A 55,952-nucleotide genomic window follows, 5' to 3' on the forward strand; every position below is an offset into this window, starting at 1 on the left:
AACTCGCCATTGGCGGGAGCAGCGTAATCTTTCCAGTCCACACGCATACACTTATCCTTTTACTTTTCATCAGCTCGTCCTGGAACTGGAAGTGAAAATAAACCTGAGGCGCAAGCCACATCGGGCTTGAATCTGCGTCAATTGCTGAAACACGTTAACGGTAACTATTCCTACAATTAAACACCATTAATATGGTGGCGTTTAACTATCTGTTTTTATCTGCATGCATTTTCAGAAGCGTCCTACATTTTTAGTTTTCTATTTTTGTCATGCTCCGCGCCGGCTTCGGCCACACGGGCTGGCGTCATTGGAACTCCAATTGGCCAATGACCGTAATTCTTAATAAAGGCCATGGATGTCTTACTCAAACAAACTGTCTACTCATTACCTCGAACTCGCAAAGGCCTCTGTTTCCAAAGAGAACTTCGCGGGCGAGGATGTTCGCTTTTCGAACGAATATGAAGCAGTGGAAAATGAGTTGGGCAAAGCCCAGTCCATGCATGAAAGCGGTCTGGTCGACTGGCTGAAAATCCGCGAAAACAGCGAAAACCTGCTGCGCACTCAATCCAAGGATCTGCGGGTGGCTGCCTGGCTGACCTGGGCCCTGTACCAGCGCGAATCTTTCCCGGGGCTGTTGGCCGGTCTCGGTTTGCTGCACCACCTCAGTGAACACCACTGGGACGACATTCATCCACACAAGCCCCGTACTCGTTCCGCTGCCATCAGTTGGTTGGTGCCGCGTCTTGAGCAAGTGCTGAATGAAAACGTCGCGATCAAAGAGCAGCTGCCGTTGTTTCGTCGTTTGGTGGAGCATTTGGAAGGTCTGGATGCGGCTTGCACCGAACACTTGGGCGATGACGCGCCCTTGCTGCTGCCGATTTCCCGTCGTTTGAAAAGCATGGTCCAGCGTGCCGCCGATAACCAGCCGGAGCCGGGTGTGGTGAGCGCCGCAGTGGCTCAGGTCAAGCAGGCCGCCACGCAGTTGTTCAATCCGGGCGCGCCCATCGACAACGAAAAAGAGGCCCACAAGGCCCTGCGCGGCCAGCAGGAAAGCGCCCGTCCGTTGTGCGCCTGGTGGCTCAAGCAAAACGCCACTGACCTGCGCGCGCTGCACCTCAATCGCACGTTGCTCTGGCTGCCCATCGATGTGGTGCCCGAGCGTAACGCCGAGCAGATCACCGCGCTACGCGGGCTGCCGGCAGACAAGCTCAAGGCCTATCAGGAACGCTACGACCAGACCAAATACGCCGACCTGCTGGTGGACCTCGAAGCCAGTCTGGCCAAGGCGCCGTTCTGGTTCGACGGTCAGCGATTAGTCTGGGAGTGCCTCCAGGGCCTGAATGCCGAAATGGCCATGCGCGAAGTGGAAATCCACTTTGCACGGTTGATTCAGCGCCTGCCCGGCCTTCTCGAATTGCGCTTCCATGATGGTGCCCCGTTCGCCGATCCGGCTACCCGCGCCTGGATCGGCGCGAATGTCATGCCGCACCTGCAAAGCGCCAGTGCGCCGCGCAAGATCGAGGTCGCCGATACCCAATCGGCCTGGGAACAGGCCCTCGAAGAAGTCGTGCCAATTCTGCGCAAGGATGGCCTCAAGGCTGCCGTGCAAGTTCTCAAGCAAGGCCTGCAAAGCGCCCACGGCGGCCGCATTCGATTCTTCTGGCAGTTCGCCCTCGCGCGGCTGTGCTTCATGGCCAAGAAATACGAATTGGCCAAGACCCAGCTCGAAACCCTCGACCAGACATTACAGGACGCTGGCCTCTATGCCTGGGAGCCTGATCTTGCACTGCAAGTGCTGCATTTGCTGCACAGCTGCTGCGAGTTGCTACCGCAAAACCATGCCGTCCGTGAACGTAAGGAAGAGATTTATCGCAGGCTGTGCCACCTCGATCTCGAAGTGGTACTCGAATAGGCCCCCGGGCCACAACCGCAAGGAGAAACGCCATGGCCAAAGAAGGCTCGGTAGCCCCCAAGGAACGTATTAACGTCACCTTCAAACCTGCCACCGGTGGTGCTCAGGAAGAAATTGAACTGCCGTTGAAACTACTGACAATCGGCGACTACACCCACCGCAAGGACGAACGCAAAGTCGAAGATCGCAAGCCGATCAGCATCGACAGGATGACCTTCGACGAAGTGCTGGCCAAGCAAGAGCTGCAGCTGACGTTGAGTGTGCCGAACCGTCTTGAGGAACAAAGCGACACTGAAGAACTGGCCGTGAAACTGCGCGTCAACTCAATGAAGGACTTCAATCCGGCCAGCCTGGTCGAGCAAGTGCCCGAACTGAAAAAACTGATGGAACTGCGCGACGCGCTGGTGGCCCTCAAAGGCCCCCTGGGTAATGCGCCTGCCTTCCGCAAAGCCATCGAAGGCGTGCTCGCCGACGACAAATCCCGCGGTCGCGTATTGGGTGAGCTGGGCCTGAGCGCCGCAGCCCAGGACGCCTGAGTCTCTATCAGCCAAGGAAGCCAACATAATGAGCACCAGCGCAGTACAGCAAAAGAACAACGAGAACGGCGACTACAGCATTCTCGACAGCATCATCGCCGAAACCCGCCTGACCCCGGATGACGAAGCCTACGACATCGCCAAACGCGGTGTGTCGGCGTTCATCGAAGAGCTGCTCAAGCCGCAGAACAGCGGTGAGCCGGTCAAGAAAGCCATGGTTGACCGCATGATCGCCGAGATCGATGCCAAGCTCAGCCGCCAGATGGACGAAATCCTGCACCACCCTGACTTCCAGTCTCTGGAATCGTCGTGGCGTGGGCTGCAGTTGCTGGTCGACCGCACCAACTTCCGAGAAAACATCAAGATCGAAATCCTCAACGTCTCCAAAGAAGACCTGCTGGACGACTTCGAAGATTCGCCGGAAGTGATGCAGGCTGGCCTGTACAAGCACGTCTACACCGCTGAATACGGTCAGTTCGGTGGCCAGCCGGTGGGCGCAATCATCGCCAACTATTTCATGTCCCCAAGTTCGCCGGACGTGAAACTGATGCAGTACGTGTCCAGCGTTGCCTGCATGTCCCACGCGCCGTTCATTGCCGCGGCCGGTCCGAAATTCTTCGGTCTGGAAAGCTTCACCGGTCTGCCGGATCTGAAGGATCTGAAGGATCACTTTGACGGTCCGCATTTCGCCAAATGGCAGAGCTTCCGCGAGTCGGAAGATTCCCGTTACGTAGGCCTGACCGTGCCGCGTTTTCTGTTGCGAAACCCGTATGACCCGGAAGAAAACCCGGTCAAATCGTTCGTGTACAAGGAAACCGTTGCCGACAGCCACGAGCACTACCTGTGGGGCAACACGGCCTACGCGTTCGGCACCAAGCTGACCGACAGCTTCGCCAAATTCCGCTGGTGCCCGAACATCATCGGCCCGCAAAGCGGTGGCGCGGTGGAAAACTTGCCGTTGCACCACTTCGAAAGCATGGGCGAAATCGAAACCAAGATTCCAACCGAAGTACTCGTGAGCGACCGTCGTGAATACGAGCTGGCCGAGGAAGGCTTCATCTCCCTGACCATGCGCAAAGGCAGCGACAACGCGGCGTTCTTCTCGGCAAGCTCGGTGCAGAAGCCGAAGTTTTTCGGCATCAGCGCTGAAGGCAAGAAGGCAGAGCTGAACTACAAGCTGGGCACCCAACTGCCGTACATGATGATCGTCAACCGTCTGGCTCACTACTTGAAAGTGCTGCAGCGCGAGCAACTCGGTTCGTGGAAAGAACGTACCGACCTCGAACTGGAACTCAACAAGTGGATCCGCCAGTACGTGGCCGATCAGGAAAATCCAAGCGCCGAAGTCCGTGGTCGTCGCCCACTGCGTGCGGCGCAGATCATCGTCAGCGATGTCGAAGGCGAGCCTGGCTGGTACCGCGTCAGCCTGAACGTGCGCCCGCACTTCAAGTACATGGGGGCCGATTTCACCCTGTCGCTGGTGGGCAAGCTGGACAAAGAGTAAGCGGAGCGAACGCATGACTGGATACGGCAGCCTTTTCGAACGCCTCGGTGGCGACGCGGACAAACGCGTCGGCTGGAGTCGCGAGGCCTGCGCCATGGCGTCCGTGGCTGCCCATCTGGCCAAGATGCTCAGCACCCGGGCGGGCAGCGTGCAGACGCTGTCCGATTACGGGCTACCTGATCTCAATGACATGCGCCTGAGCCTGCACGACTCCCTGAGTCAGGCCCGCCGGGCCATTGAAAGCTTCATCGAAGCCTACGAACCGCGCCTGAGCAACGTGCGTGTCATCTCCCTGCCGCGTGATCACGATCAGCTTCGCCTGTCCTTCAGCATTGAAGGCCTGCTGGAAGTTGACGGTTTCAAGCGTCAGGTCAGTTTTTCCGCGCGCCTGGATGGCAGCGGTCAAGTCAACGTCAGCTAACGACAAACAGGTACTGCGCGTGTCCTTTAACCACTACTACCAAAGCGAACTCACCGCACTTCGCCAGTTAGGTCGCCGATTCGCCGAGCGTAGCCCGGCGTTGGCACCTTTCCTGGGGCAGGCCGGGCGGGATCCTGATGTAGAGCGGTTGCTTGAAGGCTTCGCATTCCTGACCGGGCGCTTGCGCCAGAAGCTCGACGACGAGCTACCAGAACTCAGCCATTCGCTGATGCAACTGCTGTGGCCCAACTACATGCGGCCGCTGCCGGCGTTCAGCATTTTGCAGTTCGACTCGTTGCAGCGTTCGGGTCCCGCGTTGAGGGTTGAGCGCGATACGGCGGTCGAGAGCGTGCCGATCGATGGCGTGAATTGTCGATTCCGCACCTGCTACCCGACCGAAGTCTTGCCGCTGAACCTGATCGCGCTGCATTACTCGGTGAAGGGCGACGGTTCACTGTTGAGCCTGCGCCTGGAGATGAGCGCCGACGGCCACCTCGGTGAATTGGAGCTCAGTCGCCTGCGTCTGCACTTTGCTGGCGAGCGTTACATTAGCCAGATGCTGTACCTCAGCCTGCTGCGCAATCTGGAAGGCATCGAACTGATCCCGCTGGACGGCGCCGGCAAGCCCATCAATGGTGTGAACGACATGCCAATGGCCTTCAAGATGCCCGGCAACCGCGTACAGCCGGTGGGCTTTGCCGAAGATGAGGCGTTGATCCCATACCCGCTGAACACCTTCCGCGGCTATCGCTACTTGCAGGAATACTTCGCCTTCCAGGACAAGTTTCTGTTCGTCGATATCAACGGCCTGGACCTGCTCAAGGCGCTGCCGGAAGACACGCTCAAGCAGATGCGCGGCCTCGAATTGCGTTTTGATATTCGCAAGAGCGGCATCGAGCGTCTGCGTCCGACGCTGGACAACGTGAAACTTTACTGCACTCCGATCGTGAACCTGTTCAAGCACGATGCGTTGCCGATCCGCCTTGACGGCAAGCAAGACGAATATCTGTTGCTGCCAGCCGGATTCGACCTGGAAAACTGCGGTGTGTTTTCGGTGGAAACCGTGACCGGCTGGAAGCCCGGCGGCCTCGGTTATCAGGCGTACGTGCCGTTCGAATCCTTCGAGCACGACCCGAGTTTCGACGTGCCCTCCAGCCGTCCGCACTACAGCATTCGCCAGCGTTCGTCTTCGCTGCACGACGGCCTCGACACCCACTTGAGCTTCGGCATCCGCCACACCGAGGCCCACGAAACCCTGTCGGTCGAGCTGATGTGCACTAATCAGAACTTGCCGCGCAAGCTCAAGCTCGGCGACATCAGTCAGGGTTGCGAACAGACCCCGGAGTTTTTGAGTTTCCGCAACATCACCCCGGCCACGTCCAGTTTCGCGCCGCCGTTGAATCACGACTTCCTCTGGAAGCTGATCAGCAACATGTCGCTTAACTATCTGTCACTGGCCGACGTCAATGCGCTGAAGGTCATTCTCGAAACCTACGACCTGCCGCGCTACTACGACCAACACGCTGAAAAGGTCAGTAGACGCCTATTGGACGGACTGAAGTCGATCAAGCATCAACACGTCGACCGTTTGCACCGAGGGTTGCCAGTACGCGGGTTGCGCACCGAGCTGACCATCGACCCGCAAGGGTATATCGGCGAGGGCGACCTGTTCGTGTTCGCTTCGGTTCTTAACGAGTTTTTCGCGCTTTACGCCAGCCTCAATTCGTACCACGAGCTGCGGGTAACAAGTACGCAAGGAGAGGTTTACCAATGGACACCACGCATGGGCCTGCAGCCGCTGCTTTAAGCGCGCTGAGCCGGGTAATACGCGAGTACTCGCTGTTTCAGGCCGTGCTGCTGGTGGTAGACCGGCTGCGCGAGGCACATCCACACCTTAGCGAAGACGATCTGTACGACCAGCTGGAATTTCAGGCCAACCCGAGCCTGGGTTTCCCTGGCAGCGACGTTGATCGCGTGGAGTTTTTCGAAGAACACGGGCAGATGCGCGCGCGGCTGCGTTTCAACCTGATCGGCCTGGTCGGCTCCGGTTCGCCGCTGCCGGCGTTCTACGGTGAACAGGCTCTGGGCGACAGCGAAGATGGCAACCCGACCCGCAATTTTCTCGACCTTTTTCACCATCGCCTGCAACGGCTGATGCTGCCGATCTGGCAAAAATACCGCTACCGCGCGAGCTTCCAGAGTGGCGCGCTAGACCCGTTTTCTTCACAACTGTTCGCGCTGATCGGCCTCGGTGGCGAAGAGATCCGCAGGGCCCGGGAACTGAATTGGAAACGCCTGCTGCCGTACCTCGGCCTGCTCAGTTTGCGGGCACACTCGGCGGCGCTGATCGAAGCGGTGCTGCGTTACTACTTCAAACACGCTGAACTGAACATCGAGCAGTGCATCGAGCGTCGCGTGACAATTCTCGAGGAGCAACGCAATCGTTTGGGTCGCGGCAACAGCCTGCTCGGCGAAGACTTGGTGCTGGGCGAACACGTGCGCGACCGCAGCGGAAAATTTCGCATTCACATCCGTGAACTTGACTGGCAACGATTTCACGAATTCCTGCCGATCGGTTTCGGCTACCAGCCGCTGTGTGCGCTGGTGCGGTTCACCTTGCGTGACCCGCTCGATTACGACATTCGCCTGGTGTTGCGCCAGGAAGAGATCCGCGAACTGCGCATTGGTGAGCAAAACGCCTGTCGCCTGGGATGGACCAGTTGGCTCGGCCGCGAAAAAGCGGACGGCGTGGTGACCCTGGGCAGCAAAATTCATTAAGGACAGATGAACAATGATCAATGTAGACCTGCAACAACTTATCCAGGCACTGGACGCCGAAACCCGCCGAGACCTGGAAAGTTGTGCCGAACGCTGCGTCGCCCGTGGCGGCAGCAAAATCCTCGTCGAAGACTTGCTGCTGGGCCTGCTGGAGCGCCCGCAAGGCTTGCTCGTACGCGCGCTGCAAGATGTCGGCATAGATGCCGGAGAACTGAGCGCCGTGCTGCAGTCTGGGGGCGAACACAGCGCTTCGCGCAACCCGGTATTCGCCCCGGAACTGGTGCAGTGGCTGCAAGACGCGTTGCTGGTGGCCAACCTTGAACTGGGCCAGAGCCAGGTCGAGCAAGCCGCGTTGATCCTCGCGCTGCTGCGCAACCCAATGCGCTACGCCGGCAGTCGCTATCAGTTGTTGCTCGCCAAGTTGGACGTCGAGCGCCTCAAAGCATTCGCGCTTTCGCAGAAAGAACAAGCGGTCACCGGTAAACCCGCGGTGCCGGGCGAATCGCTGCTGCAGCGCTTCACCCACAACCTGACCCAACAGGCCCGCGACGGCAAGCTCGACCCGGTGCTGTGCCGCGATGGCGCGATCCGGCAGATGGTCGACATCCTCGCCCGTCGCCGCAAAAACAATCCGATAGTGGTCGGTGAAGCGGGCGTCGGTAAAACCGCTATCGTCGAAGGCCTGGCTTCGCGCATCGCGGCGGGTGAAGTGCCTCACGTGTTGAAAGGCGTCGAATTGCTGTCGCTGGACATGGGCCTGTTGCAAGCAGGTGCTAGCGTCAAAGGTGAATTCGAACGTCGCCTCAAAGGCGTGATTGACGAAGTCAAAGCTTCGCCGAAACCGATCATCCTGTTTATCGACGAAGCTCACACGCTGATTGGCGCGGGGGGTAATGCCGGCGGTTCCGACGCAGCCAACCTCCTGAAACCAGCCTTGGCTCGTGGCGAGTTGCGCACCATCGCTGCTACCACGTGGGCCGAGTACAAAAGGTACTTCGAGAAAGACCCGGCCCTGGCCCGTCGTTTCCAGCCGGTGCACCTGCACGAACCGACCGTCAACGAAGCGGTGACCATCCTCCGTGGCTTGGCTCAGGTTTACGAAAAGAGCCACGGCATCTACCTGCGCGATGACGCAGTGGTTGCAGCGGCCGAGCTGTCGGCTCGTTATCTCGCGGGTCGTCAGTTGCCGGACAAAGCTGTCGACGTGCTCGACACGGCGTGTGCCCGTGTACGCATCAGTCTTGCTGCCGCGCCGGAAAGTCTTGAGCGACTGCGTGGCGAATTGGCCGAAGGTGGCCGTCAGCGGCAAGCCCTGCGCCGTGACGCCGAAGCGGGCTTGCCGATCGACCACGAAGCGTTGGGTGCGTTGGAAGATCGTCTGGATGCTGCCGAAGACGAAAGGGGCGCCCTGGAAACCCTTTGGACCAAACAAAAAGAGCTGGCCGAACGCTTGCTGCAATTGCGCCAGCAATTGGCCAAGGCTCGTGAAGCCGCCGCTGTCGAACCTAGCATCACGGTTGAGGGCGATGCTGAAGGCAGCGTAATCGAAACCCTCGAAGCGCCAGTGGACAACGTCGCGTTCCTTGAAGCTGCGCTGAACGAAACCCATCGCGCCCTGACCGATGCTCAAGTCAAAGAGCGTCTGGTGAGCTTCGAAGTCTGTCCGCGGCTGGTGGCTGAAGTGATCAGCGCCTGGACCGGCGTGCCATTGGCGCAATTGGCCCGCGAGCACAACGCCAAAATCGCGAGCTTCGCCACCGACCTGCGCACGCGCATTCGTGGTCAGGAACAAGCCGTTCATGCGCTGGATCGCTCGATGCGCGCCACCGCTGCCGGCTTGAACAATCCCGATGCACCGGTCGGCGTGTTCCTGCTGGTTGGCCCGAGCGGGGTCGGCAAAACCGAAACGGCACTGGCCATGGCTGACTTGCTGTATGGCGGTGATCGTTTCATCACCACCTTCAACATGTCCGAATTTCAGGAGAAACACACGGTCTCTCGCCTGATCGGCGCACCGCCAGGCTACGTCGGTTACGGCGAGGGAGGCATGCTCACCGAAGCCGTGCGCCAGAAGCCATACTCGGTGGTGCTGCTGGATGAAGTCGAGAAGGCCGACCCGGACGTGCTGAACCTGTTCTACCAAATCTTCGATAAAGGTGTGGCCAACGACGGGGAAGGGCGCGAGATCGATTTTCGCAACACGCTGATCCTGATGACCTCGAACCTGGGCAGCGACCGCATCAGCGAATGCTGCGAAAACGGCGCGCGGCCGACTGCCGAAGTGCTTGAAGAAAACCTCCGCCCAGTGCTCAGCAAACATTTCAAAGCGGCGCTGTTGGCACGCATGCGCGTGGTGCCTTACTACCCGGTCGGTGGCCCAGTGTTGCGCGAGCTGATCGAAATCAAGCTCGGCCGTTTGGGTGAGCGATTGAGTCGCCGGCAGTTGGATTTCACCTATTCCCAGGAACTTGTCAATTACCTGGCCGAACGCTGCATCCAAAGCGACAGCGGCGCTCGTTTGATCGATCACTTGCTTGACCTGCACGTGCTGCCGCGGCTGGCTGACCGTTTGCTCGATGCGATGGCCACCGGCGAACGCCTCAAGCGTGTCCACGCGACGCTCGATGGCCACGCCAGCGTGACTTGCGAGTTCGCCTGAGGTGGGTGTGATGTTCACACAGGTGCCGCAACCGCTGGTCTATGCCGAAGCCTTGCTGGCGCAGTTCGGCAGCCTGTCACGGGCGGCGGATGGCGCTGCGCTGCTGGGAGATTTTGTGCGTGGCTTGACCGAGCTCAGCGGCTGCGAGCTGACACAGTTGTACCTGCTGGACGCGACGCATACGTGCCTGGAGATGACCGCTGAGTGCTTGAACGGGATTGTGCAACCCCGGGACGCGGCGAGCCTGCTGGCGGATTACAACGGAGAACAATTGCTGCAATTCGCCCTGTGCCAGAACCGCGTGGTGTGCCTCAGCGAGTTGAGCGCCAGCCTGCACGAAACCAGCTTCCTGCCGCCGCAGGCCATGCCTTGGCAGTCGCTGCTGTGCGTGCCGCTGGTCAATCGGCAGAAGGCTGTCGCAGGCTTGCTGCTGTGCGCCAGTCGTCGGCACATCGAACTGCAAGGCTTTGCCGATTCCCTCGGTCAACTCGGTTCGTTCGTGCTCGGCCAACTGTATTTACTGCAACGGTTGCGTCAACCGACCGGCGATACACGACCGGCGAAGGTCAGTGCCCCAAGCGCCAGCGGGTATGGTCTGATCGGCAAGAGTTCGGCCATGCGCCAGACCTGGTCGCTGATCAGCAAAGTCTTGCACAGCCCCTACACCGTGCTGTTGTGCGGTGAGACCGGCACCGGCAAGGAAGTGGTCGCACGGGCGATTCACGACGGTGGCCCACGATGTTCCCGGGCGTTCATCGTGCAGAACTGCGCGGCGTTCCCGGAAAACCTGTTGGAAAGCGAGCTGTTCGGCTACCGCAAAGGCGCCTTCACCGGCGCCGACCGCGACCGCGTCGGGCTGTTCGATGCCGCCAATGGCGGCACCTTGTTGCTGGATGAAATTGGCGACATGCCGTTGTCCCTGCAAGCGAAGTTGCTGCGCGTATTGCAGGAAGGCGAGATCCGTCCGCTGGGTTCCAACGACACCCACAGGATCGACGTGCGCATCATTGCCGCGACGCACCGTGATTTGTCGGTGTTGGTCAGTGAAGGCAAGTTCCGCGAGGACTTGTACTACCGTCTCGCGCAATTTCCGATCGAGTTGCCGGCGTTGCGTCAGCGTGAAGGCGACATCCTCGACCTGGCTCGGCACTTCGCCGACAAGGCCTGCTCGTTCCTGCAGCGAGAGGCCGTGTGGTGGTCCGATGCGGCACTGGATCAACTGTCTGGGTATGCCTTCCCCGGCAATGTGCGCGAACTCAAAAGCCTGGTCGAACGTGCCGTGTTGCTGTGCGAAGGCGGCGAGTTGCTGGCCGAGCATTTTTCGTTGCGCAAGGTCCCCATGCCGGAAGACCACAGCATGAACCTGCGCGCACGCCTGGCACAGGTCGAGCGCAGTCTGTTACTCGATTCCCTGCGCAAGAACGACGGCAACCAGACCCTCTGCGCTCGTGAACTCGGATTGCCGCGCCGCACACTGCTGTATCGCCTCGGTCGTCTGAATATCAATCTCGGTGCCATCGATGGCTGATCTCAATGTCTATCGGCGACCCTCCGTGGCGAGGGAGCAAGCACCCTCGCCACAGGTATTTGGTTTGCAGCCTATGGCCAGCGTCCAAAACCCTCTCTCGTTCGCTTTTGAACGTGCCGCCCGAACGGGTCGGTGCTTCGTGCTTTGTGTACCTCTGGAGACCCTCTGATGCCTGTTCGTCACTGGCAAGCTGTCCTGCTGAGCCTCGTCTTTCTATGCGCTCTCGGTGGCTGTAGCGGCAATTACAAGTTCAACGACAACACCTATCGCCCATTGGGCGATCCGCAGGCGGTCAATCGCGGCAAGTGACCGCCAGGAGCATCATCATGGAACTGGTTTTCGAAATGCTGAACACCAAGCAGTTCGTACCTACGGATTTGTGCCGCAAGACCTTCAAGCAGGCTGGCGGCGTGATCGGCCGGGGGGAGGATTGCGACTGGATCATTCCGGATCGCAAACGTCATCTGTCCAATCACCACGCGATGATCAGCTGCCACGCAGGCACGTTTTTCCTGACCGATACCAGCAGCAACGGTATTCAGGACAGCGAAAGCGGCGTGCGCCTGCGCAAGGGGGAAGCCATGCGCATTGAGCACGGCAGCGTCTACGTGCTCGGTGATTTTGAGATCCGTGCGCGGCTGGTCCGCGATCCCGCGACGTGTGACACCGAAGTCGGGCGTCCGCAGGCCGCGGGCAGCGTCATTCCTGACGATGCTTTCCTCGACCTCGACCCGCTGAGCATGCTCGATCGGCAAGAGCGTGTGTTCTCGGAAATCGACGAGCTGCGTGCCCTCGACACACCGCGTCAGGAGCCGCAACAGTGTGCCGACTACGCCCGCATCGACATGGAAAGCCTGAGGGTACCAGAGCTGATCGATGCTCCGGTTGAACCCGCGCCAGCCCCGGGATCGAAAGCGCCTGAGCGTCAAAGCGAAGGTTTTTGGGAGCACTTTGGGACGGCGCTGGGCGTGGACCTCAAAGGCCTCGATCACGATGCCCGCGAAGCGCTGGCGCTGAATGCAGCGCGCTTGCTCAAGCAAAGTGTTGGTGGTTTGCAGCAGAGCCTGCGTACCCGCAGCGAGTTGAAAAACGAACTGCGTCTGGCTCAGACCACCGTGCAAGGCACTCACAAAAATCCGCTGAAATTTGCCGTCGATGCCAGTGAAGCATTGGGCATTTTGTTGCAGCCGAACAAGCCGGGCCACTTGACGGCCGAGCTGTCGATCTCCCGTGCCTTCCGCGATTTGCAGGCGCATCAGGTGGCCTTGCTGACTGCCAGCCGCGCCGCCGTTCGCGGCGCACTGGAACATTTCTCGCCACAGCAATTGACCCTGCGTTTCGAACGCGACAACAAGCCGTTGTTGGCCACGTCGGGCAGCCGCTGGAGAGCATACGGTCGGTATCACCAGGCCCTGCGTCAGGACGATGACTGGAGCGAGCGCCTGTTGGCCCGCGACTTCGCCCAAGCCTACGAAGAGCAGATTCGCCTGATTTCCACCCTTCACACCGACCACCAAGGATGATGCGCATGTCTCGTTGTTCGATCGTTTTTTTCAAGGCGCTGACGGCGTTCGCTGCGCTGCTGATACTGGCCGGTTGCTCGTCGCTGTCGCCGTATTCCCACGTCACCAAACTCAACCTGAGACTCACGGCCAGCGATCAATTGAACCCCGACCTCAATGGGCGTCCGTCGCCCATTGTCGTGCGACTGTTCGAGCTCAAACATCCGGTGACGTTCGAAAATGCAGACTTCTTCAGCCTCTACGAGCACGCCAAGGAATCCTTGGCCCCGGACCTGGTAGTCAGTGAAGAAATCGAGCTGCGCCCGGGTGAAACCGTGGAGATGAAGCTCAGCGTGCAAGAGGGCAGCCGCTACGTTGGCGTCCTTGCCGCTTACCGCGATCTGCCGGAAACCAAATGGCGCTACACGGTGAAAGTCACGCCAGCGGGCGTCACTGCCGCTGATCTGACCCTCGATCAGGTCGGCATTCGCAACAGCAACGATACGCTGGCCAAGGCGGATGACTGATCATGAATTTTCATAAAGTCATTTGGCAGGAAGGCATGTTGCTGCGTCCGCAGCACTTGCAGCACAACGATCGCTATTACGACCACCAGATGAAGACCCGCACGCAGTTACTGGGCGGCTACACTTGGGGCTTCCTGAACCTGGACATCGACTTGCAGTTCCTCAACATGGGCAAACTGGTCATCAGCCAGGCCTCGGGAATTATGCCGGACGGCAGTCTGTTCGAACTCGGGGGCAATACCGAGCCACTGGCGCTCGACGTGCCGCCGAACACCGGTAACACGCCGGTCTACCTGACGCTGCCACTGGTCACTGGTAACCACATCGAATCCCGTCGTCCGGAGCAGTCCGATGTGTTGGCCCGCTACATCGCGTATGAAACGGAGGTCGCCAACTCCCACGCCGGCGACGATTCCACCAGTCAGGTCAGCTGCGCTCGTCCGGACTTCAAGTTGTTGCTCGGTGAACAGCTGAGTGATCAGGCCTACGTGAAGCTGAAAATCTGCGACGTGCTCGACACCACGCCCGACGGCGTCATCAGCCTCGATCCGGATTTCGTGCCGACCTACATTCAGGCGCATTCCTCCAGCTACCTGCTGTCTTGCCTGAAAGAAGTGATCAGCATGCTCGGCCATCGCGGCGACACCATCGCTGACCGCATCCGTTCCAACGGTAAGGTCGGTGGCGCGGAAGTCGGCGACTTTATGATGCTGCAACTGATCAATCGCACCGAGCTGTTGTTGCGTCACTACCTCGGTCTGGAACAGGTTCATCCGGAAGAGTTGTACCGCACGCTGCTGACCATGCTCGGCGATCTGGCGACGTTCTCCAGTGACAGCAAACGCCCGCGTCTGGACAGCCGTTACCAGCACAGCGACCAGGGCGCGAGCTTCCGAAAACTGATGGAAGCAATTCGCCAGGTGTTGTCGATGGTGCTCGAACAGCACGCCATCGAGCTGGTGTTGCAAGCGCGTCAGTACGGGATCATTGTCTCGCCGTTGCACGACCACAAACTGCTGGGCTCGGCTTCGTTCGTGCTCGCAGCCAGCGCCAACTGCGACTCCGAAGAGCTGCGACACCGCTTGCCGGCGCACCTCAAGATCGGCCCGGTGGAGCACATCCGCCAACTGGTGAACCTGCATCTACCCGGCATCAAGGTCAGGCCGTTGCCGGTGGCCCCACGGCAGATCGCGTTCCACTCCAACAAAACCTATTTCATCCTCGAACTCAGTTCCGAAGACCTGGCACAACTCGAGTGCTCCGGCGGCTTCGCGTTCCACGTGTCCGGCGAATTTGCCGAGCTTGAACTGAAATTCTGGGCCATCAGGAACTGACTGACATGACCAAGGACATGGAACACTGTCAGGACGATAAAACCGTCCTGCTCGACCGCCAGGGCCGCGGCCCGGCGCAAAGTCCGCTGACCGACTTCGCCGCACCGCCGCGTTTTGAACAGCTGGAAGAACGGATGATCTACGCCGCGCGCTTGCGTCCGGCGGAGTCCTTCAACATCAGCCTCAACTCGCTGGTGGCTGCAGGGTCCGACCTGTTGTCAGAGGTGGTGCGGCTCAAGCACAGCGACACGCGTGAAGACATCTTCGCGCTCAACAAGCACCTGACCGCCGGGCTGAAACTGTTTGACGCACGCGCGCTGCAAGATGGCGCCGAAAGCAGTCAGGTGATGGCCGCGCATTACGTCCTTTGCACCGTGGTCGATGAGGCCGTCGTCACTACACCGTGGGGTAACGAAAGCGAGTGGTCGCAGATGAGCCTGCTCAGCAGCTTCCACAATGAAACGTCCGGGGGCGAGAAGTTCTTTCAGCTGCTGGATCGCTTGTCGAAAAACCCGGCCAGGCACCTGCCAATGCTGGAGTTGATGTACCTGTGCCTGTCCCTCGGTTTCGAAGGCAAGTACCGCGTGCAAGCGCGCGGCGTACTCGAACTCGACGGCATCCGCGACGCTTTGTATCGCCAGATTCGCCAGCTGCGAGGCGACGTATTGCGTGAGCTTTCACCGCATTGGAAAGGCTTGAACGATCAGCGCAGCAGCCTGGTGCGCATCGTGCCGGCGTGGATGGTGGTGTTGTTCACCACGGCCTGCCTGGTGGTGATGTATTCGGGGTTCGCCTGGGTATTGGGCGAGCAACGCGACACCGTACTGCAACCTTATCAGCCGCTGGATCCGGCGGCGGTTCCGCCGCAGTCGCAGCCGTAAACAGGGACGTGTGATGAAAAAGCTTTTCAAAAAAGTCGGCGCGTTCCTGCGTCATACCTGGGTCTGGACCTTGCTGCTGGTGCTGTTCGTCGCACTGCTGGTGTGGTTTGTCGGGCCGCTGCTGGCGGTCAATGACTATAAGTTCTGGGAAGGTTCGACGTCCCGCCTGCTGACCATTAGTGTGCTGTTCCTGATCTGGGGCCTGACCATGGTCTTCGTCAGCTGGCGCGCCGGTGTGCTAAAAAAAACCGTCGAAGATACCGAAAACGGCCAGGACCGTATCCGCCGTGAGGCGCGCATGGACGAAGAACAGAAAGAGCTTCGCGTGCGTTTCAAGGATGCATGGAAAACCCTGAAGACCTCGAGCCTGTACCGCGGCCGCAGCGAGCGCTGGCGCAGCGATTTGCCCTGGTATTTGCTGATCGGCCCGCAGGGCAGTGGCAAGACCAGCCTGCTGGACTTCTCGGGTCTTGAGTTTCCGATCAACAAGATCGAACGCAAGTTGACCCGCGACACCCTGGGCACCCGCCATTGCGACTGGTACTTCGCCGACCACGGGGTGCTGATTGACACCGCCGGGCGTTACCTGACCCAGCCGGATGTTGAAGTCGATGGTGGCGCCTGGAGCACGTTGCTCGATTTGCTGCGCAAGCGTCGCCGCAATCGTCCGTTGAATGGTGTGCTGGTGACTATCCCGGTAGAAATGCTGCTGGGCGCCACCCGGCCAGAACTCGAAACACTGGCTCGCCAAGTGCGTGCCCGACTGCAAGACGTGCATCAGAGACTACACGTTGATGCGCCGGTTTATCTGGTGCTGAGTAAGGCGGACAAGCTGCTCGGATTCAATGAGTTCTTCGATCAGTTGTCCCGTGAAGAAAGCGATCAGGTGCTGGGCACCAGTTTCCGCAAACAGCAGAATGGTACCGACGTGACGGTGCTGCGCGCCGAGTTCGAAGCGCTGCTGCATCGCCTGAACAGCCAGGTGATCATGCGCATGCACCAGGAACGCGACACTCAGCGTCGTGGCCGCATCCTTGATTTCCCGCATCAACTTGGGCAAGTCGGCGAGCCTCTGTGCCTGTTCGTCGACATGGCGTTCACCGGCAACCGTTATCAGCGTGTAAGCCAGTTGCGCGGTTTCTACCTGACCAGTGCTCCGCACCTGACCCAGGAAATGGACCAGGTCACCGCCGGCATCGGCGCCAATCTGGGCATCAATTCCGGCGTGCTGCCGACTCTGCACAGTGGTCGTTCACGGTTCATTCACCATGTGCTCAGTCGGGTGATTTTCCCCGAAGCCGATCTGGCCGGTCTGGACAAACGCGAACGCAGCCGCATCCATTGGGGCCAGCGTACGTTGTACGTCGGTGCATTGGCCGCGTTGGGCTTATTCGGCCTGCTGTGGTCGGGCGGTTTCTCTACCAACTACGAACGTCTGGAAAACCTGCGCAACCTGACCACCACCTGGACCCAACAGCGATCGGCCCTGACCGCGCGTGATGACTCCATGGCGGTGCTCGTGACCCTCGATACCCGCTACGCGGCGACTCAGGTCTTCCCGAAAAAAGCTGACGTGAGTTACCGCGAGCGCGGCGGTCTGTATCAGGGCGAAGAGGTCAATCCGGTGGTCAAGGATGCCTACGAGCGTGAGCTTGACGCGCAGCTGCTGCCACGCGTCGCGACGCTGCTGGAAGGGCAGGTTCGCGCCAACATGAAGGACCGCGAACGCCTGCTCAACAGCCTTCGCGCGTACCTGATGCTGAACATGAAGGATCGCCGCGATGTGGCGTGGCTCACAGATTGGGTCGCCACGGACTGGTCCCTGCGTTACGCCGGCAACACCGCGGTACAGAATGGTTTGAACACCCACTTTGAGCGTTTGCTGAAGCAGCCGTTTATCTACCCGCTGAACGATCAACTGGTAGCGCAAGCGCGTCAGGTGTTGCGCAGCGAATCGCTGGCCAACGTGGTTTACCGGATGCTGCGAGAGCAGGCCCGCCACCTGCCGGAATACCGTTTGAGCCAACATTTGGGTCCTCAGGGGACATTGTTTGTCGGCACCGATTCGGTGATCCCGGGCTTCTACACGCAACAGGGTTATCAGCAGTATTTCTCGGTCCAGGGTACAGCGCTGATCACCGACATTTTGCGAGACAACTGGGTACTGGGCGAAGGTTCAGGCATTAGCGGCATGGACTTGCGTCGCCTGATGGTCGAACTGGAGCAACTGTACTTCCGCGACTACGCTAACTTCTGGAGCGAAGCGGTCGGCCAAGTGGCCCTGCCACCGATCAACAATGCCGGTGAAGGTGCCGAGCAACTGGCAGGCCTCACTTCCGCCAACTCGCCCTTGTTGCAACTGCTGGTGGAAGTGCGCGAGAACACGCGTTTCAGGGTGATAGCGGAGAGTGCCGATGACGCCGCTGACGCTGCCGCTAAACTGGGCGAGAAGGGTGGCAAGCTAGGTAAACTGGCCGCTGCCGCGGCGGACAAAGTATCGGATGGGGTGGCTAATAGGTCAAAACAGCTGCCCGACACCGCGAAGAAATCTCTGCAACGCCGCTTCGAACCACTCCACCGTTTGCTGGATGACAACAACGGCCCCGCCGCGGACCTGACGCCAGCGCTGAATGCGCTCAACGACCTGCAACTGCAGCTGGCGAGCCTGGCACGTGCCAGCGCACCGGAACAAGCGGCGTTCGAAATGGCCAAAGCCCGCATGAGTGGCCAGCGTGATGCGCTGAGCAACCTGCGTAACGCATCTAACCGACTGCCGCGTCCGGTCAGCGTATGGATCAATGTGCTGGCCGAAGACGCCTGGCGTCTGGTGCTCAACGATACCCACCAATACCTCAACCAGCGCTATCAGAGCGAGCTGTACAGCTTTTATGGCAAAGCGATCAACAAGCGCTACCCGTTCAGCGCCCACAGCACCAGTGACGTGGCGATCAGCGACTTCCGCGAGTTTTTCAAGGCTCAGGGCATTGCCGATCGCTTCTTTGATACGTACATGCGTCCGTTCGTCAGCGGCGATCCAGGAAACTACCGTATGCGCAGCATTGACGGTCACCGCCTGCCGATCTCCAAGGTTTACCTCGACCAGATGGCCGCGGCACAAGTGATCCGCCAGAGCTTCTTCTCGATCAACCCGGCCGAGCCGCAAGTGCAGTTCAAACTGGAACCGTACAGCCTTGACCCCGCAGTTAGCCGTTCCGAGTTCAAGTTCGGCGACAAGACCCTCGAATACCGCCACGGCCCGATCGTGCCGGTGTCGTTCAAATGGCCGGTCGACGCCGAAGACGGTCGTACTAGCCTGGTCCTCGACAAAATGGCCGGCCGCCCGATCGGCATCGAGAAGAACACCGGTCCTTGGTCGCTGTTCCGTCTGTTCGACCTGATGCAGATCGAGTACCTGAGCGGTCGTGATGTGATGGTGCTGAAGGCCGACGTAGGCGGCCTGCGCGCCAACTACTTGCTGAGCAGCCAGCGCACACCGAATCCATTCGACATGGGGGTGCTGCGTACCTTCCGTATGCCGGTGCAGCTCTGATGCGGGTTGCCAGTCCCTGGCGCAGCGCTGCGCGTACCGACGTCGGCAAGGTTCGGGCGCGTAACGAAGATGCTTTTCTCGACTGTCCACAGCAGGGGCTGTGGGTGGTCGCGGACGGCATGGGCGGGCATCAAGGGGGCGACATTGCCAGCCAATTGATCGTCGCCAGCCTGGCGGAATTACCGGTGCCAGATGACTTTGACGAACGACTCAAAAGCGTGCGCCAGTGTCTGCACTGGCTTAACCGTCGTTTGGGTCAGGAGTTGACCATCACGGCCGGGCATCACGACAGCATCATGGGCAGCACCGTCGTGGCGCTGCTGGTGGAAGGCAATCGCGCGGCCTGCATCTGGGCCGGCGACAGCCGTTGCTACCTGTGGCGCGGCCAGTGTTTGTATCAGCTGTCCAAAGATCATTCGCTGCAACAGCAAATGATCGACGAGCAAAACATGAGTGTTGAGGACGCGCATGCACATCCAGGCGCTCATGCCCTGACCCGAGCGGTTGGGGCTGCTGACCAGCTGACGCTGGATGTGCTTGAGCTCGAGGTCTATCCCGACGATGCGTTTCTGTTGTGCAGCGATGGCTTGTACAACGGGCTAGGCACCGATGCCTTGGGTAAGGCCCTGAGCCTGACTGCGCCGCACATAGCCCTGGAGCGTCTGTTCGACGGCGCGCTGCATGGCTCGGCGCGGGATAACCTGACTGCCGTGGTGATCCGCCAATGACTCGGCTCATGCCGCCGCTCGACAACCTGGTGGTGAGCGACGAGCAAGCCGACAACCTGACTTACTTTGCGTTCGCCAAGTCGCACAAAGCGGGGCCAGCACTGGCGCCGACAAGGGCCAGCGTCGGTGAAATGCCTGACGTGCTGGCAGGTCGTTACTGTATCGAGCGCCTGCTCGGTGCCGGCGGCATGGGTGCGGTGTACCGGGCACGGGACCTGCTGAGCGAGCAGTTCGGCGATCCCGACCCTTACATTGCGCTGAAAGTCCTCAGCGAAGAATTGTCCGAATCGTCGGACGCCAGTGCCTTGCTCTACAGCGAGTTCGCCCTGACCCGACGACTGCGCCACGACAACGTGCTGCGTTTGTACAGCTTCGAAGTGGACACCGATGGCCAGCGCGCCTTCATCACCATGGAACTCATGCGTGGGCTGACCTTGGACAAACTGCTCTGCGAGCGGCCCTTGGGCCTGCCATGGAAAGAACTGCGCGACATCGCGCTGCCGCTACTCGACGCGCTGGCCTATGCCCACGCTCGCGGCGTGCTGCACGGCGACATGAAGCCGAGCAATGTAATGCTCGGCGACGACGGCCTGCGCTTGTTCGATTTCGGTCTGGGTCAGGCGCAGGAGGGCATTCTGCCTGGCTTGCCGCATCTGAGCCGCGACCGCTTCAACGCTTGGACCCCCGGCTACGCTGCGCCCGAACTGCTCGAAGGTCAGCCGCTGTCGGCCAGTGCCGACGTCTACGGCGTGGCGTGCGTGCTCTACGAATTGTCGGGCGGCAAACACCCGTTTCGCCGTTTGCCTTCGATCGAGGCGCGCGACGGCCGCCTCGACCGCAAGTTATGCGCCCCTCCAAACCTACCGAGAAATTGCTGGCCAGCGTTACGAACGGCACTGGCCTTCGATACGGCCAAGCGCACCATCACTGCCGCTCAGCTGCGTGACGTGATGGGCGCCACTTCGTCTTGGCTGCAACGCCTGCGACTTCGGACGTAACGGACAACGAAAACCTTGTAGCAGCTGGCGAAGCCTGCGTCCGGCTGCGCAGCAGTCGTAAACCCTGAGTGCCCGGTGGGTCTGACGCACCGCATAGTCTGAATTTACGACTGCTGCGCAGCCGGACGCAGGCTTCGCCAGCTGCTACAGGTCTTAGCCAAAGAAAACCCCGATTGTTGGGGAGACCAATCGGGTTTTGTTTTTCTGCTGTGAGAGTCAGCTGACTCGGATTTGTTGCTTGGTGATTACCGCCGCCATTTCCGGTTCATCCAGGTAATCCAACGCTCGGTCCACCAACAGATGCACCCCGTCGGCCATGCGGCTAAGCGCCAACGCGATGGAGCGGCGTGAGCCGTCCACATCGTCGGCGAGGTCGGCGGCGATAGCGCTGATAGACAGCAGGTCTTCTGAAGCGTTGGCGAGGAGCGCTTCAATGTTGATGTCAGGGCAGACGCTGAAAAGTTGGCCTTTGCGTTTCGGTGGTGGTGTCTGCTTTGGTGGGACGAAATGGACGTCGAGGGCGCGTTCGGCGGCTTCGTGGAGTTTTTTGGAATCGAAGGATTCGTAGGGAGATGTGCCAGGGTTTTCTGGCGGGTTCGGTGTTGGCTTGATCATGGATGTAGCTCCTGGAATTAAGAGACTGACACCATTTCGCTTTGCACTTCGAAAGAGGTGGCAGCTGTGCGTTGGTGTGCAAGACCGATCCAGGAACCGGCAGACCCGAAGGTCTCCGACGCACAGCCGCCATAACGACCCGCGAGCATAGGAAAACGCCCGACGAATAGCCATAAGCAATTGCGCACCTGGAATCGGACTTGCACGTCCGTGTCACCGATTTTGCGACGACGAACAGAGACTATCGGTGAAGTCGAGGGCTGCCTAGTTCATGAACAGCGACGCGTGTCGAAGGAAATGTCCGATAGAGCCGAGGGTAGAAAGATCAAAAATCGTCTGTTTTTAAACAGAAGTGTTTCGTCAATGACTTGGTAGTCATCAGCGTCAAAAATAGTGACATCTTCTTCTAACGCAACCCGATAGTGGCGTTCTTGCATGAAGCCGCTACACTGCGCCCGCCGTTCATTTTTCTCTTGAGGCTGTGCGCATGAAATTTCGTTTTCTTCTGTGGATGCTCGGTTTGTTGATGGGAAAGGCCAGTCGGACCAACCCGGCGTTTCAGCAGCAGCTGGGCGACAGGGAGTTGGTGTTTCAACTACAGACCCTGAACGGGAAAGTGGCGCGACATTTCTTTGTGAAGGATCAGCGCATCACCAGCAAGTCGGGCGTCTATGCCGAGCCGGCGTTTGCGATTGCCTTTAAAGACGCGGCCTATGGCTTTGCCACAATGCAGGCGAAGAACAAGCAGTTGGCGTTTATGACGGGGATTCAGGACAAGTCGATTCAGATCAAGGGCAACCCGGCGCTGGTGATCTGGTTTCAGGGGTTGACCAAGTATTTGAAGCCGAGGAAGGCGAAGCCTAAGGCTTGAGGTCTTTCAGGTCGCCCGCGGGATTCTTCGCGAGCACTTTAGCCTCTTCAGTCATCCGATTCAGGAGCTCCCCGGGTGTCGAGAGGCTGGACCCTGTAGGTCTTGTAGATCTGCTGGACTTCTGGATCAGTCATGCGTTGCGTTTCTTTGAACGCCTTTCCTGAAGATAGCGTCCTTGGATTGTCAGAGTCTCAGACTTGCTCAGAATGCCTTTTTTCTTGAGATTGACGAGCAATTGCTCGACACCATCCAGTTCGACGATATCGCCAGCCAAACGGGTAATGCTCACGGCCATACGGCTCATGCCGTCAGGTTCAGCAGTGACCTTGTGGTCCTTGGCAAGCTTGCGGACCTGACTTGCAACACTGACAGCCGCTGTTTGGGTCATCGGAAAGCCCTCTATTTGCAGTCAAATCCTAGCAGTGCGCTTGCTTTCTGTCCTCGCGGGCTCATTGAGGGAAAGAGTGTCGCTAGTGATCTGGTATCAGGGGCTGGCCAAGTATTTGAAGCCGAGGAAGGCGAAGGCTTGAGGTTTATCAGGTAGACCGGGTTGGATTCTTCGCGAGCAGGCTCGCACACAGGGTTTAGGTGATCCGTGTGGGAGCGAGCCTGCTCGCGAATGCGTTTAGGCCGAGGTAAATTGCGAGGCGAGTTCGCGCAGCAGCACTTCGGCTTCGAGGACTTTGCTGACAACGTCGTGGGCTTTTTCGCGGGTCAAACCCACACGCTCCAGCAAGGCATCCGGGATGTCTTCATCCGGGCCAGAGCCGATGCCACGGTTACGCAGCAGGCGCACGGACAGGCAAACAAGGTTCGGGTACTCGGCGTAGGCGCCGTCGTAGCTTGGGTCGTGCTGGAAGCGCAGTGCGGTGGCCAGTTCGTCCGGCATGTCCCAGTAGCGCATCAGCCAGGCGCCGATCTGTTCGCGGCTGATGCCCAGCAGGTGTTGTTCGACGTAGCTGTGGCACAGGTGTGGGTTGACCTCCAGGTGGCGGCAGATCAGCGAGAAGTGCGGCGGGAACACGTGGGCCAGCAGCAAGTAGCCGAAGTTGTGCAGCAGGCCGGCGAGGTAGGTCAGGCCGGCTTCCGGGCGTTGGGCGCGCGGCATGGCGCGGGTCAGGCCTTCGATGACGGCGGCGGTGTAGATCGATTGGTGCCAGTACGGTGTGCTGTGTTGCGGGTGGTCTTTGGGCAGGCTCAGGGTTTTGCCCAGGGCCAGGCCCAGTGCGAGGTTGATCACCAGGTCGAAACCGAGCACCCGGACGATGGCGTCTTCCACTGAACGGATCTTGCCCGGCGAGGCGTAGTACGGCGACGCGGCCCAGCTCACGACTTGTGCCGCCAGGGCCGGGTCGGTTTCGACGACGCCGGTAATGTCGTCAATGGTGGCGTTGGGGTCGACGCGCAGTTTGATGATTTTTTGTGCGGTCTCGGCCAGCGGCGGAATTTCGATGGTCTCTTCCAGGCGTTGCTGGATGCGTCGCGCGGTGAACGCTTGAACGGCCTGGGTGATTTCCTCGCGGTCATCGTCGGGGCGGTCGAGGTTCGGGCGGATGCGGGTCAGGGCTTCGCCGAAGTTGGCGGCGCTGGCCTTGGTCAGCATGGTTTTAAAGGCTTCGCTGGTGATTTCCAGCAGCACACCTGGCTCGCCCGAGTTGATCAGCAACTTCGGCTCGCGCAGCAGGCTTTCTTCGTACAGGCACGGCGAACTGGTCAGCGTCGGCAGGCCGGGTAGCAAGCTCAGGTTGTGTTTGCCGAGCATCTTCACCAAGCGCTCGTTGGGTACGGCGGTGAGGCGGCGGCCGATGAGTTCGGCGAGGCGGTTGAGGTCCAGCAACTGGCTTTGGGGGAACAACACCATCAGAGCGCCAACGGCGTCCTCGACCAGAACGGCTTGAACCTTGCGCGAGGCATTCAGGCCGTGGTGTTCGAGGACTTCTTCATAGGCGATACCCAATTTGCCCAGCAACAGCCGAATGACCGACGGAGCGTGCGGGGGGACGGGCGCGAGGGCAACTTCGGTCATGGTCTGTATCCGTTCCAAAACAATTGCAGGAGTATAACCAGCTTGTTTAAAGCCAGGGCCCAGAAACTGAGACGGTGCTCACACTTGGCCGTATTGCTGCCCATGGCGCAACCAACGGTCGAGTAACGGGCTGACGTGATCCGGCCAGCGTTCCAGCAGCGCCTGAGCGGCATCGCGCACGGCGGGCAACAGGTCGGCGTCGCGCATCAGGTCGGCGACCTTGAATTGCAGCAGGCCGGTCTGGCGCGTGCCGAGCATTTCGCCGGGGCCGCGCAGCTCGAGGTCTTTTTCGGCGATGACAAAGCCGTCGTTGGTTTCGCGCATGATGCCCAGCCGCTGACGCCCGATCTGTGACAGCGGCGGATGGTAAAGCAGCACGCAATGGCTGGCGGCGCTGCCTCGGCCGACTCGGCCGCGCAACTGGTGCAGCTGCGCGAGGCCGAGGCGCTCGGGGTTTTCGATAATCATCAGGCTGGCGTTCGGCACGTCGACGCCGACTTCGATCACCGTGGTGGCGACCAGCAGCTGCAAGTTGCCAGCCTTGAATTCGGCCATCACAGCGGCTTTCTCGACGGGCTTCATGCGGCCGTGGATCAAGCCGACCTTCAGCTCGCCGAGGGCTGCGGTGAGGTCTTCGTAGGTGGTTTCGGCCGCTTGGCAGGTCAGCTCTTCCGACTCTTCGATCAGCGTGCACACCCAATAGGCCTGGCGTCCTTCTGCACAGGCACCGCGCACGCGCTCGATGACTTCGACGCGCCGGGTATCGGTGATCAATACGGTGTTTACCGGTGTACGACCGGGTGGCAGTTCGTCGAGGATCGAGGTGTCGAGGTCGGCGTAGGCGCTCATGGCCAGCGTCCTTGGGATTGGCGTGGCCGTCATGATCAGTTGATGCGGACACATTCGCCCGCCGACACCTTTCTGCCGCAGTGCCAGCCGCTGTTGCACGCCGAAGCGGTGTTGTTCGTCGATGATCGCCAGCGCGAGGTTCTTGAACTGCACTTCGTCCTGGAACAGTGCGTGAGTGCCGACCACCATCGGTGTGCCACTGGCGATCTGTTCCAGTGCCGCAACACGGTTCTTGCCCTTGAGCTTGCCGGCCAGCCACGCGACTTCAATGCCCAGCGGTTCGAGCCAGCGCTTGAAGGTGATGTAGTGCTGTTCGGCGAGAATCTCGGTGGGCGCCATTAGCGCGACCTGATAACCCGCTTCCAGGGCCTGGAGCGCGGCGAGGGCGGCGACCACGGTTTTACCCGCGCCGACATCGCCCTGAATCAGCCGCAACATCGGCTCATGCTGACTCAGGTCGTATGAGATTTCGTTGCCGACCCGTTGCTGGGCACCAGTCGGCGTAAAACCCAAATTGGCCAGGTACCTGGCCGGCAGTTCGGTGGCCTTGGGCATTGCCGGCGCGCGCAGGGAGCGCATGCTTTCGCGCAGGCGCTGCTGGGACAGCTGATGGGTCAGCAGTTCTTCGAAGGCCAAACGGTGCTGCGCCCAATGATGACCGAGGGCAAGCTCATCGACATCGGCATCGGCGGGTGGGTGATGCAGGTAGCGGATTGCATCGGCCAGCGGCGCCAGTTGATAGTCCCGCGCCAGTTCGGTCGGCAACCAGTCGGGCAGACTTTTGGGGCCGAGCAGCGTCAGGGTTTGCATGCACAGTTGGCGCAAGCGCTGCTGGGTCAGGCCTTCGGTGAGCGGATACACCGGGGTCAGGGTTTCATCCACCGGCGGCGGCTCGTCACCGGTAATGGCGCGGTATTCCGGGTGGTAGATTTCCAGCCCCGACGCACCGGGCCGAGCTTCGCCGTAGCAGCGAATCCGCGTGCCGCGTTTAAGGCCTTCTTTTTGTGCGTTGCTGAAATGGTAGAAGCGCAGGCTCAGCCCGCCGGTGCCGTCTTGAAGGCGAACCACGAGGCTGCGGCGACGGCCCATGACCACGTCGGCGCCACTGACGGTGCCTTCGATCACGGCGTCTTGCCCAGGTCGTAAATGGCCGATCGGGACCACCCGAGTACGGTCTTGATAACGCAACGGCAGGTGAAACAGCACGTCCTGGAGATTCTCCAGGCCGACTTTGGCCAATTTCTCGGCCATGGCCTCGCCGACACCCTTGAGCGCCGTCACCGACACTTGCGACAACTCGGTCATGTCAGCAACTTAAGCCGCAACCACGGGCACCGGTGGCTTGGCCACCGAGCACAGGCGAATGGAGTCAGCGAGAATCTCAATCGCTTTCGGCCGCGGGAAGCTCGCACGCCAGGCGATCGCCACGGTGCGGAACGGCACTGGCGGCGACAGAGGACGCACTTCGAGGACGCCCGGGGCGTAGTGATGGCTGTCTACCGCCGACAGCGGCAGGATCGAAATGCCCAGGCCAGACGCGACCATGTGGCGAATGGTTTCCAGGGAGCTGGATTCCACCGTGGTGTGCTTGGCGCCGTCGTTGCCTTTGGCCAGCGTCGGGCAGGCTTCCAGGACTTGATCGCGGAAGCAATGGCCTTCACCGAGCAGCAGCAGGCTCTTGTCGTTGAGCAGGGCGGCGTCGATGGAGTGTTTTTGCGTCCACGGGTGCTGGGCCGGCATCAGGACGTAGAACGGCTCGTCATAGAGCTGCAGCGTCAGCACATCGGCTTCGTTGAACGGCAGGGCGATGATGATCGCGTCCAGTTCGCCGTTGCGCAGTTTGTCGCGCAGGACGTGGGTGAAGTTTTCTTCGATGTACAACGGCATCTGCGGGGCGACCCGGTGCAGTTGTGGAATCAGGTGTGGGAACAGGTATGGACCGACGGTGTAGATCGCGCCGACTTTCAGCGGGGCGGTCAGTTGGTTCTTGCCGGCCTGGGCCAGTTCGCGGATGCCTTGGGCCTGTTCCAGGACTTTCTGCGCCTGGGCCACAATGCCTTCGCCGACGGGGGTCAGGCGCACGGCGCTTTTGCTGCGCTCGAAAATCAGCACACCGAGTTCGTCTTCAAGCTTTTTCACGCCCACCGACAGGGTCGGCTGGCTGACGTGGCAACGCTCGGCCGCGTGGCCGAAGTGCTGCTCTTGGGCGAGAGTAACGATGTAGCGTAATTCTGTAAGAGTCATAGCAAGCGTCCATGAAGTTGCGAGCCAAGCATACCGGCTGCAATCGATAGACGCACGTTATCAGACTGAGTGTGTTGGGTGACACAGGGCAATGCAGGTTTGCCGCTGGCAGATAGGCAAAAGGCACTTTTCGGTGCCTTTATGGCTGGATCACGAACCTGTGGGAGCGAGCTTGCTCGCGATAGCGATTTTACAGTCAACGAAAATGTTGAATGTGATGACCTCATCGCGAGCAAGCTCGCTCCCACATTAATCAGCGCCGACGTTCCAGCGAATAAACAAAGGGTGCAACGATTTCGATGGCGCCGTTGTTCAGCATGTTGGCCGGTGGCTTGGGCAGCGGTTGGGCGCGGCGGATCATTTCCAGGGTCGCCCGGTCCAGGTCGGCGTTGCCGGAGAGCCCCACCAGTTCGAATGACAACACGTTACCTTCGCCATCCACCACGAAGCGCAGACGGTTCAACCCTTCCTTGCCCCGTGCCTGTGCGCTGGCCGGGTACTTTTTGTACTTGGCCAGGTGAGCGAGCAGGGCGCCTTGCCAGCTGGCGTTGGCGGCCTGCTGCGCTGGCGACGGCCCCGGTGCCGGTTGAGCGGATTTTTCCGTGGGTGCCTGAGTCGGTTGCGTGTCGCTCGGTTTTTCCTCGGAGGGCTTGTCCTTCGGTGGTTCCGGTTTTTTCTCCACCGGCTTGGGCGGTTGAGGCTTCGGCTTGGGCTTGACCGGTTTTGGCACGGCAATCTCGGCCTTCGGTACTTCAGCCAGTTTAGGAATGGGCAGTTCTTCCACCGGGGCGGGTGGCTGTGGCGGCGTTATCACTTTCGGCGGGGCCGGTGGTGGCGGGGCTGGAACGGGTGCCAACTCGATCATCATCGCCTGCGGTGGCAGCTCGATGGGTGGGCGCGTTGTCCAGTTCAGCGCCAGCGCTATGGCCAGCGCATGGACGCCCAGCACCACGGCCAGGCTCGCGCTATAACGCGTCAGCTTATGGCGCGTGGTGATCATTTCTTGACTGCCGTCTCGAGCCCGACCAGACCTACCTTCAGGTAACCGGCGGCGCGCAGGTTGTCCATCACGCTCATCAGGTCACCGTAGTCCACGCCTTTATCGGCCTGGAAGAAGATCGTCGTGTCTTTCTTGCCCTGGGTTTTGGCGTCGAGTGTGGCGCCGAGCGCTTCGGCCTTCACTTCGTCTTCGCCGAGGAACAGGCGCTGGTCCGCTTTGACACTGAGGAACACCGGCTTCTCTGGCCGTGGCGCCGGTTTGGCGCTGGAGGCGGGCAGGTCGACCTTGATGTCCACGGTGGCGAGCGGGGCCGCCACCATGAAGATGATCAACAGCACCAGCATCACATCGATGAACGGTGTGACGTTGATTTCGTGGTTCTCGACCAGATCGTCGTCTGCGCCTTCTTTCAAATGCAGGCCCATGGCCGATTACCCCACTTTCACCATGTGCGGTTGCGAGACGCGCTCGGGCGGCGTGTGATCGAGGTCACGGCTGACCAGCAACAGGACTTGCGCCGAAGCGTCGGACACCTGCGCCTTGTAACCGGCGATGGAGCGGGCGAAGACGTTGTAGATCACCACAGCTGGAATCGCGGCAACCAGGCCCAGCGCGGTAGCCAGCAGGGCTTCGGCGATGCCGGGTGCCACGACGGCAAGGTTGGTGGTCTGGGTTTTGGCGATGCCGATGAAGCTGTTCATGATGCCCCACACGGTGCCGAACAGACCTACGAACGGCGCGGTGGAGCCGATAGTGGCGAGCACACCGGTGCCGCTGCTCATGTTGCGACCGCAGGCTGCAACCAGGCGCTCAAGGCGGAAGCTGACGCGTTCCTTGATGCCTTCTTTCTCGCGGCTATTGGTCGACAGGCGCATTTCTTCCAGTGCATCGTGCACCAGCAGGTGGGCGAGGGTGCCAGCCTTGGCGGCCGAAGCGCTGGCTTCTTTAAGGGTGGTGGCTTGTTTCAGGTGGGCGATTTCGCTGCGCAGACGACGCTTGGCGCCCATCAACTCGAAGCCCTTGGCGATCCAGATAGTCCAGGTGATGATCGAGGCGATGGCCAGGCCGATCATCACGATTTTCACGATGATGTCGGCGTTCTGGTACATGCCCCACGGCGACAGGTCATGGGCCATGCCCAAGGTGTTGTCGGCTTCGAGGACTTCGGGAGCGTCTTCGGCGTTGGTGGCGACAGCCTGGGCCGGGTCGGTCGCGACCGGAGCAGCGGCAGGTGCGGTGTGATTGGCGGGTGCTGGCGCTTGTGCGTCGGCGAAAGCGGCGACAGGCGCCAGCATCAGGCTGATCAGCAGGGCGGCCATTGCGCTCCAGGCGCGAGGTCGTTTGGTTGGCGAAGCGGGGAATTGATTGCGTGTCATGCTGGCCGGACCTGAGAGAAAAAGGACGGTTAATGTTCTTCCAGGCCACGTAAGGCCGAGAACAAAAGTGGCGGGCATTATTGCAAATAATTCTTGTTAGCAAAAGCGATAGGGTCTCTTTTTTCCTCCATTGCTAGCCGCTGGCCCTTTGCAGACGCTAGTCTTTGTCTTTCCGATGGGAGTTTTCTGATGTCCGCACCCTCTGTATTGATCGCCGGCTGCGGTGATATTGGTAGTCGTCTGGCAACCCGGTTGTTGGCTGCCGGGTGGGAGGTTTATGGTCTGCGGCGTGATATCTCACGCCTGCCCAAGGGGGTGATTGGCGTTGCTGGTGACTTGTTCAATGAAGACTGTCCGGCGACCTGGCCAGTCGGCGCGGTGGATTACCTGGTGTATTGCGCGTCCGCCACCGAGCGTGATGAAGCTGGTTATCGCGCAGCTTATGTGCAGGGCTTGCAGCATGTGCTGAGCTGGCTGAACGACTATGGGCAGGAGCCCAATCGATTGCTGTTTGTTTCCAGCAGCAGTGTTTACGGCCAGCAGGATGGCGAGTGGGTCGACGAGACTTCGCCAGCGATGGCCGCGGGCTACTCAGGACGTTTGATGCTGGAAGCCGAGCAGGTTGCCCTGAACAGTGGCATCCCGGCCAGCATCGTACGTCTGACCGGTATCTACGGTCCGGATCGCGAGTGGTTGTTGACTCAGGTTCGTCGGGGTTATCGCGTCGCGATCGATCCGCCGCTGTATGCCAATCGCATTCATGCCGATGATGCCGCAGGGTTGATGGCGTGCCTGCTGGAGGCGGATGGGCGCGGCGTGGCGCTGGATGATGTCTATATCGGTGTCGACGATGCGCCAGCACCACTTGCCGAGGTGGTGGGCTGGTTGCGCGACTATTTGGGCGTGACGGAATGGGCCGATGACGCGAGCGTGCGGCGCACCGGGAGCAAGCGCTGCAGCAATGCGCGAGCGAAAGCATTGGGCTGGGTGCCGAAGTATCCGAGTTATCGCGAAGGGTATGCCGCCATCCTCGAAGGCCGCTGCTGACTCACAAACACCACAAACAACTGTGGGAGCGAGCAAGCTCGCTCCCACATTGGGTTATGCGTTGCTTACTGCTTTTCGAGCAACCACTTGCGATCACCCGGGGTGAACGAAGGCATCTCGTCCGCCTGCGCAGTGTTCACGGCCTGGAGAATCTCCAGCTCCTTGCCCTTGCGCGCAAAGATCCAGGTGTTGCCCTGGCCGTTCAGTTGCAACCACATGTTGTCGTTGCCACCGCTCATTGACGCGCAATCGCCGGCCAGACACAGCGCATAGCGATCCGCACCTGGCAGGCCTGCAACCTGGCCGTCGGCCTGGAACTGCACGGTGTTGCCTTCACCGGGACCGCTGACGACTTTCCAGCTGCCACCCATGTATGCGGAATACAGTGCGCGTTCGAAACTGGCGCCAATCGGTGCGCCATCCGGCACTTGAATCAGGGCGCGGTCGAAGACTTGTTCAGGCTCGTTATCATTTGCGACCTGGCTCAGTTGTTTGCCATCACGCTTCAGCTCGCTGGCGGAGCTGCCATAAAAGTCGATTTTCCAGGCGCCGGACTCTTCGCCCAGCAGCTTGCCTTCGACATTTTCAAAACCGTTGGTGTAGCGGGCCTGAGCGGCCCTGGTGTTGACGTTCCATTCCAGGTTCGGGCCGTAAGCCTGGAGCGCCTCACGCAGTGGGCCGCCTTTGGAGGCAGCATCAATCGCCGCCTGGTTGATCCAGGTGCCGCTGATATCACGGTCGGCAGGTTTGCTGGCACATCCGCCCAAGAATAGGGCGACCAGCGAGAGAGCTAGCGCAGTGCGCATGGTGAGGTCCTTTCAAGACGCTTTTTATACATACGGCAGCGGCGCAACCTTTGAGGGTTGCGCCGGACGCATTACTCGATGACCAGAATGGCATCCATTTCAACCTGCGAACCCTTTGGCAGGGCCGCTACGCCGATGGCGGCGCGGGCAGGGTATGGCTGGTCAAAGTACTTGCCCATGATTTCGTTGACCTTGGCGAAGTGGCTCAGGTCGGTGAGGAAAATGTTCAGTTTGACGATGTCTTTGAACGAACCACCGGCGGCTTCAGCCACGGCCTTGAGGTTCTCGAACACCTGGACGGTCTGGGCTTCGAAGCCTTCGACCAGTTCCATGGTTTTTGGGTCCAGAGGGATTTGACCCGACATGTAAACGGTGTTGCCAGCCTTGATCGCCTGGGAGTAAGTACCGATGGCAGCCGGGGCCTTGTCGCTGGTGATAACAGTCTTGGTCATGTATGACTCCTTGTAATGGGTGGGCTACGCACGCATGCGGGTGATGCGAATCACCCCGGTCAGGGCGCGCAGTTTCTTGATTACGCGGGCCAGGTGCACACGGTCGTGCACGCTGACCACCAGTTGGACCACGCTGATGCGACCATCGCGTTCGTCCATGCTGATTTTCTCGATATTGCCGTCGGCGGCATTGACGCTGCTGGCCAGCAGCGCAATCAGGCCGCGCTGGTGTTCCAGCTCGACGCGCAGTTCGACGTTGAATTCACCGGTAACATCCTTGGCCCACGAGAGCTGGATGCATTTTTCCGGGTTGTGGCGGATTTCGCTGATGTTGCGGCAGTTGTCCAGGTGCACGACCATGCCTTTGCCTGCCGACAAGTGGCCGACAATCGGGTCGCCCGGGATCGGCGTGCAGCACTTGGCGTAGCTGAGCACCAGGCCTTCGGTGCCGCGAATGGCCAGCGGACCTTCCGCGCTTGGCAGCTGTTCGCCTTCGCCGAGCAGGCGGCGGGCGACCACATAAGCCATGCGATTGCCCAGGCCGATGTCTTCGAGCAGGTCTTCGATCAGTTCGAGGCGATACTCGGCGAGCATCGCTTTGACGCGCTCGGCCGCAACCTTCTCCAGGGAGCTGTCGAACCCGTTGAGGACCTTGTTCAACAGGCGTTCGCCGAGGCTGATGGACTCGGAGCGGCGTTGCAGTTTCAGCGCGTGGCGAATGTGCGTACGTGCCTTGCCGGAGACCACGAAGTTGAGCCACGCCGGGTTCGGCCGTGCGCCGGGGGCGCTGACGATCTCGACCGTGGAGCCGCTTTGCAGTGGCTCGGACAGCGGTGCGAGACGACGATTGATCCGGCAGGCAATGCAGCTGTTGCCCACGTCAGTGTGTACCGCGTACGCGAAGTCGACTGCCGTGGAGCCTTTGGGCAGCTCCATGATCCGGCCTTTAGGCGTGAACACATAGACCTCGTCCGGGAACAGGTCGATCTTCACGCTTTCAATGAATTCCAGCGAATTGCCGGCGCGTTGCTGCATTTCCAGCACGCCTTTGACCCACTGACGGGCGCGGGCGTGAGTGCTCTTGGGTTGCTCGTCGCCGCTGGATTTGTACAGCCAGTGGGCGGCGATGCCGTTGTTGGCCATCTCTTCCATTTCACGGGTACGGATCTGGATCTCGATCGGAACACCGTGCATGCCGAACAGCGTAGTGTGCAGCGACTGATAGCCGTTGGCCTTGGGGATCGCGATGTAATCCTTGAAGCGCCCCGGCAACGGTTTGTACAAATTATGTACAGCACCCAGCACGCGGTAGCAGGTGTCGACCTTGTCGACGATGATCCGGAACGCGTACACGTCCATGATCTCGTTGAAGGCCCGACGTTTGCCGCGCATTTTCTTGTAGATGCCGTAGAGGTGTTTCTGGCGACCGCTGACTTCACCCTGGATTTCGTCGATGGCCAGGCAGTGGCTGAGGGACTCTTCGATCTTGTTGACGATTTCCTTGCGATTGCCCCGGGCGCGTTTGACCGCCTGGTAGATTCGCGCGGAACGCATCGGGTGCATCGCCTTGAAGCCGAGGTCTTCGAATTCTATGCGGATGGCGTGCATGCCCAGCCGGTTGGCAATGGGTGCGTAGATTTCGAGGGTTTCCTTGGCGATGCGCCGGCGTTTTTCGCCTGACAGCACCTCCAGCGTGCGCATGTTGTGCAGGCGGTCGGCCAGCTTGACCAGGATCACGCGAATGTCGCGTGCCATGGCCATGGCCATTTTCTGGAAGTTTTCCGCCTGGGCTTCGGCTTTGGTCTCGAAGTTCATCTGGGTCAGTTTGCTGACCCCGTCGACCAGTTCGGCCACGGTTTCGCCGAACTGCGCTTGTAGCGCTTCCTTGGCAATACCGGTGTCTTCGATCACGTCATGCAGCATCGCAGCCATCAGGCTCTGATGGTCCATGTGCATGTCGGCAAGAATATTCGCAACCGCGAGTGGGTGCGTGACGTACGCTTCGCCGCTACGGCGGCGCTGGCCGTCGTGGGCTTGTTCGGCGTAGAAGTACGCTCGGCGGACCAGGTTGACCTGGTCCTTGCCGAGGTAGGCCGATAAGCGATCGGCGAGGGCGTCTATGCTCGGCATGATGACTCCTGCCGTTCGCTGTGACCCCGCGCCGTGCTACGTCGACCAGGCATAGTTTTAGACGGCCTCGTTGGACTCGTCCTCGAACGCTGCGAACAGCGGTTCGTCTTCGACGATTTCAGCATTGGCGATGAACTCGTAGCTCATCAGGCCTTCAGCGATTTCACGCAGCGCTACAACGGTAGGCTTGTCGTTTTCCCACTGTACCAGTGGCTCTTTGCCGCCGGTGGCCAGTTGACGGGCACGCTTGGTGGACAGCATGACCAGTTCAAAACGGTTTTCCACGTGGTTCAGGCAGTCTTCAACGGTTACGCGGGCCATGGTATTCCTCGGAGCGAATGCAATATGCGCGCTGCCCGGGTGGGCGAGCGGACTCAACAGTTTAAAAAATCACCAGCGATTAGGGAAGCGCTGATTTTTTGACCAGCCCCTTCAGCGCGCTGCAAGTGCCAATGTAAAGCCCTTGCAGCGGTTTTGGGAAGTGCTGTTTAGCCGAGCAATTCAGCCAAAAGTTTTCCGTTGCGCTGCTGCTGGCGCTTCTGATGCAACTGATTGGCACGGAAAATCGCCTTCAAATCGTCCAGTGCATGGGCGAAATCGTCGTTGATGATCAGGTAGTCGTAGTCGACGTAGTGGCTCATTTCGCTGACGGCTTCGCGCATCCGGCCTTCGATGACCTCGTCGCTGTCCTGGCCGCGATTGTTCAGACGCTGATGCAAGGCTTGCAGAGACGGCGGCAGAATGAAGATCGAACGGGCCTGGGGCATCAATTTGCGCACTTGCTCTGCACCTTGCCAGTCGATTTCCAGAATCAGGTCGTGACCTTCGTCCAGGGTCTGCTGCAGATGGCTTTGCGAAGTGCCGTAGAGGTTGCCGAACACTTCGGCGCGCTCGAGGAAATCCCCGTGTTCGATCATCTTCACGAATTCGCTGCGTTCGACGAAGTGATAATTCACGCCGTTCACTTCACCGGGGCGCATGGCACGGGTGGTGTGGGAGACCGAGACGCGGATCTCCTGATCTGCGTCGGTCAGGGCCTTGACCAGGCTGCTCTTGCCCGCGCCAGAAGGGGCGGAAATGATGTACAGGGTGCCGGTGCTGTGGGTCATGTCGGGTTTGCCTTACTCAATATTCTGCACTTGTTCGCGCATCTGCTCGATCAACACTTTGAGGTTGACCGCCGCTTGGGTGCTACGCGGGTCGAAGGCTTTGGAGCCCAGTGTGTTGGCTTCGCGGTTGAGTTCCTGCATCAGGAAGTCCAGGCGCCGACCGGCAGCGCCGCCGGATTTGAGCACCCGACGAACCTCGATGATGTGAGTGCTCAGGCGATCCAGTTCTTCGGCGACGTCGCTCTTCTGAGCGAGCATGACCATTTCCTGTTCCAGTCGCTGCGGGTCCATCTCGGCTTTCATGTCGGCGAAGCGGTCGAGGACTTTCTGGCGCTGAGTCGCAAGCATCTGTGGGACCAGCTCGCGCAGGGTGACCACGTCTTCTTCAATGGAGGTCAGGCGATCGTTGATCAATCGCGCCAGCTCGGCGCCTTCGCGTTCACGGCCGGCCTTGAGTTCTTTCAGGCCTGCGTTGAACAACGCCAGTGCTTCGGCATTCAGTGCTTGCGGGTCGGTGGCGTCGCCCACGAGTACGCCAGGCCAGGCCAGGACTTCGAGTGGATTGAGTGCGGCCGGGTTCTTGATCAGGCTGGCGATCGTCTCGGCGGCCGCGACCAATTGCGCGGCGCGCTCGCGGTCCACTTGCAGTGGCTTGTCGGTATTTTCTTCGGTGAAGCGCAGGGTGCATTCGAGCTTGCCCCGGGAGATGCCCTGGCGCAGGGCTTCGCGGACCGCGCCTTCGAGGTCGCGAAACGACTCCGGTAGACGCACGTGCGGCTCCAGGTAGCGGCTGTTGACCGAGCGCAGTTCCCAGCTCAGGGTGCCTTGGGCGCCGGCTTTTTCGACGCGGGCGAAGGCGGTCATGCTGTGCACCATGGAGGTACCTCGCAATGCAGGTCCATGCGTTACTGAAAGTTTCGCGGACCCGCTATCTGTGAATTAAAGCCGACAGGCAGCAAAGGCGCAGGATTGTAGCGCAGTGGGGGGGATGCGCCCAAACACACGGTGTGACAGAGGGCTGCAGGCCGTCGGCAAAGCGCTGTTCTAAGCTCAAGATTAAGCCTTCAATCGTCGGGCGGATTTTTTAGAAGTGCCCAGTCTTGGTCGGCGGCTCTATAATGCTCGGCAGTTTTCCGTCCCCGTACAGGTATTCCCTATGAAACGTCCAAGTGGTCGCGCTGCCGATCAGCTCCGCTCGATCCGCATTACCCGCAACTACACCAAACACGCCGAGGGATCTGTACTGGTCGAGTTTGGTGATACCAAAGTCATCTGCACCGTCAGCGTCGAAAACGGTGTGCCGCGTTTCCTGAAAGGTCAGGGCCAAGGCTGGTTGACCGCCGAATACGGCATGCTGCCGCGCGCCACCGGCGAGCGTAACCAGCGTGAAGCGAGCCGCGGCAAACAAGGTGGTCGTACCCTGGAAATCCAGCGTCTGATCGGTCGTTCCCTGCGTGCATCCCTGGACATGTCTAAACTGGGCGACGTCACCCTTTACGTCGACTGCGACGTGATTCAGGCTGATGGCGGCACTCGCACCGCGTCCATCACCGGTGCCATGGTTGCACTGGTTGACGCCTTGAAAGTGATCAAGAAACGCGGCGGCCTGAAAGGCGGTGACCCGCTGAAGCAAATGATCGCCGCCGTTTCGGTCGGCATGTACCAAGGCGAGCCTGTGCTCGACCTCGACTACCTGGAAGACTCGGCTGCCGAGACTGACCTGAACGTGGTGATGACCAGCACGGGCGGTTTCATCGAAGTTCAGGGCACCGCCGAAGGTGCGCCGTTCCAGCCGGAAGAACTGAGCGCGATGCTGGAACTGGCGAAGAAAGGCATGAGCGAGATCTTCGAACTGCAGAAGGCTGCACTGGCCGACTGACTGGATCGTTCCACGTAAGGAGGATGCCATGAGTGACGAGCAACAGCCGCTTCCCACACCGAGCCAGGAGGTTCGTCAGTGGGCAATGTTTTGTCACTTGTCCGCCTTGCTGGGGATCTGGGTTCCCTTTGGCACGCTGATCGGTCCGCTGATTCTCTGGCAGATGAAGCGCGAGATGGACCCGTTCATCGATGCGCAGGGCAAGGAGGCGCTGAATTTTCAGATCACTGTCGCCATTGCCTCCGCCATTTGCTTGCTGTTGATGGTGGTGATCGTCGGGTTTTTCCTGTTCGGTCTGGTCGCGATCGGTGCGCTGGTGCTGGCGATCATTGGCGGCGTGAAGGCCAATGAAGGGCTGCCTTACCGGTATCCCTTCACCTGGCGGTTGATCAAATAACGATCAACTGTAGGAGCGAGCAAGCTCGCTCCTACATGGGAAAATCAGCGTGCACAAAGAACCGCCAGCAATCAGGCTGTGTGAAAACTCGGTCCGCCGCGATCAAAAACAAATGCCCCGACTTTTCGGGGCATTTATTTTTGTGAAATTCAATTAACTTCTCGAGCCGTGTACGAGGGTTGCCATTAGCTCTTACACTTTTAGTCACAACTGCACAGCTTCAGTCCGGCCTATATGTTTGGCATTGAGACTTGTCGGTTGATAAAGTTGCCATAAGTAATATTTATTCAGAAATATTTCGATATATTCAGACCATTGATGGTCCTTGAATCTAAAAAACAATCAGTGTTGAGACGATCAACCTGTTCAAGAGGCGTGTCCAGGTAAAAAGTTCGCCCCTGAATATATATCCAAGAATATCCCAATGATTCAGCTCGATTTTTATGGAACACTTGTGGCCGCCTCTTTAGTACTGTTACTGGGGCGCGGACTGGTCACACGAATCGGTTTTTTACGCAGTTACAATATCCCTGAGCCTGTAGCAGGCGGTCTGGTGGTGGCTCTGCTTCTCCTGGCTTTGCGGGGATTTGATTTCGAAGTCCGATTTGACACCTCGCTGCAAACTCCCCTGATGTTGGCTTTTTTTGCCACCATCGGCTTGAGTGCAGACTTTGCCAGCCTGAAGAAAGGCGGGCGCGTAGTAGGGATCTTTCTTCTGGCGGTGATCGGGCTTCTGGTGGTCCAGAATGCCATGGGCATCGGCCTCGCAAAGGCCTTGGGGCTCGATCCGTTGATGGGCCTGTTGACGGGCTCGATTACGTTGTCTGGCGGTCACGGTACCGGCGCTGCATGGGGAGCGACGTTCAGCGAGAAGTTTGGTCTGGCTTCCGCCTCCGAACTCGCGATGGCCTCTGCTACGTTTGGCTTGGTGCTGGGTGGTTTGATTGGTGGTCCGGTCGCTCGCCTGCTCATCAAACGTGTCCAGACACCCGGTTGCCAGAAAGATAAGCCGCGTCTGCCGAAGGGCTTTGAGCAGCCAAACAAAGAGCGCTCGATCACGCCGTTTTCGTTTATCGAGACGCTCGCCCTGATCGCCGTCAGTCTGATGGCAGGCTCCCTCTTGAATGGCCTGCTCCACGGAACTGCATTTGAGTTGCCGACGTTCGTATGTGTCTTGTTCGTGGGTGTGGTCTTACGCAACGGCCTTTCCGCACTTGGCTTGTATCAGGTGTTTGAGCGTGAAGTTTCCGTGTTGGGGAATGTCAGCTTATCGCTGTTTCTGGCGATCGCTCTGATGTCGCTCAAACTGTGGGATCTGGCAGCACTGGCGTTACCGATCTTTATCATCCTGGCCGCGCAAGCGTTGGTCATGGCGCTGTTTGCGATTTTCGTGACATTCAGAATGATGGGCAGCAACTACGATGCGGCAGTTCTGGCGGCAGGGCACTGCGGTTTTGGACTGGGGGCCACGCCAACGGCCATCGCTAACATGCAAGCGGTGACGCAACGTTACGGACCTTCGCAGATAGCGTTCCTGGTGGTGCCAATGGTGGGGGCTTTCTTCATCGACATCATTAATGTCATCGTGATCAAGTTGTACTTGGCACTGCCGTTTTTCGCCGCTGCTTGAAGGTATAACGCATAAGAAAAATGCCCATATCTTTCGATATGGGCATTTTCGTCCACCGGTCAGCAGGTTTTCGTGTCAGCGAAAACTAGATGGTCAGCGTCCAGTCGTAATCCACGATAAGCGGTGCATGCTGCGAGAAACGTGGTTGACGTGGCAAACGTGCGCTGCGAACGAAACGACGCAGGCCCGGAGTCAACAGCTGATAGTCGAAGCGCCAACCGAGGTTGAGCATTTCCGCCTGTTCGTTGTCCGGCCACCAGCTGTACTGGTCACCTTCACGGCTGACTTCGCGCAGGGCATCGACATAGCCCATGTTGCCGACAATCTCGTCCATCCAGGCCCGTTCAGGTGCCAGGAATCCAGGGGATTGCTGGCTGTCGCGCCAATTCTTGATATCCAGCTTCTGTTGCGCCACGTACAGCGAGCCACAGTAAATGTACTCGCGACGTTTGCGTCGCTGTTTATCCAGATAACGGGCGAAGTCGTCCATTAGCTTGAACTTCTGGTTCAAGTCTTCATCGCCATTCTGCCCCGAAGGGAGCAGCAAGGTCGCGATGCTGACCTTATCGAAATCGGCTTGCAGGTAGCGCCCGTAGCGGTCGGCCGTCTCGAAGCCGAGACCGCTGATGACTGCCTTCGGTTGCAACCGCGAATACAAAGCCACGCCACCCTGGGCGGGAACTTCGGCTTCGCAGGCATAAAGGAAGTAGCCATCCAGTTGGAAGGCTGGATCGTCCAGTTCAAAGGCGGAGGCGCGGGTGTCCTGCAGGCAGATGACGTCGGCATTCTGTGCTTGCAGCCAACTGAGCAAACCTCGCTCCACTGCAGCCTGAATACCATTGACGTTCACACTGATGATCCGCATAAATGGCCCCAAAAATCGCGTGCGTGTATGATACACGGCGTCAACCTAATTAGCTAAATCCGTGGTATTTGGGGTTTTTTTCATGCAAGCGTATCAGCGCGATTTCATTCGTTTTGCCATTGATCGTGGCGTTTTGCGCTTCGGTGAGTTCACCCTGAAGTCCGGGCGTACCAGTCCATACTTCTTCAATGCCGGCCTGTTCAACTCAGGTTCGGCCCTGGCGCAGCTAGGTCGTTTCTACGCGGCAGCTATCGTCGAGAGCGGCATTTCCTTCGACGTACTGTTCGGTCCGGCCTACAAAGGCATCCCGTTGGCCGCGACCACCGCCGTGGCGCTGGCCGAACACCATGGCCGTGATTTGCCATGGTGCTTCAACCGCAAGGAAGCCAAGGCCCACGGCGAAGGCGGTAGCCTGGTCGGCGCCCCGCTGACTGGCGACGTGTTGATCATCGACGACGTGATCACTGCGGGCACCGCGATCCGTGAAGTGATGCAGATCATTGCTTCCCAGGACGGCGCCAAGGCTGCCGGCGTACTGATCGCTCTCAACCGTCAGGAGCGTGGCAACGGCGAGTTGTCGGCCATCCAGGAAGTGGAGCGCGATTTCGGTATTCCGGTGATCAGCATTGTTTCGCTGAATCAGGTACTGGAGTTCCTGGCGGACGATCCGCAGCTCAAGCAGCATTTGCCTGCCGTCGAAGCCTACCGCGCCCAATTCGGCGTCTAAAGAAAAGGCCCTGTGAGAACAGGGCCTTTTTGTGAGTGCTAGTATCTGGGTAGCTGTTATTCCCGTAGTTGCAAGGCGCGCAATAAGGCATCAATCTGCCCGAAAGCGTCCTGTTGCCACTGATCTGGTGTGCGATCTCCTAGGATTTGGCTGTCTTCGACGAAACGTCTTACTGAGGTCGGGCCGTAACCCTCGGCGATATCGAACTTTTCGCAAATGAACAGAAAACCCTGTTCGCCACTTCCCGTTTCAAGTACTGGTCGACACTCTTCTGCAAGTGCTTCTATGCCTCCGGGATAATTGCGAACGCAGTAGTAGATGTCGTATGCGTCCTTCTGTTTATGCCTTCCGTTCAGGGCATGTCCCTTCATCGCAAGCAGTGCGGGGATCGAGCATACAGCGACCTCGACACGATTTTTGCCGCCCGTAGGCATGGGGCCTTCAATTGCAACCATCTGATAGAAACGCATGGCCAAGTCGGCGCCGTCGGCGCGTTGAACTGCAAAGTCGTTGAGAATGGGTGGCTTGTTTTGGATGATTTCGGCGTCGCGCGGCATCAAGAAATCCACTATCACATCTATCGCAGCTCCACCGTCCTGCACGGGAACCTGGCGAATTAGTTGGAATCGTCGAAGTTCTCCTCTTTGCTCGTACCCATTGCCCATCAGTGCTTCGATCAATGTCGCATACTCGCCATCACCGAGAGCCTCTGCGTCCAGGCTCAGATCGACATCAAGGGTGCCAACATGTTGCATATCGTCATTCGCAAGCAGAAGCCACGGCACCGCTCCACCGATCACTGCAAACTTGCCTCTGAAGGAACCAAGAATTTGACCCATTTCGACTAATACCGCCTTTACCGCAGTTGTCGTTCTGTTGTCATAATCTGAAGCGGATTGAGGCTCTTGGGGTACTAACGGGGCCATGTCAATTTTTCCTGTCGTAGATGCTCGGCGGCTTCCTTTCCGCGCTCTCCTGCAACGGATAGATCCAGATAGGTCTGAACTGGACTGGTGCATATGGCGCCCAGCGCGGTTTCAACGGTGTCCAGTAGAAGTCCTTCGTCCTTGGGTAAAGTGATCACTACGTTTTCTCCCTTTGATGCAGGAACCAACTGTAATGCTTTGACCAATTTCTCTAAACCTTGAATGTCCGCATAAAAGTAATTCGTGCTGACTCGAGCATAGGGCGCGAGCCATTGAGCGGCAGAAAATGAGGAAAAAAGCGCGTGTCCGTTGCTCCTTTCTCCAATAGCGCTCCGCGCCGTATTTTCCAATGCGCTGCCGTGTAAGGTGGTATAGAACTTTTTACGGTCCCCTGATGGAGGCTCGTATGTTTCGACCCATGCATCCAAAAGGGCTTGAGGGTCGGATAGACATACACCCTCGTTTGTTGCTCTTGCCCATTCTCGATTCAGCAGCGCTGTGCGGACATTGCTGACTTGACCCAGACTCGCTCCGGCAGCTTCGGAAAGTTCCATCACCCGCCAGGCTCGGTCCGGGTCCCGAAGCATCATACGAATGATCTGAGCTGATTTTGGTTTAAAGAGAGACTTCAGTTCCCTGTTCTCCGAGGGTGGCCTGTCAGCAACTTGGTGATCAATGAATACACCATCGAACGAAATCCAGGAATTGCCCTCCAGGTCCAGATACCCCACACCTTTTTCCCGACACGCTTGTCTGGCAACGGGTGAAAGATAAGGTGCGACCACGATAGGCGTAGCCTCGGTGTTCTGCTCGTTCACGTAGTCGCGAAGTTGAAGTATGGCTGCGTTTATGAATCTGGGCTGGCCACTTGCTTTCACCTCGCAGACCAGAGAGTGCGATTTCCCTGATGTGTTTATCTCGACAATGAAGTCGGGCGTCCAGGCTTTTGAAAGCGGTGTAGATTTCAGGCTTTTAATCTCAAGAATCGGTACTTTGCTCAGGAGGTTTCGCAGCGCGTCTCTTGAGTGTATTTCGAGCTCTTTCATTGATTTAACCCTTTTCAACGAATGCTGAAAATAGCCATTTGGGTGAAAATTGTCGAGAATTTTCACCCCGCATGATGATTTCAGTGAATGTTGAAAGCAGGGTAAATATTGAAATATGAAAAACGGATGTGCTGCTAGCCCAGCTTCCGCCATTTATCGATGAGCCGCACAGCGAGCCATACATTGAACAATGCAAACACCAGCAACGCCAGGACGACGAACACATAAAGCGTACGATCCACGTCGAAATCCCACAGATCCAGCGTGCTGCTGCCCATGATTCTCACAGCAGCAGGAAGGTTGACGTAAAACAGCGCCAGGAAGGCGCTGGTCAGAGGGAGAGCGCAGCCGAACAAAACGTTCGTTACCTTTTTCCGGCTACGTTTTCTGGCGAGCAGGCCAGATTGGCTTTCATCCAGCTCCAGTGCCTCATGCAGCCTCGGCCAGGCAAGGTTGAACATGAAGGTGGTCAGGGTCAGCAGCAAGCCAATGACCGCGACGACGTCACTGAATGGCATTCAAGCCCAGTGTCTGGCACAACAGCGCGTGGGAATCTTCGCTGATCTCGAACTGCCCGGCGCTGCCTTTGCGCTTGATGATCGGTTTGAAAGTCGGCTCGTTTTGCGTGATCAGCATGTTCAGCTCGTCGCGGATGACATCCGAGCTGATTACCACCAGATAAACTGTTTGCGCGTGTTCCGCAGACTCGATTACGGCTCGCATGCTGTGCTGCAGAATCTCGTCCAGCTGATTGCGGAAGCGTGAAACCGTGTTTTTCAGCAAGGTTTTGCTTTGGCTTTGGGTCAGCTGGAAAATCGTTGAAATCTGAGACTCGGTTGGCAATGTCTGCCCAAAGTAGCTTTGAATCAGATACAGCAGGCGATCCTGCTTCGCTTCATCTGCGCGACTCGGCATGCCGCCTTCTACCAGCATTTTCAGGTATTCGGTCAGGCTCGCCTTGGCAATACGCTGTAAGGCATGAGCAATTTCCGTGTCGGAAATCTTCAGGGTCTTTTTGACCGGTTCCTTTTGCTCCTGCTCGAAAGCCTGGGCGTCGATCGTGAACGAGATCTGCATGGCTCAGTACCTCCGAGGTTATTTTTTGCTGGAAGGGCTGGACGTTTCGGCCTGTTTGATTCCGTTGGATTTCTCGGTTTTCTCTGGATAGGGATCAATCACGGCGTCGCCCTGGCCGGTCAGAACTTTCCATCCATTGCGCGCGTGCGTCGATACCTGGTACTGAGGGCAGGGGGGATCGAAGTTTTCGCCTGATTTGAATACTGATGTCCGCAATCCACGCATTCAAAGGTGCCCGCTGAAACATCGCTGCCGTAAGGAACGTAATCTTTTTGCATGGGTGGATCTCCTGTGGATACAGGGAAGATCCTATGCGGACTAATGCTTGTGGGATGTCGGACGTTTCTCTTAGTTGAGTCGGACGTTTCCTGCACGCATAAAAAAGATCGCAGACTTCATCGGCGCCTACGGAACATTCCTACTTCCGTAAAGGCTAAAGAAAGCTGCGATCTTTTGATGTTCTTGAATCAGTGACGCTTGCGATTGCTGATCAATGTACCCACACCGGTATCGGTGAAGATCTCCAGCAGGATCGCATTCGGTACCCGACCGTCGATGATCAACGAGCTGCCCACGCCGCCCTGAACGGCTTCCAGCGCGCAACGGATCTTTGGCAGCATGCCGCCGTAGATGGTGCCGTCGGCGATCAACTCGTCGACCTGCTGGGTGGTCAGGCCGGTCAGGACCGTGCCTGACTTGTCCATCAGGCCGGCAATGTTGGTCAACAGCATCAGCTTCTCGGCTTTCAGCGCTTCGGCCACCTTGCCTGCCACCAGGTCGGCGTTGATGTTGTACGACTCGCCGTTGGCGCCTACACCAATCGGCGCTATCACCGGAATGAAGTCACCTTTGACCAGCAAGTTCAGCAGATCGGTGTTGATCCCGACCACTTCGCCAACCTGGCCGATGTCGATGATTTCCGGTTGGGTCATCTCCGGCGTCTGGCGGGTCACGGTGAGCTTTTTCGCGCGAATCAGCTCAGCGTCTTTACCGGTCAGGCCGATGGCACTGCCGCCATGACGGTTGATCAGGTTGACGATGTCCTTGTTCACCTGGCCGCCGAGGACCATTTCCACCACGTCCATGGTCTGCGCGTCAGTCACGCGCATACCGTCGATGAAGTGGCTCTCGATCGACAGACGCTTGAGCAGGTCGCCGATTTGCGGGCCGCCACCGTGAACCACCACCGGATTGATGCCGACGGCTTTCATCAGCACGATATCGCGGGCGAAGCCGGTCTTCAGCTCCTCGCTTTCCATTGCGTTGCCGCCGTACTTGATCACCAGTGTCTTGCCGACATAGCGGCGAATGTAAGGCAGCGCTTCGGACAGGACCTTGGCGGTGTTGGCGGCGGCTTCGCGTTCGAGGGTCATTCAGGGCTCCGGCACTTCGGTAAAAGGCGCTTCAATTAATCAAAATGGTAGTTGGAGATCAGGTGCAACACGCTTCAACTGGACTTTGAAAACGTCCTTGATGCGTTGCAATTCCGCCTCGTCATCAGCCTCGAAACGCAGCACCAGCACCGGTGTGGTGTTGGACGCGCGCACCAGGCCCCAGCCTTTGGCGTAGTCGACTCGCACGCCGTCGATGGTGGTCAGGTCGGCGCCTTCCCCCCACTTCGCGTCGTGCAATGCATCAATGATGCTGAATTTGCTCTCTTCGGTCACATGGATATTGATTTCCGGCGTAGAAATATCGTTCGGGAAGGTCGCAAACAATTCTTCCGCCGAGGATTTTTCCTTGCTGAGGATTTCCAGCAGCCGTGCGGCGCTGTAAATGCCGTCGTCGAAACCGAACCAGCGCTCCTTGAAGAAGATGTGCCCGCTCATTTCGCCGGCCAACAGCGCGCCGGTTTGTTTCATTTTCTTTTTGATCAACGAGTGACCGGTTTTCCACATCAGTGGGCGACCGCCGTATTCCTTGATCAGTGGTGTCAGGCGGCGGGTGCATTTGACGTCGAAAATGATCTCCGCGTCGGTGTTGCGCGCGAGTACGTCGCGGGCGAACAGCATCAGCAAGCGGTCCGGGTAGACGATGCTGCCGGTGTTGGTCACTACGCCCACGCGATCGCCGTCGCCGTCGAAGGCCAGGCCGATGTCGGCGTTGGTTTCCCTGACCTTGGCGATCAGGTCCACGAGATTTTCAGGCTTGCCCGGATCCGGGTGATGGTTCGGGAAGTTGCCGTCGACTTCGCAGAACAGCGGAATGACTTCGCAGTTCAATGCTTCGATGAGTTGCGGGGCGATCACGCCGGCAGCGCCGTTGCCGCAGTCGACCACCACCTTCAGGCGGCGGGCGAGTTTGATGTCCTGGACGATTTCGGTGTTGTAGCGATCGAGAATCTCGACCTGGGTGATGCTGCCCTTACCGCTGCTCAGATTGTTGGTCTTGAGGCGTTCGTGCAGGGCCTGGATCTGTTCGTTGGCCAGGGTATCGCCAGCGATGACGATCTTGAAACCGTTGTAGTTCGACGGGTTGTGACTGCCGGTGAGCATCACTCCGGACTTGCCTGCCAGTACGTTGGCGGCGTAGTACAGCGCAGGCGTTGGCACCAGGCCAACGTCACTGACGTGGCAGCCGCTGTCGGCCAGGCCTTTGATCAATTGCTCCACCAGTTCCGGGCCGGAGAGGCGGCCGTCGCGGCCAACGGATACGTTCGGTTCGTCCTGGGCCAGGCTCTGGGAGCCGATGGCGCGACCGAGCCAATAAGCGGTTTCAGCGTTCAGAAATTCCGGGACAGTGCCGCGAATGTCATAGGCGCGGAAGATGCTGTCGGGGAATTTGGGTACGAGTTGGGCTGGGCTGCTCATTACTGGAAATGCTCCATCTTGAAGGTGGCTGGACCTGGCGGCGAAATACTCGTCGGCCGGCTCAAACTGAAGGGTATGACGGCGTTTTCCACTGAGAGTTCGTGGTGCGAAAAGGCCATGACACCGACGCCGGCGAGTATTTGACCAGCCAATGCCTTGATTTTCAGTGGTAAACCTTCCAGGTGACGTCTGTGCAATCTTCAGTTCAAAACCTGTGGGAGCGAGCTTGCTCGCGATAGTGGACTGGCAGGGGGCACCTTTGTCGAATGTGCAGCCGTCATCGCGAGCAAGTTCGCTCCCACAAAGTCATCAATGGCTGCCGGAGTGCCCGAAACCGCCCACGCCGCGCTCGGTTTCAACGAACTCTTCGACCATCTCAAAGTGTGCTTGAACCACCGGCACCAGCACCAGCTGAGCCAGACGCTCGCCCACCACCATGTTGAAATCGGTCTGGCCACGGTTCCAGCACGAGACCATCAGCGGCCCCTGGTAATCGGAGTCGATCAAACCGACCAGATTGCCCAGTACGATGCCGTGTTTATGGCCCAGACCTGAGCGCGGCAAAATCAGCGCCGCCAAACCCGGGTCGCCGATATAGACGGACAGGCCGGTCGGGATCAGCACGGTTTCGCCCGGCTTGATCACGGTGTCTTTTTCCAGCATGGCGCGCAGGTCGAGGCCGGCGGAGCCTGGTGTGGCGTACTGCGGCAGCGGGAATTCGCTGCCGATGCGAGGGTCGAGGATCTTGGCTTGCAAAGCGTGCATGTAAATTAAACCTGGTTCAGACGTTCGGCGATAAAAGTGACCAGTTGTCGAGCAATCTTGCTCTTGCTGGTCTGGGCGAAAAGTGTGGCGTGTAACTGACGGTCGATCACGCTGCAGGCGTTTTCTTCGCTGTTGAAGCCAATGCTCGGGTTGGCGACGTCGTTGGCGACGATCAAATCGAGGTTCTTGTCTTTCAATTTGCGGGCCGCGTAATCGAGCAAGTGTTCGGTTTCGGCGGCAAAACCGACACTGAACGGACGGTCGGGGCGCGTGGCGATGGTGGCCAGGATGTCCGGGTTGCGCACCATCTGTAGCAACAAGCCGTCACCGTTCGTAGGGTCTTTCTTCAATTTCTGTGGGGCCACGACTTCTGGGCGGTAATCCGCGACCGCTGCCGAAGCGATAAACAGGTCGCAAGGGATCGCGGCTTCACACGCGGCGAGCATGTCGCGGGCGCTCACCACGTCGATGCGCGTCACGCGATCCGGGGTCGGCAGGTGCACCGGGCCAGTGATCAGGGTCACGCGGGCACCGGCTTCCACCGCGGCTTCGGCCAGGGCAAAGCCCATTTTACCGGAGCTGTGGTTGGTGATGTAGCGCACCGGATCGATGTTTTCCTGGGTCGGGCCGGCGGTGATCAATACGTGTTTGCCGGTCAGTGCCTGGCGCTGGAAGCAATCTGCCGCGCACTGTGCGAGGTCGGTGGCTTCGAGCATGCGGCCCATGCCGACGTCACCACAGGCCTGGCTGCCGGAGGCCGGGCCGAAGACTTTCAATTCGCGGCTTTCGAGGGTTTGCAGATTGGCCTGGGTCGCCGGATCGCGCCACATGGCCTGGTTCATCGCCGGGGCAACGGCGACCACCGCGTCGGTGGCCAGCACCAGCGTGGTCAGCAGGTCGTCGGCAATGCCTTGGGCCAGACGGGCGATCAAGTCGGCGGTGGCGGGGGCGATCAGCACCAGGTCGGCCCATTTGGCCAGCTCGATGTGGCCCATCGCAGCTTCAGCCGCCGGGTCCAGCAGGTCGAGGTGGACCGGGTGCCCGGACAGCGCCTGCATGGTCAATGGTGTAATGAACTCGCTGCCGCCACGGGTCATGACCACGCGCACTTCGGCGCCCTGATCGATCAGGCGACGGACCAGGTCGGCGCTTTTGTAGGCAGCGATGCCGCCGCCTACGCCCAGAACGATGCGTTTCCGATACAGCCGCTGCATAGGCCTGCCTTTCAATTCGATGGTGGCTGCATGGCGATACCCCCTCCCCAGGGATGAAATCGCCAGCAAAAAAGATGGGCTACGATATCACAGCGACCGCTACGGAGCAGCGGCGCCCACACGACAAGGAGGTGCTATGAGTATTCGCGATTGGCCGGCGGCCGAGCGGCCGCGGGAGAGGCTGCTGGAGTTAGGCTCGGCGAGTCTTTCGGACGCCGAACTGCTGGCGATTTTTTTACGTACCGGTGTATCCGGCAAAAGCGCAGTGGACCTGGCGCGACACCTGTTGAATCAGTTCGGCAGCCTGCGGTCGCTGCTTGAGGCGGATCAACAAACATTCAGCAAACAATTAGGGCTCGGGCCAGCAAAATTCGCTCAGCTGCAGGCGGCGCAGGAAATGGGTCGACGGCATTTGGCCGAACGCGCGCGTCAAAAATCGGCGCTGGAAAATCCGCAGGCGGTTCGTGATTATCTGAAATCGATGTTGCGCCACGAGCCTCACGAGGTGTTCGGGTGTCTGTTTTTGGATTCCAAACACCAAGTGCTGATCTTTGAAGTACTGTTTCGCGGCTCCATCGACAGCACCAGCGTATATCCGAGGCAAGTGGTCAAGCGCGCGCTGGCTCACAACGCCGCAGCAGTGATTCTCTGCCACAACCACCCATCGGGTAGTACCGACCCCAGCCAGGCTGATCGAAAGCTGACCAAGCGCCTGCAAGAGGCGCTGGACCTGATCGATGTGCGTGTACTCGACCATTTCATCATCGGTGACGGCGATCCGCTGTCGATGGCCGAGTACGGGTGGATGTAACTCACAGTCCTGTAGGCGCGAGCTTGCTCGCGATAAACCTGAGAACGCCACTTGGTGTCAGGCTTACCGCGTTATCGTTGACGATCATCGCGAGCAAGCTCGCTCCTACAGGTTTTGTGTCGGGGCGGATTATTTGAGGTTGACCTTCGAGTAGTCCTGGCGGCCGAACGGGCTGACCGAGTAACCCTCGACGTCTTTGCGCGTCAACGCGAAGGCGGTCGGGTGGGCCAGGGGCAGCCACAGCGCCTGTTGCTGGATCTGCGCCTGGGCCTGCTCATAGAGCTTGGTGCGCACACCTTGCTCGCCAGTGGTCTTGCCGGCGCTGATCAGTTTGTCCAGGTCCTGGTTGCAGTAACGGGCGAAGTTGGTGCCGGACTTGACCGCCGCGCAGGAAAACTGCGGCGTGAGGAAGTTGTCCGGGTCGCCGTTGTCGCCCGCCCAGCCCATGAACAGCAAGTCATGTTCACCGGCCTTGGCGCGGCGAATCAGCTCGCCCCACTCGATCACCCGGATCTCGGCCTGAATGCCGATTTCTGCGAGGTCAGACTGAAGCAATTGCGCGCCGAGGCTCGGGTTCGGGTTCAGCAGACTTCCGGAGGGGCGGGTCCAGATGGTGGTCTGGAAGCCATCCTTCAATCCGGCCTTGGCCATCAATGCACGGGCCTTTTCGACGTCATGCGGATAGCCCGGCAAGCCTTTGGCATAACTCCAGGTGTTGGGCGGATACGGGCCATTGGCGGGCTCGGCGGTGTCTTCGAAGACCGCCTTGATGTAGTTGGCTTTGTCGAACGCGAGGTTGATCGCCTGGCGCACTTCAGGTTTATCCAGTGGTGGATGCTGGCTGTTGATGCCGACGAACGCGGTCATGAAGGCGTCAGTTTTTTCGACTTTCAATGTCGGCTCTTTGAGTGCTGCCTGTACGTCCATAGGCTTGGGCGACAAAGCGATCTGGCACTCGTTGCGGCGCAATTTCTGCAAGCGCACGTTGGCATCCGGTGTAATGGCAAAGATCAGTGGATCTGCCGAAGGCTTGCCGCCGAAATAGTCGGCATTAGCCTTGTAGCGAATGGAAGCGTCCTTCTGGAAACGGGTGAAAATGAACGGGCCGGTGCCGATCGGCTGGCTGTTGAGCTTCTCCGGAGTGCCGGCCTTCATCAGCTTGTCGGCGTATTCAGCCGAATAGATTGAGGCGAAGCCCATGCTCAGGGTCGCGAGGAAGGTCGAGTCCGGGTGGTCGAGGGTAAAGCGCACGGTCAGCGGGTCGAGTGCGTCGATCTTATTGATCAGCGCCGGCAATTGCATCGACTGGGCGTGGGGGAAGCCGCTCTGCGCAACGGTGTGCCAGGGGTTTGCCGGGTCGAGCATGCGGTCGAAGCTGAACTTCACGTCCTCGGCGGTCAGGTCACGCGTCGGGCTGAAGTATTCGGTGTGGTGGAACTTCACCTGCGGATGCAGTTTGAACACGTAAGTCAGGCCGTCGGGCGTGACGTCCCAGCTGTCCGCGAGGCTGGCGACCACTTTGCCGCTGGCGGTATCGAAGTCCACCAGGCGGTTCATCAGCACGTCGGCCGAGGCGTTGGTGGTGGTCAGGGAGTTGTATTGCACCACGTCGAACCCTTCGGGGCTGGCCTCGGTGCAGACAGTCAGCGCGGCCGCCATAGCCTGTGGGCACAGCAGAAGAGGGGCAAGCAACAGGGGTAGGGCAGCGAGGCGCATGGTCGGATTCCTTTACAGATCGAAGGCCCATCTGCAAGTGCAGTCTGGAAAAGGCTTACCCTAGTGGGCTCTTTTGCAAATGACTATCCCCTTTTTCATTTTAAGGGGACTATAGGCGACTGTTTTCAGTGAGTGCTGGCTGAGAAAAATCCTGAATTGGCACGTTGGCCGATTCTCTGCGACGAGCGGTCTTCATCGACGATAGCCTTTATCTTGGGCGCTCAAAGCCCGAAACATGGGGTTTTTATCAACTCAGCACACACGGAATGTTGTTGCTCTCTAGTCTTTCTGGTATAAAGCAGCGCTCTTTTCTAGGGGCCCGGTTCCTTCGTTTGTAGGTGTAGCCGGTAAGACCCCTAAAGAAACGCGGCGCCTGGCGCCAAATGACTGAGAGATTAAGCGGCCAACCCATGCCGGGTTGGGCATGTGGTTTTAGAGGGCTGAGGCATGTCGAGAGTCTGTCAAGTTACCGGTAAGGGTCCGGTGACTGGGAATAACATTTCCCACGCAAACAACAAAACCCGTCGTCGTTTCCTGCCGAACCTGCAGCATCACCGCTTCTGGGTTGAAGAAGAGAAACGTTTCGTGCGTCTGCGCGTATCTGCCAAAGGCATGCGTATCATCGACAAGCGTGGCATCACTGTCGTGCTGGCCGAAATCCGCAAAGCTGGCAAGATCTAAGGGAGCTAATCATGCGTGAATTGATTCGTTTGATTTCGAGCGCCGGTACTGGTCACTTCTACACTACCGACAAGAACAAGCGTACTACTCCGGACAAAATCGAGATCAAGAAATTTGATCCGGTTGTTCGTAAGCACGTGATCTACAAAGAAGGCAAAATCAAGTAATTGATTTTTCTCTCTTACGAAAAAGGCCCGTATCGCGAGATACGGGCCTTTTTTGTGGGCTGTGGTTAGTGTTGTCTGCCAGGACGCCTTCGCGGGCAAGCCTCGCTCCTACAGGACGGACGCAATCCACTGTAGGAGCGAGGCTTGCCCGCGAAGAGGCTAGTCCAGACAACTAAAATCTTCAGGCCTTCTGTTCAAACGCCACGTAGATCTTGCGGCACGGTTCCAGCACTTCCCACGTGCCCCGAAACCCGGCCGGGACCACAAAGCGATCTCCCGCGCGCACGGTTTTGCTGTTGCCATCGTTGTCGCGCAATACCGAAACGCCCTGCACGATTTCGCAGTATTCATGCTCGGTGAAATTCACCAGCCACTGGCCGACTGCGCCTTCCCAGACACCGGCGTTCAACTGACCGCACGGGCTGTTGTAGTGGTTGTAGACCGCTTGTTCCGGGTCGCCCTTGAGGACTTTTGCCGGGTCCGGCCGATAGCGATCGGGCTGGGTAGTGGCCTGGCTGAAGTCGACGATGTCCTGGATGCTCATTGTTGTTATCCCCCGTGATTGCGGCGCGAGTGGTTAGAAAGCCAAAGTCTATGTTTATTAAAATGAACATCGCAAGGCCGTTTGCCGCCGTTATGTCAAATATATTGAAACTTCACCTGCCGCTGGTTTAGGGTGGGAGTTGCCTTGGGCCGAAAAGCAGGCTGGCCGGGCAGAATTCCTGGGACCGCCCGCGAAGAACGCGGGGCGCTCGTATTCAATAAGAGGAGGACTCTCGTATGACCACCCTGACTCGTGCCGATTGGGAACAACGGGCTCGCGATCTGAAGATCGAAGGCCGCGCCTACATCAATGGTGAATACACCGATGCCGTCTCCAGCGAGACCTTCGAATGCATCAGTCCGGTCGATGGTCGTCTGCTGGGCAAGATTGCCAGCTGTGACGCCGCCGACGCCCAGCGTGCCGTTGAAAACGCTCGCGCCACCTTCAATTCCGGCGTCTGGTCGCGCCTGGCGCCAACCAAGCGCAAAGCCACCATGATTCGTTTCGCCGGCCTGCTGAAACAGCACGCCGAAGAGCTGGCCCTGCTTGAAACCCTGGACATGGGCAAGCCGATCAGCGATTCCTTGTACATCGACGTTCCAGGCGCGGCGCAAGCCCTGAGCTGGAGCGGTGAAGCCATCGACAAGATCTATGACGAAGTGGCGGCGACCCCGCACGACCAACTGGGTCTGGTGACTCGCGAGCCGGTTGGCGTCGTCGGCGCCATCGTGCCGTGGAACTTCCCGCTGATGATGGCCTGCTGGAAACTCGGCCCGGCGCTGTCCACCGGCAACTCGGTGATCCTCAAGCCGTCCGAAAAATCCCCGCTGACCGCCATCCGCATCGCTGCGCTGGCCGTTGAAGCCGGCATCCCCAAAGGCGTGCTGAACGTGCTGCCTGGCTACGGCCACACCGTCGGCAAAGCCCTGGCCCTGCACAACGACGTGGACACCCTGGTGTTCACCGGTTCGACCAAGATCGCCAAGCAACTGCTGATCTACTCCGGCGAATCGAACATGAAACGCGTCTGGCTCGAAGCCGGCGGCAAGAGCCCTAACATCGTGTTCGCCGATGCCCCGGACCTGCAAGCGGCCGCTGAAGCAGCGGCCGGCGCCATCGCCTTCAACCAGGGTGAAGTCTGCACCGCCGGCTCGCGTCTGCTGGTCGAGCGTTCGATCAAGGACACCTTCCTGCCACTGGTGATCGAAGCGCTGAAAACCTGGAAGCCGGGCAACCCGCTGGACCCGGCGACCACAGTCGGCGCGCTGGTGGATACCCAGCAGATGAACACAGTGCTGTCTTACATCGAATCCGGTCACACCGACGGCGCCAAACTGGTCGCTGGCGGCAAGCGTATTCTTCAGGAAACCGGTGGCACTTATGTTGAGCCGACGATTTTCGACGGTGTAAGCAACGCGATGAAAATCGCTCAGGAAGAGATCTTTGGGCCGGTACTGTCGGTGATCGCTTTCGATACCGCCGAAGAAGCCATCCAGATTGCCAATGACACCCCTTACGGCCTCGCCGCTGCGGTGTGGACCAAGGACATCTCGAAGGCTCACCTGACCGCCAGGGCGCTGCGTGCCGGTAGCGTGTGGGTCAACCAGTACGATGGTGGCGACATGACCGCACCGTTTGGTGGCTTCAAGCAGTCGGGCAACGGTCGCGACAAGTCATTGCATGCGTTCGACAAGTACACCGAGCTGAAGGCGACCTGGATCAAGTTGTAAGTTCAATACAACGTAGATCCCCTGTGGGAGCGAGCTTGCTCGCGATAGCGGTCTGACAGTCGACGTCAATGTTGAATGTGAAACTGCCATCGCAAGCAAGCTCGCTCCCACATTTGTTTTGTGTTGTCGGTGAAAAATAATATCCACAGGAGCGTGGAACATGCGTTGGGCGACTTATTTCGCCGTGTTGGCGTCGGTCCTGAGTGTCGGCCTGGCCTTGGGTGTCAGCATGCCGCTGGTGTCGTTTCGCCTGGAAAGCTGGGGTTACGGTTCGTTCGCGATCGGCGTGATGGCGGCGATGCCTGCGATTGGCGTCTTGCTGGGCGCGAAAATCTCCAGCCACCTGGCGGCGCGTCTCGGTACGGCCAATCTGATGCGCCTGTGCCTGTGGGCCGGGGCATTGTCCATTGGTTTGCTGGCGCTATTGCCGAGTTATCCGATCTGGCTGCTGCTGCGATTGATGATCGGGGTGGCGCTGACCCTGGTCTTCATTCTCGGTGAAAGCTGGATCAATCAGCTGGTGGTCGAGCAATGGCGTGGGCGGCTGGTGGCGCTGTATGGCAGCACCTACGCATTGAGTCAGTTGGGCGGGCCATTGTTGTTGGGAGCCTTGGGCACCGAGCAGGATTATGGTTTCTGGGTCGGCGTCGGTTTGCTGGTGGCGGCGCCGTTGCTGTTGCTGGGCCGCAGTGGCGCGCCCAGCAGCGAAGCCAGTAGTGTGACCTTCGGTGACTTGCTGGGTTTCTGCCGAAGCCTGCCGGCGATTGCCTGGGCGGTTTCGTTGTTCGCGGCGTTTGAAGCGATGATCTTGACCTTGCTACCGGTGTATTGCTTGCGTCAGGGCTTCACGGCGGAGATCGCCCTGGCGATGGTCAGCACGGTGGTGGTCGGCGACGCCTTGCTGCAGCTGCCGATAGGGGCGTTGGCTGATCGCTTGTCGCGACGCACGCTGTTCACCGGGTGTGCAGTGGTTTTGCTGCTGTCCAGCCTGGCGATTCCGCTGCTGATCGACACGTTGATGATCTGGCCGTTGTGGGTGTTATTCGGCGCCAGTGCCGGGGGGCTGTTCACCTTGTCACTGATCCTGATCGGCGAGCGATACCGCGACGATGCGCTGGTGCGGGCCAATGCTCACATCGCGCAGCTGTGGGGAATTGGCTGTCTGGTCGGGCCACTGGCAGCCGGTGCCGGCAGCCAATGGATCAGTGGGCATGCATTGCCATTGCTGATGGCGGCCGGTGCGTTTGGGTTGGTGATTCTGGTGTCGCGCCAAGGGGCATTTGGCGCCGTGACCGAGCCTGCTTGATGCCTACAGCTCAGCCACACCCCTTCAAGTCTAAACATACAAGCGAGCCTGCTCGCGAAAGCGGTGTTTCATTCAGCATCTGTATTGGCTGGCATGACGCCTTCGTCGGAGCGCCGCCCGGAGCAGGCTCGCTCCCACAAAGTTTTTTGTCGGCTGTCAGAGCATCCGCTCCAGGCCAACGGTGGTGCTTATCCAGGCGTTGAAGCGCCGCCACCAGCTACCCGGCTCCCTGGTCAGGGTGTGCATCTTGCCGTCATCTTCGGTGACCCAGACGATCT

At 59.0% G+C, this 55,952-nt stretch carries 52 protein-coding genes and 2 pseudogenes (1 of these 54 cut by a window edge); 27 read left to right on the plus strand and 27 right to left on the minus strand.

What is annotated here, in order from left to right; genetic code table 11:
* Positions 1–355: 355 nt before the first annotated feature.
* The 16 genes from tssA to ACM6IR_RS23535 all read left to right on the plus strand — a co-directional run bounded on the left by tssA (position 356) and on the right by ACM6IR_RS23535 (position 20,858).
* Positions 356–1,912, plus strand: a complete 1,557-nt coding sequence (gene tssA, locus ACM6IR_RS23460) for a type VI secretion system protein TssA (protein WP_414909895.1) — start codon at positions 356–358, stop codon at positions 1,910–1,912.
* A gap of 32 nt (positions 1,913–1,944) precedes the next feature.
* Complete coding sequence (gene tssB, locus ACM6IR_RS23465) at positions 1,945–2,448, plus strand: type VI secretion system contractile sheath small subunit (protein WP_414909896.1); 504 nt, start codon at positions 1,945–1,947, stop codon at positions 2,446–2,448.
* A gap of 28 nt (positions 2,449–2,476) precedes the next feature.
* The gene (tssC, locus tag ACM6IR_RS23470) at positions 2,477–3,952 is read left to right on the plus strand and encodes a type VI secretion system contractile sheath large subunit (RefSeq protein ID WP_414909897.1); all 1,476 of its coding nucleotides are present in this window, start codon (positions 2,477–2,479) and stop codon (positions 3,950–3,952) included.
* Between the two features lie 13 nt (positions 3,953–3,965).
* Positions 3,966–4,373 (plus strand): type VI secretion system baseplate subunit TssE, encoded by a 408-nt coding sequence (gene tssE / locus ACM6IR_RS23475; RefSeq protein ID WP_414909898.1) that lies wholly within the window; start codon positions 3,966–3,968, stop codon positions 4,371–4,373.
* A gap of 19 nt (positions 4,374–4,392) precedes the next feature.
* A complete protein-coding gene (gene tssF, locus ACM6IR_RS23480) occupies positions 4,393–6,180 on the plus strand; it encodes a type VI secretion system baseplate subunit TssF (RefSeq protein WP_414909899.1) in 1,788 nt (595 codons plus the stop codon).
* Entirely contained in the window at positions 6,144–7,151 is a 1,008-nt protein-coding gene (gene tssG / locus ACM6IR_RS23485) for a type VI secretion system baseplate subunit TssG (RefSeq protein WP_414909900.1), read from the plus strand. The genes tssF and tssG overlap by 37 nt, the downstream gene beginning before the upstream one ends.
* A 13-nt stretch (positions 7,152–7,164) precedes the next feature.
* Complete coding sequence (gene tssH, locus ACM6IR_RS23490; RefSeq protein ID WP_414909901.1) at positions 7,165–9,810, plus strand: type VI secretion system ATPase TssH; 2,646 nt, start codon at positions 7,165–7,167, stop codon at positions 9,808–9,810.
* Positions 9,811–9,820: 10 nt separating this feature from the next.
* Positions 9,821–11,338, plus strand: coding sequence for a sigma-54 interaction domain-containing protein (locus ACM6IR_RS23495; protein ID WP_414909902.1), 1,518 nt, complete (start codon positions 9,821–9,823; stop codon positions 11,336–11,338).
* Positions 11,339–11,506: 168 nt separating this feature from the next.
* Positions 11,507–11,647 (plus strand): type VI secretion protein, encoded by a 141-nt coding sequence (locus ACM6IR_RS23500; RefSeq protein WP_414909903.1) that lies wholly within the window; start codon positions 11,507–11,509, stop codon positions 11,645–11,647.
* Between the two features lie 17 nt (positions 11,648–11,664).
* Positions 11,665–12,861 carry a type VI secretion system-associated FHA domain protein TagH gene (gene tagH, locus ACM6IR_RS23505; protein WP_414909904.1) on the plus strand — a complete coding sequence of 399 codons (1,197 nt, stop codon included), beginning with the start codon at positions 11,665–11,667 and terminating at the stop codon, positions 12,859–12,861.
* Positions 12,862–12,866: 5 nt separating this feature from the next.
* Complete coding sequence (gene tssJ, locus ACM6IR_RS23510) at positions 12,867–13,367, plus strand: type VI secretion system lipoprotein TssJ (RefSeq protein WP_414909905.1); 501 nt, start codon at positions 12,867–12,869, stop codon at positions 13,365–13,367.
* Positions 13,368–13,369: 2 nt separating this feature from the next.
* Positions 13,370–14,701: a type VI secretion system baseplate subunit TssK gene (gene tssK, locus ACM6IR_RS23515; protein WP_414909906.1), complete on the plus strand. Its 1,332-nt coding sequence runs from the start codon at positions 13,370–13,372 to the stop codon at positions 14,699–14,701.
* 5 nt (positions 14,702–14,706) lie between these two features.
* Entirely contained in the window at positions 14,707–15,582 is an 876-nt protein-coding gene (gene icmH / locus ACM6IR_RS23520; protein WP_414909907.1) for a type IVB secretion system protein IcmH/DotU, read from the plus strand.
* A 13-nt stretch (positions 15,583–15,595) separates the two neighbouring features.
* Positions 15,596–19,132 carry a type VI secretion system membrane subunit TssM gene (gene tssM / locus ACM6IR_RS23525; RefSeq protein WP_414909908.1) on the plus strand — a complete coding sequence of 1,179 codons (3,537 nt, stop codon included), beginning with the start codon at positions 15,596–15,598 and terminating at the stop codon, positions 19,130–19,132.
* On the plus strand, positions 19,132–19,860 hold the full coding sequence (locus ACM6IR_RS23530; protein WP_414909909.1) for a PP2C family protein-serine/threonine phosphatase: 729 nt from the start codon (positions 19,132–19,134) through the stop codon (positions 19,858–19,860). Before tssM ends, ACM6IR_RS23530 begins: the two co-directional genes overlap by 1 nt.
* Positions 19,857–20,858, plus strand: coding sequence for a serine/threonine-protein kinase (locus ACM6IR_RS23535; RefSeq protein ID WP_414909910.1), 1,002 nt, complete (start codon positions 19,857–19,859; stop codon positions 20,856–20,858). Before ACM6IR_RS23530 ends, ACM6IR_RS23535 begins: the two co-directional genes overlap by 4 nt.
* Positions 20,859–21,074: 216 nt before the next feature.
* Here ACM6IR_RS23535 and ACM6IR_RS23540 read toward each other — a convergent pair whose 3' ends face one another.
* Positions 21,075–21,473: a DUF6124 family protein gene (locus tag ACM6IR_RS23540; RefSeq protein ID WP_414909911.1), complete on the minus strand. Its 399-nt coding sequence runs from the start codon at positions 21,471–21,473 to the stop codon at positions 21,075–21,077.
* A gap of 487 nt (positions 21,474–21,960) precedes the next feature.
* Here ACM6IR_RS23540 and ACM6IR_RS23545 point away from each other — a divergent pair, with 487 nt between their 5' ends.
* On the plus strand, positions 21,961–22,344 hold the full coding sequence (locus tag ACM6IR_RS23545) for a helicase (protein ID WP_414909912.1): 384 nt from the start codon (positions 21,961–21,963) through the stop codon (positions 22,342–22,344).
* A gap of 130 nt (positions 22,345–22,474) precedes the next feature.
* Here ACM6IR_RS23545 and ACM6IR_RS23550 read toward each other — a convergent pair whose 3' ends face one another.
* From ACM6IR_RS23550 to exbB, 7 genes are all read right to left on the minus strand, one after another.
* Positions 22,475–22,732, minus strand: a complete 258-nt coding sequence (locus ACM6IR_RS23550) for a hypothetical protein (protein ID WP_414909913.1) — start codon at positions 22,730–22,732, stop codon at positions 22,475–22,477.
* Positions 22,733–22,969: 237 nt separating this feature from the next.
* The gene (locus tag ACM6IR_RS23555) at positions 22,970–24,370 is read right to left on the minus strand and encodes an aminoacyl-tRNA deacylase and HDOD domain-containing protein (protein ID WP_414909914.1); all 1,401 of its coding nucleotides are present in this window, start codon (positions 24,368–24,370) and stop codon (positions 22,970–22,972) included.
* A 78-nt stretch (positions 24,371–24,448) separates the two neighbouring features.
* The gene (recG, locus tag ACM6IR_RS23560; RefSeq protein WP_414909915.1) at positions 24,449–26,524 is read right to left on the minus strand and encodes an ATP-dependent DNA helicase RecG; all 2,076 of its coding nucleotides are present in this window, start codon (positions 26,522–26,524) and stop codon (positions 24,449–24,451) included.
* A 9-nt stretch (positions 26,525–26,533) separates the two neighbouring features.
* Positions 26,534–27,463 (minus strand): LysR substrate-binding domain-containing protein, encoded by a 930-nt coding sequence (locus ACM6IR_RS23565; protein ID WP_414909916.1) that lies wholly within the window; start codon positions 27,461–27,463, stop codon positions 26,534–26,536.
* A gap of 253 nt (positions 27,464–27,716) precedes the next feature.
* A complete protein-coding gene (locus ACM6IR_RS23570) occupies positions 27,717–28,463 on the minus strand; it encodes a TonB family protein (protein ID WP_414909917.1) in 747 nt (248 codons plus the stop codon).
* The gene (gene exbD / locus ACM6IR_RS23575) at positions 28,460–28,888 is read right to left on the minus strand and encodes a TonB system transport protein ExbD (RefSeq protein WP_414909918.1); all 429 of its coding nucleotides are present in this window, start codon (positions 28,886–28,888) and stop codon (positions 28,460–28,462) included. The genes ACM6IR_RS23570 and exbD overlap by 4 nt, the downstream gene beginning before the upstream one ends.
* Before the next feature lie 6 nt (positions 28,889–28,894).
* The gene (exbB, locus tag ACM6IR_RS23580) at positions 28,895–29,839 is read right to left on the minus strand and encodes a tonB-system energizer ExbB (RefSeq protein WP_414909919.1); all 945 of its coding nucleotides are present in this window, start codon (positions 29,837–29,839) and stop codon (positions 28,895–28,897) included.
* Between the two features lie 189 nt (positions 29,840–30,028).
* Here exbB and ACM6IR_RS23585 point away from each other — a divergent pair, with 189 nt between their 5' ends.
* Positions 30,029–30,886 carry an SDR family oxidoreductase gene (locus tag ACM6IR_RS23585; protein WP_414909920.1) on the plus strand — a complete coding sequence of 286 codons (858 nt, stop codon included), beginning with the start codon at positions 30,029–30,031 and terminating at the stop codon, positions 30,884–30,886.
* A gap of 65 nt (positions 30,887–30,951) precedes the next feature.
* Here ACM6IR_RS23585 and ACM6IR_RS23590 read toward each other — a convergent pair whose 3' ends face one another.
* From ACM6IR_RS23590 to ACM6IR_RS23615, 6 genes are all read right to left on the minus strand, one after another.
* Positions 30,952–31,692 (minus strand): hypothetical protein, encoded by a 741-nt coding sequence (locus ACM6IR_RS23590; protein WP_414909921.1) that lies wholly within the window; start codon positions 31,690–31,692, stop codon positions 30,952–30,954.
* A 71-nt stretch (positions 31,693–31,763) separates the two neighbouring features.
* The gene (locus ACM6IR_RS23595; protein ID WP_003229509.1) at positions 31,764–32,144 is read right to left on the minus strand and encodes a RidA family protein; all 381 of its coding nucleotides are present in this window, start codon (positions 32,142–32,144) and stop codon (positions 31,764–31,766) included.
* Positions 32,145–32,168: 24 nt separating this feature from the next.
* The gene (gene spoT / locus ACM6IR_RS23600) at positions 32,169–34,274 is read right to left on the minus strand and encodes a bifunctional GTP diphosphokinase/guanosine-3',5'-bis pyrophosphate 3'-pyrophosphohydrolase (RefSeq protein WP_414909922.1); all 2,106 of its coding nucleotides are present in this window, start codon (positions 34,272–34,274) and stop codon (positions 32,169–32,171) included.
* A 57-nt stretch (positions 34,275–34,331) separates the two neighbouring features.
* The gene (rpoZ, locus tag ACM6IR_RS23605; protein ID WP_007894670.1) at positions 34,332–34,595 is read right to left on the minus strand and encodes a DNA-directed RNA polymerase subunit omega; all 264 of its coding nucleotides are present in this window, start codon (positions 34,593–34,595) and stop codon (positions 34,332–34,334) included.
* A 167-nt stretch (positions 34,596–34,762) separates the two neighbouring features.
* Positions 34,763–35,383 (minus strand): guanylate kinase, encoded by a 621-nt coding sequence (gene gmk, locus ACM6IR_RS23610; protein WP_414909923.1) that lies wholly within the window; start codon positions 35,381–35,383, stop codon positions 34,763–34,765.
* 12 nt (positions 35,384–35,395) lie between these two features.
* Positions 35,396–36,259 carry a YicC/YloC family endoribonuclease gene (locus ACM6IR_RS23615; RefSeq protein ID WP_414909924.1) on the minus strand — a complete coding sequence of 288 codons (864 nt, stop codon included), beginning with the start codon at positions 36,257–36,259 and terminating at the stop codon, positions 35,396–35,398.
* Positions 36,260–36,539: 280 nt separating this feature from the next.
* Here ACM6IR_RS23615 and rph point away from each other — a divergent pair, with 280 nt between their 5' ends.
* The 3 genes from rph to gltS all read left to right on the plus strand — a co-directional run bounded on the left by rph (position 36,540) and on the right by gltS (position 39,289).
* Positions 36,540–37,262 carry a ribonuclease PH gene (gene rph / locus ACM6IR_RS23620; RefSeq protein ID WP_414909925.1) on the plus strand — a complete coding sequence of 241 codons (723 nt, stop codon included), beginning with the start codon at positions 36,540–36,542 and terminating at the stop codon, positions 37,260–37,262.
* A 28-nt stretch (positions 37,263–37,290) separates the two neighbouring features.
* The gene (locus ACM6IR_RS23625; protein ID WP_414909926.1) at positions 37,291–37,659 is read left to right on the plus strand and encodes a DUF4870 domain-containing protein; all 369 of its coding nucleotides are present in this window, start codon (positions 37,291–37,293) and stop codon (positions 37,657–37,659) included.
* A gap of 424 nt (positions 37,660–38,083) precedes the next feature.
* Positions 38,084–39,289 carry a sodium/glutamate symporter gene (gltS, locus tag ACM6IR_RS23630; protein WP_414909927.1) on the plus strand — a complete coding sequence of 402 codons (1,206 nt, stop codon included), beginning with the start codon at positions 38,084–38,086 and terminating at the stop codon, positions 39,287–39,289.
* Positions 39,290–39,374: 85 nt separating this feature from the next.
* Here the strand turns inward: gltS and ACM6IR_RS23635 are convergent, their stop codons facing one another.
* Positions 39,375–40,154, minus strand: a complete 780-nt coding sequence (locus tag ACM6IR_RS23635; RefSeq protein WP_007934608.1) for an exodeoxyribonuclease III — start codon at positions 40,152–40,154, stop codon at positions 39,375–39,377.
* An 82-nt stretch (positions 40,155–40,236) separates the two neighbouring features.
* On the opposite strand from ACM6IR_RS23635, the gene pyrE reads away from it, so the two are divergent.
* Positions 40,237–40,881 carry an orotate phosphoribosyltransferase gene (gene pyrE, locus ACM6IR_RS23640; protein ID WP_007894680.1) on the plus strand — a complete coding sequence of 215 codons (645 nt, stop codon included), beginning with the start codon at positions 40,237–40,239 and terminating at the stop codon, positions 40,879–40,881.
* 56 nt (positions 40,882–40,937) lie between these two features.
* Here the strand turns inward: pyrE and ACM6IR_RS23645 are convergent, their stop codons facing one another.
* The 9 genes and pseudogenes from ACM6IR_RS23645 to coaBC form a co-directional block, all read right to left on the minus strand.
* Complete coding sequence (locus ACM6IR_RS23645; protein WP_414909928.1) at positions 40,938–41,807, minus strand: nucleotidyl transferase AbiEii/AbiGii toxin family protein; 870 nt, start codon at positions 41,805–41,807, stop codon at positions 40,938–40,940.
* Positions 41,795–42,853 (minus strand): type IV toxin-antitoxin system AbiEi family antitoxin, encoded by a 1,059-nt coding sequence (locus tag ACM6IR_RS23650; RefSeq protein ID WP_414909929.1) that lies wholly within the window; start codon positions 42,851–42,853, stop codon positions 41,795–41,797. The genes ACM6IR_RS23645 and ACM6IR_RS23650 overlap by 13 nt, the downstream gene beginning before the upstream one ends.
* A gap of 134 nt (positions 42,854–42,987) precedes the next feature.
* Entirely contained in the window at positions 42,988–43,371 is a 384-nt protein-coding gene (locus ACM6IR_RS23655; RefSeq protein ID WP_414909930.1) for a hypothetical protein, read from the minus strand.
* Entirely contained in the window at positions 43,358–43,930 is a 573-nt protein-coding gene (locus ACM6IR_RS23660; RefSeq protein WP_414909931.1) for a hypothetical protein, read from the minus strand. Before ACM6IR_RS23660 ends, ACM6IR_RS23655 begins: the two co-directional genes overlap by 14 nt.
* An 18-nt stretch (positions 43,931–43,948) precedes the next feature.
* A pseudogene (locus ACM6IR_RS23665) lies at positions 43,949–44,208 on the minus strand (hypothetical protein).
* A gap of 189 nt (positions 44,209–44,397) precedes the next feature.
* A complete protein-coding gene (gene argB, locus ACM6IR_RS23670) occupies positions 44,398–45,303 on the minus strand; it encodes an acetylglutamate kinase (RefSeq protein ID WP_010465204.1) in 906 nt (301 codons plus the stop codon).
* Positions 45,304–45,342: 39 nt separating this feature from the next.
* A pseudogene (locus tag ACM6IR_RS23675) lies at positions 45,343–46,746 on the minus strand (phosphomannomutase/phosphoglucomutase); the annotation flags it as partial.
* Between the two features lie 303 nt (positions 46,747–47,049).
* A complete protein-coding gene (dut, locus tag ACM6IR_RS23680; protein ID WP_414909932.1) occupies positions 47,050–47,505 on the minus strand; it encodes a dUTP diphosphatase in 456 nt (151 codons plus the stop codon).
* A gap of 5 nt (positions 47,506–47,510) precedes the next feature.
* Positions 47,511–48,719, minus strand: a complete 1,209-nt coding sequence (coaBC, locus tag ACM6IR_RS23685) for a bifunctional phosphopantothenoylcysteine decarboxylase/phosphopantothenate--cysteine ligase CoaBC (protein ID WP_414909933.1) — start codon at positions 48,717–48,719, stop codon at positions 47,511–47,513.
* A gap of 136 nt (positions 48,720–48,855) precedes the next feature.
* On the opposite strand from coaBC, the gene radC reads away from it, so the two are divergent.
* Complete coding sequence (gene radC / locus ACM6IR_RS23690; RefSeq protein WP_414909934.1) at positions 48,856–49,530, plus strand: RadC family protein; 675 nt, start codon at positions 48,856–48,858, stop codon at positions 49,528–49,530.
* Positions 49,531–49,659: 129 nt separating this feature from the next.
* On the opposite strand, the gene ACM6IR_RS23695 is transcribed toward radC, so the two are convergent.
* Positions 49,660–51,246: an ABC transporter substrate-binding protein gene (locus ACM6IR_RS23695; protein WP_414909935.1), complete on the minus strand. Its 1,587-nt coding sequence runs from the start codon at positions 51,244–51,246 to the stop codon at positions 49,660–49,662.
* Positions 51,247–51,693: 447 nt separating this feature from the next.
* On the opposite strand from ACM6IR_RS23695, the gene rpmB reads away from it, so the two are divergent.
* Both rpmB and rpmG read left to right on the plus strand, forming a co-directional pair.
* Complete coding sequence (gene rpmB / locus ACM6IR_RS23700; protein WP_007894701.1) at positions 51,694–51,927, plus strand: 50S ribosomal protein L28; 234 nt, start codon at positions 51,694–51,696, stop codon at positions 51,925–51,927.
* A gap of 11 nt (positions 51,928–51,938) precedes the next feature.
* A complete protein-coding gene (rpmG, locus tag ACM6IR_RS23705; protein ID WP_007894709.1) occupies positions 51,939–52,094 on the plus strand; it encodes a 50S ribosomal protein L33 in 156 nt (51 codons plus the stop codon).
* A 181-nt stretch (positions 52,095–52,275) separates the two neighbouring features.
* On the opposite strand, the gene ACM6IR_RS23710 is transcribed toward rpmG, so the two are convergent.
* Complete coding sequence (locus ACM6IR_RS23710) at positions 52,276–52,638, minus strand: cupin domain-containing protein (RefSeq protein WP_414909936.1); 363 nt, start codon at positions 52,636–52,638, stop codon at positions 52,276–52,278.
* A gap of 236 nt (positions 52,639–52,874) precedes the next feature.
* Here ACM6IR_RS23710 and ACM6IR_RS23715 point away from each other — a divergent pair, with 236 nt between their 5' ends.
* A complete protein-coding gene (locus tag ACM6IR_RS23715) occupies positions 52,875–54,368 on the plus strand; it encodes an aldehyde dehydrogenase (protein WP_414909937.1) in 1,494 nt (497 codons plus the stop codon).
* Positions 54,369–54,528: 160 nt separating this feature from the next.
* Positions 54,529–55,674 carry an MFS transporter gene (locus ACM6IR_RS23720; RefSeq protein ID WP_414909938.1) on the plus strand — a complete coding sequence of 382 codons (1,146 nt, stop codon included), beginning with the start codon at positions 54,529–54,531 and terminating at the stop codon, positions 55,672–55,674.
* Between the two features lie 156 nt (positions 55,675–55,830).
* On the opposite strand, the gene ACM6IR_RS23725 is transcribed toward ACM6IR_RS23720, so the two are convergent.
* On the minus strand, positions 55,831–55,952 hold the 3' portion of the coding sequence (locus ACM6IR_RS23725) for a phospholipase D family protein (protein WP_414909939.1). Its footprint extends 1,453 nt past the window's final position; 122 of the gene's 1,575 nt are visible here — the last part of the coding sequence; its start codon lies off the right edge, out of view — the gene reads right to left on this strand; its stop codon occupies positions 55,831–55,833.

The organism is Pseudomonas sp. IT-P253 (genome assembly GCF_949768125.1).
Taxonomy (GTDB): Bacteria; Pseudomonadota; Gammaproteobacteria; order Pseudomonadales; family Pseudomonadaceae; genus Aquipseudomonas.

Bases quoted from the DNA above. Each gene is read 5' to 3' on its own strand.
- ACM6IR_RS23660 (WP_414909931.1), bottom strand. From the start codon at position 43,930: ATGCAGATCTCGTTCACGATCGACGCCCAGGCTTTCGAGCAGGAGCAA.
- ACM6IR_RS23570 (WP_414909917.1), bottom strand. From the start codon at position 28,463: ATGATCACCACGCGCCATAAGCTGACGCGTTATAGCGCGAGCCTGGCC.
- ACM6IR_RS23530 (WP_414909909.1), top strand. From the start codon at position 19,132: ATGCGGGTTGCCAGTCCCTGGCGCAGCGCTGCGCGTACCGACGTCGGC.
- tagH (WP_414909904.1), top strand. From the start codon at position 11,665: ATGGAACTGGTTTTCGAAATGCTGAACACCAAGCAGTTCGTACCTACG.
- coaBC (WP_414909933.1), bottom strand. From the start codon at position 48,719: ATGCAGCGGCTGTATCGGAAACGCATCGTTCTGGGCGTAGGCGGCGGC.
- exbB (WP_414909919.1), bottom strand. From the start codon at position 29,839: ATGACACGCAATCAATTCCCCGCTTCGCCAACCAAACGACCTCGCGCC.
- tssG (WP_414909900.1), top strand. From the start codon at position 6,144: ATGGACACCACGCATGGGCCTGCAGCCGCTGCTTTAAGCGCGCTGAGC.
- ACM6IR_RS23650 (WP_414909929.1), bottom strand. From the start codon at position 42,853: ATGAAAGAGCTCGAAATACACTCAAGAGACGCGCTGCGAAACCTCCTG.
- tssH (WP_414909901.1), top strand. From the start codon at position 7,165: ATGATCAATGTAGACCTGCAACAACTTATCCAGGCACTGGACGCCGAA.
- tssC (WP_414909897.1), top strand. From the start codon at position 2,477: ATGAGCACCAGCGCAGTACAGCAAAAGAACAACGAGAACGGCGACTAC.
- dut (WP_414909932.1), bottom strand. From the start codon at position 47,505: ATGCACGCTTTGCAAGCCAAGATCCTCGACCCTCGCATCGGCAGCGAA.
- ACM6IR_RS23595 (WP_003229509.1), bottom strand. From the start codon at position 32,144: ATGACCAAGACTGTTATCACCAGCGACAAGGCCCCGGCTGCCATCGGT.
- argB (WP_010465204.1), bottom strand. From the start codon at position 45,303: ATGACCCTCGAACGCGAAGCCGCCGCCAACACCGCCAAGGTCCTGTCC.
- ACM6IR_RS23540 (WP_414909911.1), bottom strand. From the start codon at position 21,473: ATGATCAAGCCAACACCGAACCCGCCAGAAAACCCTGGCACATCTCCC.
- ACM6IR_RS23695 (WP_414909935.1), bottom strand. From the start codon at position 51,246: ATGCGCCTCGCTGCCCTACCCCTGTTGCTTGCCCCTCTTCTGCTGTGC.
- icmH (WP_414909907.1), top strand. From the start codon at position 14,707: ATGACCAAGGACATGGAACACTGTCAGGACGATAAAACCGTCCTGCTC.
- spoT (WP_414909922.1), bottom strand. From the start codon at position 34,274: ATGCCGAGCATAGACGCCCTCGCCGATCGCTTATCGGCCTACCTCGGC.
- ACM6IR_RS23535 (WP_414909910.1), top strand. From the start codon at position 19,857: ATGACTCGGCTCATGCCGCCGCTCGACAACCTGGTGGTGAGCGACGAG.
- tssA (WP_414909895.1), top strand. From the start codon at position 356: ATGTCTTACTCAAACAAACTGTCTACTCATTACCTCGAACTCGCAAAG.
- recG (WP_414909915.1), bottom strand. From the start codon at position 26,524: ATGACCGAGTTGTCGCAAGTGTCGGTGACGGCGCTCAAGGGTGTCGGC.
- ACM6IR_RS23655 (WP_414909930.1), bottom strand. From the start codon at position 43,371: ATGCCATTCAGTGACGTCGTCGCGGTCATTGGCTTGCTGCTGACCCTG.
- ACM6IR_RS23615 (WP_414909924.1), bottom strand. From the start codon at position 36,259: ATGGTGCACAGCATGACCGCCTTCGCCCGCGTCGAAAAAGCCGGCGCC.
- ACM6IR_RS23715 (WP_414909937.1), top strand. From the start codon at position 52,875: ATGACCACCCTGACTCGTGCCGATTGGGAACAACGGGCTCGCGATCTG.
- ACM6IR_RS23585 (WP_414909920.1), top strand. From the start codon at position 30,029: ATGTCCGCACCCTCTGTATTGATCGCCGGCTGCGGTGATATTGGTAGT.
- ACM6IR_RS23710 (WP_414909936.1), bottom strand. From the start codon at position 52,638: ATGAGCATCCAGGACATCGTCGACTTCAGCCAGGCCACTACCCAGCCC.
- rpmB (WP_007894701.1), top strand. From the start codon at position 51,694: ATGTCGAGAGTCTGTCAAGTTACCGGTAAGGGTCCGGTGACTGGGAAT.
- ACM6IR_RS23495 (WP_414909902.1), top strand. From the start codon at position 9,821: ATGTTCACACAGGTGCCGCAACCGCTGGTCTATGCCGAAGCCTTGCTG.
- tssK (WP_414909906.1), top strand. From the start codon at position 13,370: ATGAATTTTCATAAAGTCATTTGGCAGGAAGGCATGTTGCTGCGTCCG.
- rpoZ (WP_007894670.1), bottom strand. From the start codon at position 34,595: ATGGCCCGCGTAACCGTTGAAGACTGCCTGAACCACGTGGAAAACCGT.
- pyrE (WP_007894680.1), top strand. From the start codon at position 40,237: ATGCAAGCGTATCAGCGCGATTTCATTCGTTTTGCCATTGATCGTGGC.
- gltS (WP_414909927.1), top strand. From the start codon at position 38,084: ATGATTCAGCTCGATTTTTATGGAACACTTGTGGCCGCCTCTTTAGTA.
- ACM6IR_RS23500 (WP_414909903.1), top strand. From the start codon at position 11,507: ATGCCTGTTCGTCACTGGCAAGCTGTCCTGCTGAGCCTCGTCTTTCTA.
- ACM6IR_RS23625 (WP_414909926.1), top strand. From the start codon at position 37,291: ATGAGTGACGAGCAACAGCCGCTTCCCACACCGAGCCAGGAGGTTCGT.
- tssE (WP_414909898.1), top strand. From the start codon at position 3,966: ATGACTGGATACGGCAGCCTTTTCGAACGCCTCGGTGGCGACGCGGAC.
- gmk (WP_414909923.1), bottom strand. From the start codon at position 35,383: ATGACCCACAGCACCGGCACCCTGTACATCATTTCCGCCCCTTCTGGC.
- ACM6IR_RS23545 (WP_414909912.1), top strand. From the start codon at position 21,961: ATGAAATTTCGTTTTCTTCTGTGGATGCTCGGTTTGTTGATGGGAAAG.
- ACM6IR_RS23635 (WP_007934608.1), bottom strand. From the start codon at position 40,154: ATGCGGATCATCAGTGTGAACGTCAATGGTATTCAGGCTGCAGTGGAG.
- ACM6IR_RS23565 (WP_414909916.1), bottom strand. From the start codon at position 27,463: ATGACTCTTACAGAATTACGCTACATCGTTACTCTCGCCCAAGAGCAG.
- ACM6IR_RS23590 (WP_414909921.1), bottom strand. From the start codon at position 31,692: ATGCGCACTGCGCTAGCTCTCTCGCTGGTCGCCCTATTCTTGGGCGGA.
- tssB (WP_414909896.1), top strand. From the start codon at position 1,945: ATGGCCAAAGAAGGCTCGGTAGCCCCCAAGGAACGTATTAACGTCACC.
- tssJ (WP_414909905.1), top strand. From the start codon at position 12,867: ATGTCTCGTTGTTCGATCGTTTTTTTCAAGGCGCTGACGGCGTTCGCT.
- exbD (WP_414909918.1), bottom strand. From the start codon at position 28,888: ATGGGCCTGCATTTGAAAGAAGGCGCAGACGACGATCTGGTCGAGAAC.
- radC (WP_414909934.1), top strand. From the start codon at position 48,856: ATGAGTATTCGCGATTGGCCGGCGGCCGAGCGGCCGCGGGAGAGGCTG.
- ACM6IR_RS23555 (WP_414909914.1), bottom strand. From the start codon at position 24,370: ATGACCGAAGTTGCCCTCGCGCCCGTCCCCCCGCACGCTCCGTCGGTC.
- tssM (WP_414909908.1), top strand. From the start codon at position 15,596: ATGAAAAAGCTTTTCAAAAAAGTCGGCGCGTTCCTGCGTCATACCTGG.
- ACM6IR_RS23720 (WP_414909938.1), top strand. From the start codon at position 54,529: ATGCGTTGGGCGACTTATTTCGCCGTGTTGGCGTCGGTCCTGAGTGTC.
- ACM6IR_RS23645 (WP_414909928.1), bottom strand. From the start codon at position 41,807: ATGGCCCCGTTAGTACCCCAAGAGCCTCAATCCGCTTCAGATTATGAC.
- rpmG (WP_007894709.1), top strand. From the start codon at position 51,939: ATGCGTGAATTGATTCGTTTGATTTCGAGCGCCGGTACTGGTCACTTC.
- rph (WP_414909925.1), top strand. From the start codon at position 36,540: ATGAAACGTCCAAGTGGTCGCGCTGCCGATCAGCTCCGCTCGATCCGC.
- ACM6IR_RS23550 (WP_414909913.1), bottom strand. From the start codon at position 22,732: ATGACCCAAACAGCGGCTGTCAGTGTTGCAAGTCAGGTCCGCAAGCTT.